Raw genomic sequence first — 55448 nt, 5'->3', positions numbered from 1 at the left:
CGAGCGTGAAGCGATTGACGTAGACCGGTTCGGCGAGCTTGGACAAAGGCGTGCGGCTGTGCGAGTCGCCCGAGTCGTCGTCCCAGGTGTAATCGCGTTCCAGATCCCAGGTGCCGCGTCGGCCGCCGCGCTGGAACTCGGCGAAGAAGCGCGGGAGTTCGTTGTCCTTGATGCGCAGGAATTCGACGTCGACTTCCGGTACGTTGATCGACACCACCGGCAGGCCGCGGCTTTCGCGCGCCGGCAGCACTCTGCCTTGCGAGGCGAAGCCGACGACCGGATCGAGCGGCCCGGTGTGCACCGTGCGGCGGATGTCTTCCTTCAGCGTGCGGCCGTCGGCGGCGGTGAGCTTGGCCGGGATGGTCACGATGTAATCGCGGTCGGCTTCCACGTGCGGGAAACGCAGCACGCGGCCTTCGTCGTCGCCCTTGTCGTCGAGCACCCAGCTGCCCTTGATCGGCGCGCCGACCTTGTCGGTGACCGACAGCAGGTCGTCGAAGTCCTGCGTGCCCACCAGCGGCTTGCTGAATTCCAGCGCCAGCGCGAGCGTGTCGCCTTGCTGGTCGGGATACGCGGCCACCAGGCCGAACCCGGCGACCTGTGCTTTCTTGGCGGCGATCTTCTCGCCGCTCACTTCCGGGAGTTCACCCCCCGGCTGCGGTTTGCAGCCCGCGGCGAAACCGAATGCCAAGGCGGCCACCGCCGCCCACCCGACCGCCTTCCGAAACGCACCCCCGACTCCGTTCGGACGCGCAGACCGCTGCATGATCGACCCCTAAGTTTTGTGTGTGCGGCGACTGGCCGTCGCCCTGCGATTCACGAATCATGCGCCGGATACGACGACGCCGCCCGGAGGCGGCGTCGTCGAATGCGTTTGCGCACTCGCGCGATCACTCCGGAATACGGCCCTCGGCGTCGCCGGCGGACACGTCGGCAGTCACATCGACCGCGTCCGTTGCCGCGCCTTCAGCTTCCGACACCACGGCCTCGTCGTCCAGTGACGCGTCGACGCGTTCGACCGCTTGCAGCGTCTCGTCCGCGGCCAGGCGGATCAGCGTGACGCCCTGCGTGTTGCGACCGACCTGCGAGATCTCCGCCGCGCGCGTGCGCACCAGCGTGCCGCCATCGGAGATCAGCAGCACCTCGTGGTGGTCGCTGAGCTGGATGGCGCCGACCAACTTGCCGTTGCGGGCGGTGGTCTGTAGCGCGATCACGCCCTGCGTGCCACGGCCCTTGCGCGGGTAGTCCGCCGCCGGGGTGCGCTTGCCGTAGCCGCGTTCGCTGGCGGTGAGGATGTCGCCGTCGCCTTCGATCACGATCAGGCTGCGGACTTCCTCGCCTTCGGCCAGGCGCATGCCGCGCACGCCGGTGGCGGTGCGGCCCATCGAACGGACTTCGTTCTCGGCGAAGCGCACGCCCTTGCCGTTGGAGGCGAAGAGCATGACGTCGCTTTCGCCGCAGGTGAGCGCGACGCCGATGAGCGCGTCGTTGTCGTCGAGGTTGATCGCGATCTTGCCGCGCTGCAGGCGGAAGGCGAACTCGGTCAGCGGCGTCTTCTTGACCGTGCCGTGCTTGGTCGCGAAGAACACGAAGCGGTCGTCGCGGTACTCGCGCACCGGGAGGACGGCCTGGACCTGTTCGCCCGGTTCCAGCGGAATCCAGTTGATGATCGGGCGGCCGCGCGCGTGCGGGCCGGCGTCGGGCAACTGGTGTACCGGCAGCCAGAACACGCGGCCGGCACTGGTGAAGGTGAGCAGCGTGTCGTGCGTGTTCACCAGCCACAGCTGGTCGATGAAATCCTCGTCCTTGGTCATCGCCGCGTTGCGGCCACGGCCGCCGCGACGCTGCGCGCGATACGAGCTGGCCGGCTGGCGCTTGGCGTAACCCGAATGCGAGAGCGTGACCACCACGTCTTCCGGCGCGATGAGGTCGAGGATGTCGAGGTCTTCCTCGCTGGCGCGGATTTCCGAACGACGCGCGTCGCCGAATTCTTCCTTCAGGTTGCGCAGCTCGGTACGGATGACGTCGAGCAGCACGTCCGGGTTTTCGAGGATGCGGATCAGGCCCGCGATGACCTCGAGCAACTGGCGGTATTCGTCGGTGAGCTTTTCCTGCTCCAGGCCCGTGAGGCGGTGCAGGCGCATTTCGAGGATCTGCTGCGCCTGGACTTCCGTGAGCTGGTAGCCGTCATCGGACAGGCCGACGCCCGCCGGCAAGTCGTCCGGACGCGAGGCATCGGCGCCGGCCGCGGCCAGCAGCGCGCCGACCAGGCCCGGCTGCCAACGGCGCGCGAGCATGCGCTCGCGGGCTTCGTTCGGGTTCGCCGAGGTCTTGATCAGCTCGATCATCTCGTCGATGTTGGCGAGCGCGACCGTCAGGCCTTCGAGCACATGGGCGCGCTGGCGGGCCTTGCGCAGTTCGAAGATGGTGCGGCGGGTGACGACTTCGCGGCGGTGGCGCACGAAGGCTTCGAGCATCTGCTTGAGGTTCAGCAGCTGCGGGCGGCCGTCGACCAGCGCGACCATGTTGATCGCGAACACCGACTCCATCTGCGTCTGCGCGTAGAGGTTGTTCAGCACGACCTCGGCCGACTCCCCGCGCTTGATCTCGATGAAGATGCGCATGCCGTCCTTGTCGGACTCATCGCGCAGTTCGCTGATGCCTTCCAGGCGCTTTTCCTTCACCAGCTCGGCGATCTTTTCGATCAGCCGCGCCTTGTTGACCTGGTACGGGATCTCGGACACCGCGATGGCTTCGCGGCCGGTGTCCTCGTTCACTTCGATCGCGGCGCGCGCACGCATGCGCACGCGGCCACGGCCGGTGCGATAGGCGAGCTGGATGCCGGCGGTGCCGTTGATGATGCCCGCGGTCGGGAAATCCGGACCGGGGATGTACTGCATCAGGCCTTCGACGTCGAGCAGCGGATCGTCGATCAGGGCGATCGTCGCGTCGATGACTTCGTTGAGGTTGTGCGGCGGGATGTTCGTCGCCATGCCGACCGCGATGCCCGCAGAACCGTTGACCAGCAGGTTCGGCACCCGCGTCGGCATGACGGTGGGTTCGAGTTCCTTCTCGTCATAGTTGGGCTGGAAGTCGACGGTTTCCTTGTCGATGTCCGCCATCAACTCGTGCGCCAGGCGCGACATGCGCGCCTCGGTGTAACGCATGGCCGCCGGGGAGTCGCCGTCGATCGAACCGAAGTTGCCCTGCCCGTCGACCAGCATGTAACGCAGCGAGAACGGCTGCGCCATGCGCACCAGCGTGTCGTACACCGCGGTGTCGCCATGCGGATGGTACTTACCGATGACGTCGCCGACGATGCGCGCCGACTTGTAGTACGGCTTGTTGCTGTGGGCGCCGAGCTCGTTCATCGCGAACAACACGCGACGGTGCACCGGCTTGAGGCCATCCCGGACGTCGGGGAGCGCGCGCCCCACGATCACGCTCATCGCGTAATCGAGGTAGCTGCGGCGCATCTCGTCTTCGAGGTTGACCGGGATGATTTCCTTGGCGAGTTCTGCCATTCGGTGGGCTTTTTCTAAGGAGTGCGCGAAGGCCAGAATTCTAGCACGAAAGCCCTCCCTCAACGCCGGTTTTTTCTATCCAGAAACAATCACTTAGAGGGCCTCGATGGCCTTCCTGAATTCGTCTTCGCCACTGTCCTCCCACCCCGGCACGGAAACCCGGCCGCCGAGTGCCTCGAGTTGGACGAGCAGTTGCAGCAATGCGTCGATCCGGGCGTCGGTCCACGCCTGCCCCATGCGGTAGTCCAGGCACAGTCTTCCGGGGAAAACGAAGACGCCGAGGTCGGGAATGCGTTGCCCTGCGACGTCGATGTCGGCGAGCAGGACGTGGAAGGGATCGACCTGCCCGGCCAACATCCGCCGCGCGTCCTCGGGGCCTTCGAATCGACGGTCGCGCGCCTGCTCGCGCTCGTGGATGTGCGCCTCGCCGGACGCAACGTTGGCTGAGGAAAGTGAGTACAGCAGGTCGAAGGCCTGGAGCAACCCGGCGTCCGATGCGAACGCGATGTCGACCTCGGGGAGCGAGCCGTCGTCTTCCTCGAAGTACGCGCGCAGCGCGTGGTCAAGCACCGAACGCGGCCCGCATCGACGCTGCGTCAGGCCGACGGATCACACCCCGCTCCGTGACGATCGCATCGATCAGGTCGTGCGGCGTGACATCGAACACCGGATTCCAGGCGTCGATGCCTTCGGCCACCGTGCGACTGCCGCCGACGACGTGCAATTCGGCGGCGTCGCGCTCCTCGATTTCGATCATCTCGCCGCTGGGCGTGGCCATGTCGACGGTCGAGGACGGCGCCACCACCATGAACCCGACGCCGTGGTGGCGGGCGGCGATCGCGAGTTGATAGGTGCCGATCTTGTTGGCGGTGTCGCCGTTGGCGCAGATGCGGTCGGCGCCGACGACCACCCACTGCACCTTGCCGGTCTTCATCAGGTGCGAGGCGGCCGAGTCGGCGATGAGCGTGGCGTCGATCCCGTCCTGCTGCAATTCCCACACGGTCAGTCGCGCGCCCTGCAACCACGGGCGCGTTTCGCCCGCGAACACCTGCTCGATCCGGCCCTGCGCGACACCCGCGCGGATCACGCCGAGCGCGGTGCCGAAACCGGCGGTCGCGAGCGAGCCGGTGTTGCAATGCGTAAGCACGCCGCTGCCCGGTTCGATGAGCGATGCGCCGAGCGCGCCCATGCGACGGTTGGCGGCGAGGTCTTCGGTATCGATCGCTTCGGCTTCGCGTTCGAGCGCGCCGCGCCAATCGTGGTCGGCGCGTGCGAGCGCCGCGCGCATGCGGGCGAGCGCCCAGGCCAGGTTGACCGCGGTCGGGCGTGCGGCGTTGAGGCGTTGCAGCGCGGGTTCGAGCTTGGCGCCGGCATCGCGTGCGTCGGTCGCTTCGATGTCGCGTTCGGCGAGTACGACACCCCAGGCCGCCGCGATGCCGATCGCCGGCGCGCCGCGGACGGCGAGCGCGTGTATGGCGGCGGCGACGTCGTCGCTCGTGCGGCAGGTCAGGTATTCGGTATCGAACGGCAGCTTGCGCTGATCGAGCAGTTCCAGGGCATCGCCGGTCCAGCGGATGGGGCGGATGCGGTCGTAGCGGGCGTAGTCGAAATCGTCCATGTCGGGGAGTTTAAAGCCTCGGGGGTTTATCCCCCTCAAGCGCGCTTTGCGCGCTTGATCCCCCCTTGGAAGGGGGATGGGGGGCGCTACCAGACTGTGAATTCTGCTCTGCAGCCGCGGCTCACCCACACGCCGCGCTGGTCCCAACCCCAGCTGTGGTTCTGCACGCACGGCGACTTCGACAACTGCTTGGTCATGCGCGCGCCCTGCCACACACCGACTTCGCAACGCCGTTCGCGGCCGCGGTCGGATTCGCAACGCACCTGCTGCGGGCCGAGTTTCTCTTCCGCCGCGCGACCTTCGCCGATCTGGAACTCCGCGCGACAGCCCTGCGACACCCACACGCTGTTGCGATCGTAGCCCCACGTGCTGTGCTGGATGCACTGCGACTTCGACAACTGGCGGATCAACTGCACGCCGCCGATCGTCAACGCCGGGCAATGACGACGCGACACCGTGTTGTTGGCCTCGCACTTGAGGAACTGCGGGCCCGGCGCGACGACCTTCGTATCGCCCAGGCCGAAATCCGCGCGGCATCCGCCACGCACCCACACTTCGCCTTCGCGCACGCCCCAGGTTTCGCCTTCGACGCACGGGCTGCGCGACAACTGACGTACCAGGCGCGCGCCGCCGCGCGTGTCGGCCTTGCACGACACCGCACGGCCTTTCGAAGATTCGCAGCGCACGATGTCGGGCCGATTCCCCGGATAGGGTTCGGCCGTGCGGAACTGCTGCGCCGACGCAGGCGCGACGGCCATGAGGCCGGCGAGCAGAACGCGGGAGGCGCTGGTTGGCATCGATGGAGCCCTCGATTTCCTGCGCGCACTTTCCCGGATCGCTGAATGCGGGGTCAAGGCGAACGTTGGACTCAGGCGCGTCACGCCCGCGCGAAATCGTAGGCGAGCACGTCGCCGATCCGGTCCGTCCCCCGCAGCGCCATCATGAGCCGATCCACGCCCAACGCAACACCCGCGCAGGGCGGCAAACCGCGCTCCAGCGCGGCCAGAAGCGCTTCGTCGATGGGCGGCGCCGCCTGTCCGCGCGCCTTTCGGACCGCCTGGTCGCGTTCGAAACGCGCGCGCTGCTCGTTGGCATCCCGCAATTCGTGATACCCGTTGGCCAGTTCCAGCGGGCCGAGGAAGACTTCGAAGCGCTCGGCCACCGGCGGATCGTCGTGTCGGATCTGCGCGAGCGCGCATTGCGAGGCCGGGTAATCGCGCACGATATGGACCGTGTCTGCGTCGAACGCCGGTTGCAGGCGATGCGTGATCAACAAGTCGAGCCAGTCGTCGCGCACCAAACCCGCCGGATCGATGACGACATCGCCGAGCGCGTTGCGCAACTGCGCCTCGTCGGCGGTGAACGGATCGAGGTCCAGGCGATCGCGGAACAGATCGCGATACGCGATGTCGACCACCCGCACGTCGCGTTCGACCAACGCGAGCGCCGCGCGAATCACGTCGACCGTTTCCGTCGCGACCCAGCGATGATCGCGACCGACGCGATACCACTCGAGCATCGTGAATTCGGGATTGTGGCGACCGCCTGCTTCGCCATCGCGGAACACGCGCCCGAGCTCGTAGCAATCGCCGATGCCTTCGGCGAGCAAGCGCTTGAGCGGGAACTCCGGCGACGTGCGCAGCCAGCGCGTGCGCGGTGCACCGTCGGTGCGGCCGGAGAATTCGAGCGAGAACGACGCGATGTTCGGATCGGTGTTGCCCGCGCGCGAAAGCACGGGCGTTTCGACTTCGAGCACGCCGCGTTCGGCGAAGAATGCGCGCAGCGTGGCGTACAGCCGTGCGCGAAGGCGGAGCGCATCGTGCGTCATGCGCGTTGTATCAGCCGCCCTGCTCGGCCAGGAATGCGAGCAGGCGCGCTTCGTCCCACACCTCGACACCGAGTTCCTGCGCCTTGGCCAACTTGCTGCCCGCAGCCTCGCCGGCGACGACGAAACTCGTCTTCTTCGACACGCTGCCGGACACCTTCGCGCCGAGCGCTTCGAGCTTCGCGCCGGCTTCGTCGCGCGACATCGACGACAGACCGCCCGTCAGCACGACCGTCTGCCCCGCGAGCGGGCCGTCGGCGGAGCGCTGCGGCGCGCCTTCCGGCCAGTGCACGCCATTGGCACGCAGCGCGGCGATGACTTCACGGTTGTGCGGCTGCGCGAAGAAGTGCGCGATGCGCGCGGCGACCACGGGACCGATATCGGGCACCTGGCGCAGCGTTTCCTCGTCGGCCGCGAGGATCGGATCGAGCGCGCCGAAATGCCGCGCCAGCGTGCGCGCCGTGCTTTCGCCGACGTCGCGGACACCGAGGGCGTAGAGCACGCGTTCGAGCGTCGTCGTACGGCTGGCATCGATCGCGGCGACGAGGTTCTCGGCCCACTTGGTCGCGACCTTGCCGGATTTCACCTTGCTCTGATCAGCATGAGCGGGCACCGCATCGGCGAGTTCGTCGGCGCGCTGTTTCATCGCGACGAAATCGTCGACGGTCAACTTGTAGAGGTCCGCGACACTGCGGACCATGTCGAACTCGACCAACGCCGTGATGAAGCGTTCGCCCAGGCCTTCGATGTCCATCGCGCGACGCGAGGCGAAGTGGAACAGCGCCTGCACGCGTTGCGCAGGACAGAACAGGCCGCCGGTGCAACGCGCGACGACTTCGTTTTCTTCGCGCTCGACCGCCGAACCGCACACGGGACATTCGGTCGGCAATTGATACGCGGGGAATTTCGGCTTGCCCTTCGCATCGAGCGGGCGCTTGTCTTCGACGACACGCACCACTTCCGGGATCACGTCGCCCGCGCGACGAATGATGACCGTGTCGCCGACGCGCACGTCCAGGCGCGCGATCTGGTCGGCGTTGTGCAACGTCGCGCGCGTGACGGTCACGCCGCCGACCTGCACGGGCGTCATCAGCACCCAGGGCGTCACCGCGCCGGTGCGGCCGACATTGACCTCGATCGACTCGACGACGGTCGGCGTTTCCTGCGCCGGGTACTTGTGCGCGATCGCCCAACGCGGCGCGCGCGAGACGAAGCCCATCGCGCGCTGCTGGTCGTAGCGATCGAGTTTGTAGACGACGCCGTCGATGTCGTACGCCAGCGCGTTGCGCTTCTCGCCGATGCGACGGTAGTACGCGAGCAGGCCTTCGGCGCCCGTGGCGACATCGACTTCCGCGCTCACCGGCAGGCCGAGTTCGCGCAGCCATTGCAGGGTGCGCGAATGCGTCGGCGGCAACGTCACGCCTTCGACTTCGCCCAACGCGTACGCATAGAACGCGAGCGGGCGCTGCGCCGTCATGCGCGGATCGAGCTGCCGCAACGAACCGGCCGCCCCGTTGCGCGGATTGGCGAGCGTCTTCTCGCCGTGCTCGCGCGCCCAGGCGTTGTACTTCTCGAACGCGGCCTTCGGCATGTAGACCTCGCCGCGCACTTCCAGGACCTTCGGCGCCTTGCCGCGCAACCGCAGCGGCACACTGCGCACGGTGCGCAGGTTGGCAGTCACGTCTTCGCCCGTCGCGCCATCGCCGCGCGTGGCGCCGCGCACGAACTCGCCGTCCTCGTAGCGCAGGCTGATCGCCAGGCCGTCGAGCTTGGGTTCGACGGAGAAATCGGGCGTCGCATCGCCGGTTTCCTTCGCGATGCGCGCGACGAACTCGGCGACCTCTTCGTCTTCGAACGCGTTCGCCAGCGAAAGCATCGGCACCGCGTGCTTCACTTCGGCGAACTTGCCGGAGGGCGTGGTGCCCACGCGCATCGTGGGCGATTGCGGATCGGCGAGTTCGGGATGGTCGCGTTCGAGCGCTTCGAGCTCACGCAGGAAGGTGTCGTACTCGGCGTCGGCGAGCGTGGGGTCGTCGAGGACGTAGTAGCGGTAGTTGGCGTCGTCCAGCAGGCGGCGCAGTTCTTCGACCCGCGCCGCGGTCGCAGCGGCCTTCCCCATTACCAGCGTGCCGGCTTCGTCAGCGGCGGCGCTTCGTGTTGGCGATCGTAGCCGCGCAACTCGTCGCGGATGTGCGCGATGCGCTGGCGGCCCAGGGCGTTGCGCGATTCATCGAGCACCACGCCGTCGAGCAACTCGGCCATGCGCTGCGCGGTCGGCAGCATCTTTTCCCAGGCATCCAGCGCGGTCATCGGCGCGGGCAGCGTCAGGAAGAAGGCGATCGCGGGCGTCTGGAGTTCCTGGATCGTGGCCATCTCGAAGCTGCCGGGCTTCATGATGTTGGCGACCGAGAAGATCGGGCCGCGCTCGGGGTGGCCTTCGACCAGGCGGTGGAAGATCTGCATGTGGCCGTAGGTCAGGCCGGCCTTCTCGGCGGCGACGACGATGTCGCTGCCGCGCAGCTTCTGGCCTTCGCGCGCGGCGACATACAGCGTCACGATCTTTTCGAAGGAGGCATCGCCGCGCTTGCCGAGATCGTCGTTGCGCGCGCCGAGCTCGAGCTCGGATTGCGATTGCTCGCCTTCGGCGAGTTCGTCGGCGATCTGTTCACCCAGCGTGGGTTCGATCCGTTCGGCGTCGGTGCGTCCGGCGTCGGCGAAACCGCCGCCGACACGACGCCCCTGCCCCGGCTTGCGCGGGCGGCCGAAGAAGTAGATCGCGGCGATCAACAAAACGCCTGCGATCGCGATGCCGATGCGCAATACGGTCGAATCCATCGCTTGCTCCCCGTGGAGGTTAGGCGGCGCCGGCCAGGCGCGCGGCTTCGGCGAGATCGACGGACACCAGGCGGCTCACACCCGGTTCGCGCATCGTGACGCCCGAGAGCTGCTGCGCGGCTTCCATCGTCGCCTTGTTGTGGGTGACGAACAGGAACTGTACTGCTTCGCTCATCTCGCTGACCATCGCCGTGAAACGGCCGACGTTGGCTTCGTCGAGCGGCGCGTCCACCTCGTCGAGCAGGCAGAACGGCGCCGGGTTGAGGCGGAAGATCGCGAACACCAGGGCGACCGCGGTCATCGCCTTCTCGCCGCCGGAGAGCAGCGAGATGTTCGACACGCGCTTGCCCGGCGGGCGCGCCATGATCGCCACGCCCGTGTCGAGCAGGTCCTCGCCCGTGAGTTCCAGGTACGCGTGGCCGCCACCGAACAGGCGCGGATACAGCTCCTGCACGCCCGAGTTCACGCGGTCGAAGGTGTCCTTGAACCGGCCGCGCGTCTCGCGGTCGATCTTGCGGATCGCTTCTTCCAGCGTTTCCAGCGCGGTGGACAGGTCGGTGTCCTGCGCGTCGAGGTATTCCTTGCGCTGTGCGGCTTCGGCATGTTCCTGGATCGCGGCGAGGTTCACCGGTTCCAGGCGGCGCAGCTTGGCGTCGAAGTCGGTGACCGTCTTTTCCCACGCGCTGACGTCGGCGTCCGGCGCGAGCGTGTCGATCACTTCCTGCAGCACGAAGCCGGCCTCGACCACCGCCGCCGACAACTGGTCGGCCTTGATGACGAGCGCCTGCTGGTCGAGCTTGCGCTGGCCGATCTTGTCGCGCTGCGCGATGGCTTGTTCGTCGCGCTGGTGGCGCGTTTGTTCGTTGCCGCGCAGTTCGGCGTCGATGCCTTCGAGCGTGGAGCGTGCTTCGCCCAGCGCCTTTTCGACGCGCACGCGTTCTTCCAGCGCCGCCTGGCGTTCGCTTTCCAGCGCATGCACCGGGGCGTCGCCATCGGTGAGTTGCGAGGCGAGTTCGCCCAGGCGCGAGTCGAGCTGGCCGCGCTGGCTGCCCATGCGTTCCAGCGACTGCGCGAGCGCGACGATCTGCGCGCGTTGCGATTCGACCGTCAGCGCGAGCGCATGCGCGGTGTCGCGCGATTCGCGCGCGGCGACGCGCGCGTTGTCGCGCGCTTCGGCGAAGCGGCGACGTTCGGCGTCGAGCGCCTGGCGCGTCTGTTCGAGTTCGGCCATGCGGCCGACGGCGTCTTCCTGCTTGCCGCGCGCGTCGCGGGCCTGCTCGCGGCTCGCGTCGAGCGTGGCGATCAGTTGCGAGAGTTCGGCATCGATGCGTTCGATGCGATTGCGCGCCGAGTCGAGCTTGCCCTGCTGGCTCTGCAACTGGCCGGCGAGTTCCGACACGCCACGATGCGCGAGATACAGCGCGCGCTGTGCGTCTTCGCGATGCTGTTCGGCGGCCAACGCTTGATCGCGCAGGCGCGTCAGCGTTTCGTTGAGGACCGCTTCGCGCTTCTGGAGGTCTTCGATCTCCGCGCGCAGCGACTGGATTTCCTTTTCACGCAGCAGCGCGCCCTGCTTCGCCGCACCGGAGCGCACCACGCGCACCCAGCCGGCGCCGAGGCGTTCGCCCGCGCGCGTGATCACCGATTCGCCATCGCCCAGCTGCGGCACGAGTGCGCGCGCTTCGGCCAGCGTTTCGGCGCCATGGAGTTTCGAGAGCAGGCGACGGATCGCGGCCGGGCCCTTCACCTTCGCGGCAAGCGAGGTCGGTGCGACCGGGAAGTCTTCGCCCGCGGGATCCACGAGCGTCAGGCGGCCTTCGCCGAGGTCGCCGAGGGCTTCGACGAGCGCTTCGGGCGCTTCGACCAACACGCCTTCGATCAACTGGCCGAGCGCGCCTTCGACGGCGTTTTCCCAACCCGATTCGACCTGCAACTTCTCGCCGACGCGCGCTGCGCTATCGAGGCCGCGCGCCATGAGCCACGCGGTGGCGGCGCCCTGTTCCTGGCCGAGCGCGGCGTGCTGCAACGCTTCGAGCGACGACAGGCGACCACGCGAGGCCTGCGCGTTCTTGCGCACGTCCGCGATTTCGCTCTGCGCGCTGCGCTGCTGGTCCTGCATGGCGGTGACCGCCGCCTTGCGTTCTTCGACCTGCGCGGTCAGGCCTTCGAGCGAAGCCTTCTGCGTGTCGTGCTGTTCTTGCGTGCCGGCGAAGATTTCCGACAGCGACGTCAGATCGAGGCTCGCACGTTCGGTGCTGAGTTGTTCGCGACGGCGATCGGCGTCGAGCGTCTGGCGATCGAGATGTTCGATGCGCGTGCGTTCGACATCGCCGGCGCGCGCGGCTTCGGATTGCGCCCTGGTGTGCGCATCCCAACGCTGCTGCCAATCGGCGAGCGCGGCTTCGGCGTCGCGCAGGGCGTCCTGGCGCGCGGTGTCGTCGGCGCGAAGGCGTTCGAGTTCGGGTTCGGCTTGCGCGATCGCGTCGCGCAGGCCGGTCAGGCGCGATTCGTCGCCGCTGATGTGCGAGCCCAGTTCGCTGAGCTGGCTCTGCGCTTCATCGCGCGCGCGCTGCAGGCGCTGCGCCATTTCGCGCTGGTGCGCGATCTGCTGTTCGATGCGCGCGAGCGTACCGCCGACCTGGTAGACGTTGGCCTGCGCCTTGTTCAGCGCTTCGCTGGCTTCTTCGCGGCGCACGCGATCGGTCTCGATCTTGCTCTCGGCGGCGCGTTGCTCGGCGATGAGCTGCTGCAGGCGCGTTTCTTCGTTGTCGAGCTTTTCCTTCAGCGCCTGCACGCGCGCGTCGAGGCCGCGGAATTCCAGCGCCTTCCACTCGGCGTCCTTGATGCGGCGCTCGGCCTGGATCGACTGGTACTGCTCGGCCTGGCGGGCCTGGCGACGCAGGTGTTCGAGCTGCTTGCCGACTTCTTCGCGCAGGTCATTGAGGCGATCGAGGTTTTCGCGCGTGTGGCGGATGCGCGTTTCGGTTTCCTTGCGGCGTTCCTTGTACTTCGAGATGCCCGCGGCTTCTTCGAGGAACACGCGCAGGTCTTCCGGGCGCGCCTCGATGATCTGGCTGATCATGCCCTGCTCGATGATCGAGTAGCTGCGCGGGCCCAGGCCCGTGCCGAGGAACAGGTCGGTGATGTCGCGGCGGCGGCACTTGGTGCCGTTGAGCGCGTAGATGCTCTGCCCGTCGCGGCTGACGGTGCGCTTGACCGAGATCTCGTTGAACGCGGCGAACTCGCCGGTGATCGTGTGGTCGCTGTTGTCGAAGATCAGCTCCACCGTCGCCTGCGACACCGGCTTGCGCGAGCTGCTGCCGGAGAAGATGACGTCGGTGAGCGAATCGCCGCGCAGGCGGCTGGCGGAGCTTTCGCCCATCACCCAGCGCACGGCGTCGATGATGTTCGACTTGCCGCAACCATTGGGCCCCACCACGCCGGTCATGTTGGTCGGCAGGTGCAGCGTGGTCGGATCGACGAAGGATTTGAAACCGGAGAGCTTGATCGTGGACAGGCGCATGCGGCGGTCGTTCGGCCCCTGCAGCACGCAGCCTAAAGGCCCGTGCCGCCGTATGTGAGAGATTCGCTTCGAAACATCCGCCAAGCCATTGATTCGGCAGGCGGCGCACGATCGCGTCATCGTGACTACGCGCGAGTATAGCGAGGCCTCCGGCGCCGTGGGCGCCTCGGCCGTGCGAATCGCTCAGCCCGTTGGGGCAAGCCGCTCGCCGGTGGCCGCATCGAAGGCGTGCCAGCGGCCGGGGGCGATCGACAGCGGCAGGGATTGGCCGGGGGGCGGGAGTTCGCGCGGGGGCATGCGCGAGACCAGCGTCTGCGCGCCGACGCGCACGTTCACGAGGGTTTCGTTGCCGAGCGCCTCGATCATTTCGATCGTGGAATGGAAGGCGCCGGCGCCTGCGGTGGCAGGCAACAGGTTTTCGGGACGCACGCCGATCGCGATGTCGCGCTGCAGCCAGGCGTCGGGAACCGAAGCGCCCTCGCCCATCGGGACGCGCAGTCCGTCGCCCAGGTCGAGCGCCAGGCCATCGCTGCGGACCAGCCGCCCGCGCAGCACGTTCATCGCCGGGCTGCCGAGGAAGGTGGCGACGAACAGGTTCGCCGGCCGGTCGTACAGCGCCATCGGCGTGTCGATTTGCTGCACGTGCCCGTCCTTCAGCACGACGATGCGCTGGCCGAGCGTCATCGCTTCGACCTGGTCGTGCGTGACGTAGACCATCGTCGCGCCCACCTGCCGATGCAGCCGCGCGATTTCCACGCGCATGCCGGCGCGCAGCTTGGCGTCGAGATTGGAGAGCGGTTCGTCGAGCAGGAAGACCTGCGGATGCCGCACGAGCGCGCGACCCAGCGCAACGCGTTGGCGCTGCCCACCCGAGAGCGCGGCAGGTTTGCGATCGAGGAGCTTGCCGAGTTCGAGCACGCGGGCGGCTTCGTCGACGCGCGAGGCGATGTCGGCCTTCGATGCGCCGCGCAGCTTCAGGCCGAAGCCGAGGTTCTCGGCGACCGTCATGTGCGGATACAGCGCGTAACTCTGGAAGACCATCGCGATGTCGCGGTCTTTCGGCGCGACGTCGTTTACCACGCGCTCGCCGATCCGCAACGTGCCCGATGAGATGTCTTCCAGGCCCGCGATCATCCGTAGCAAGGTCGACTTGCCGCAACCCGAAGGCCCGACCAGGACCAGCAGCTCGCCATCGACCACGTCGAAGGTGGCGCCGTCGACGCCGACGAACCCGTTGGGGTAGACCTTGCGGACCTGCTCGAGGCTGACCTGGGCCATCGGGTTCCGATTTCGAAGGGAAGGTTGTCGAACGAACGATTGTCGAGGGAACGGTGCACTACACGGCGTGTTGGCGTTATCCTGCCATGTAACCGTTTACACGAACAAACAATGGCCGCCAACCCGAACGCACGCCGCTTCCCCGAAGGTTTCCTCTGGGGAGCCGCCACCGCCGCGCACCAGATCGAAGGGTCCCCGATGGCCGACGGCGCGGGGCCGAGCATCTGGACGCGCTTCGCCCATACGCCGGGCATGACCGTCAACGGCGACACCGGCGACGTGGCCTGCGACCACTACAACCGCTGGAAGGACGATGTCGCGCTGATGGCTTCGCTGGGCCTGAAGGCGTATCGCTTCAGCACGTCGTGGTCGCGCATCCTCCCCGACGGCACGGGTCGAGTGAACCAGAAGGGCCTGGACTTCTACTCGCGCCTGGTCGACGAGTTGCTGGACAAGGGCATCGAACCCCTGCTCACCCTTTATCACTGGGACCTGCCGGCGGCGCTCGACGACCGCGGTGGCTGGCTCAACCGCGACGTCGCCGACTGGTTCGCCGAATACGGCAGCGTGCTGTATCGCGCGCTCGACGGCCGCGTGAAGAAGTGGGTGACGCTCAACGAGCCGTGGGTCGTCACCGACGGTGGCTATCTCCACGGCGCGCTCGCGCCGGGCCATCGCAGCAAGTACGAAACGCCGATCGCCACGCACAACCTGATGCGCGCGCATGGCGCGGCGGTAAAGGCGTATCGCGAGATCGGCAAGCACGAGATCGGCCTGGTGGTGAACATCGAGCCGAAGTACCCGAACACGCAGTCGCCCGAAGATCTCGCCGCGACCAAGCGCGCGCACGCGTACATGAACGAGCAGTACCTCGACGCGGCGTTGCTCGGCAAATATCCGCCGGAACTGAAGAATGAAATCTTCGGCGACGCGTGGCCCGAATGGGCCGACGAAGATTACGCGCTGATCAAGCAGAAGCTCGACTTCATCGGCATCAACTACTACACCCGCAGCGTGACGCAGGCCACCGACAGCTATCCGCTGAAGGCCGGCGCCGTGCGCCAGAAGCTGGGCACGTACACCGAAACCGGTTGGGAAGTCTTCCCGCAGGGCCTGACCGATCTGCTGGTGTGGGCGAAGGACCGCTACGGCAACCTGCCGACCTACATCACCGAGAACGGTGCGGCGTTCTTCGACCCGGCGGTCGCCGAAGAAGGCCGCGTGCGCGATCCGCTGCGCATGGGCTATCTCAAGAAGCACCTGACCGCGATCCGCGACGCCATCGACCAGGGCTGCGACATCCGCGGCTACATGGTGTGGTCGTTGCTGGACAACCTCGAATGGTCGCTCGGCTTCTCCAAGCGCTTCGGCATTGTGCACGTGAACTACGGCACGCAGGAACGCACGCCGAAGGACAGCGCGCGCTGGTATTCGAAGGCGATCGAGACGCACGGCGCTTCAATCGACGATCCGTTGCCTTACTGATCTGCTCCCTCCCCTGTACGCAGGGGAGGGCCGGGGTGGGATTACGCGTTACCGCGCGATCTCAACGCGGGCAGGCACACGCGTCACCCGCGTTTCCTTGCCATTCCAAGGCAACACCAGCCCACCCTTCGGCAGCGTGATGCCACCGCCGACCTCCAGCACCAACTTGTCGCCCACTTCGCGCAACGAATACGACAGCGGCCCGCCCGGCGTGCGCAGGCCTTCGATCGCGATGCCCTCGCCCTTCAACCAATCAGCGGGAATGCCGGCGGCGATGACGATGGACTCGTCCTCAGGGCGCTCATACGCGAACAGATCCAGCGCCGAGCGCACGTAGTCGCTCGCCACCCATGCGTGCGGCAGATCGCCGAGGAAGAACGGCTTGCGCGGCGTGCGCGAAACCACTTCCGCCCACTGATTCCACGCGCGCGGTTGTTGGTCCGCGAAGAAGAAGTCGAGCGCGGATTGCGCGCGATCACGCCAGCCCAGGCGGACGAAGGTGCCCACCGTCCGTAGTTCGTACGGCGTGTAATCCTTCCACTCGCGCTCGCCCTTGCGGCGTTGTTCGAACTCGCGCCAGTAACGCTCGAAGGTCTTCTCCAGTGCGCCCGGCGGGAGAATCGCGTCGGCTGCGCCCGGTGCGAGTGCAATCGTCGTCGACGTCGCGTCGAAGTCGCCGAGTTCCGCGGAGCCTGGAATGAAGTCGATTTTCTGCTGCGCCATTGCGGTACGCAGCGAGGCTTGCAAGTCGCCCGAGAATTGATCGCGTGACGCGGCGAAGCGTTTCGCGTCCGCATCCTTCCCGAGCCACTGCGCGATTTCGACGGCATCCTTGTACCCACGTAACGCCCAGAAATCGTCCCAGTACGAGTGCATCGGTTTGGCCGAATAGCCTTCGTGGCTGATCGACGCGGGCATCAGCCCGTAGAACGCCTGGTTCTTCGCGCGATTGGCTTCGGTGCGCTCGCTCGCGCGCAGCGCGTCCATGTACTTCACGGCGCCGACGACATGCGGCCACATCTGTTCGAGCAACGCACGGTCGCGCGTGTAGCGATACATCTCGGCGACGAGATAGATCAACTCACCGTGGCTGTCGTTCTCCGGAACGGGATCGGCGCCGCGATCGTCGACGCAACACGGCACCTTCCCGCTGTCGAACTGGTACGGCGCGTACCACTGCAGGAATTCCTTCGCGATGTCTTCGCGGCCAAGACGCAGCAGACCTTCGCCGATCATCGCGCCGTCGCGGATCCACGCACGCGCATACGAGCGCGTGCCCGGTTGCAGGCGCGGGCCGACGCGACTGATGGCCATGTGGGCGAGCGCGGTGCGGATGGTGTTGGCGATGTGCTCGCCTTGTGGCGGCACCTTGAATTTTACGCGGTCGAGTTTGTCGTGCCATTGCAGCGCCACGGCTGCCTGTCTTGCCTCGGCGTTGCTCGCGTCCAGTTCACCATCGCCGCCAAGCGAGGAGACCCACGCGACGTCGAAGGACTCTCCGGGCGAGAGGTGTACTTCGTAATGCATCGCGCCGCTGGCGAGATCGTCCGGATCCCGCGCCCATGGCGGCGAATGCGACGTCGGCGCGATCAAGGGGTCACCTTGCGCGGCGAACACGCTGACCTCCATTTGCGATGCGGCGCGCGAGAACCGCACGATCCTGTCGTCGACGCGCATGTCGTTTGCCGCGACTTCAATGGATCCGATCGGGCTCACGCCGCCCGTCGTATTGAGGAATTGGCTCGGCGGGTTCACCTGGAGCGGCCGCGCACGCAACTGCAACGTGAAATCGGCCGGCTCTCGCGAGGTGTTGGTCAGGCGATAGCGCGCGACCAGCCGTGCGTCGCCTGGCTTGCCTTCGCCAAAGGCCGTGATGTGCAGTTTGAAGTCGGGGTGCTGCCAATGCACGGATGGGATCGGCAAATAGTCGTCCTGCAAGGATTGGGTCGCCTGCACATCCGCCCAGGTCGCTCGGCCCGACGGACCGATCACGACAGGTTCGATGCTGAAGCGGCCCTTCCCAACTTCGATCGCACCGTCTTCACCGATCAGGCCTTGCTCGCGACCACCGTCGACACCGACGATCGTCCAATAAGACTGCTCGCCGATGAATCCGCGCGGATAGTCGCCGCGCTTCGCGCGCATGGCCACTGCCTCGATGAAGGCGTTCTTCGAAGCAGAGAAAGCGAGCGGTTGGATGTCTGCGCGCAATAGCGTTCCTGGAAAGTCCGGCGCCGGAGAGATGCGCACGTAACGGCCCTCTTCCTCCGGCATCGCGACGAAGTCTTCGGCACCATCGGACATCCGCACGCGATAGCCGCCGTGCCAGGCGGAGCCGTAGTTCGACAAGTCGACCGTGTAATCGCCGGACTGCTTTTCCGGGGCCCATTGGAGGATTGCGCCGCCGAGTTCGCGCACGGTGGCAAGATCGATGACGTACGCGTCACCGACTTGCGCGAGATTCCCAGTCAGCGGGGCGTCGTTCTGGGGCGGCAACGCATCAAACGTCAGCGCATCGAAACACGCACTCCCCTTCCCACCCTCGCCGCTCGCGAGCGTGAACTCGAGTTTCGCGCTGTGCGTGAGCTCCTTCTCTTCCGACGGGCCCCACGCTTTCGAGATGTGGCGCTTCTTGAAACGCATCTGCGTCCATTCGGACGGGAACGCGAACTTCGGCTTCGTCACCCACCAAACGTTGTCGCCGCTGGCATCGACGAGTTTGAACTGGAAGTCGTTCGTCGGGCCCTTGCCGCGCACCTTGAAGGCGAATGCGTAGTTATCCGGGTAGTCCAGCGCGACGTCGCGTTGCAGGCCGACGTACCCGGACACACCGTGGAAGTCGTAGTCCAGGCACACGCCACCATCGGCGTTGCGCAAGGTGCCGGTGACCTGATCGGACTGAATGACCTTCCACCCGTCCGTCGAATCGAATGCATCGATCACACGCGCCTGCGCGCCGAACGCCAACAGGCACAGCGCGCCCGCGATCCACTGCCTCATCCCTTCACGCTCCCGACCAGCAGGCCCTGCAGGTAGTAGCGCTGCAGGACCAGGAACAACACCAGCACCGGGATCACGGTGACCACCGCGCCGGCCATCATCAATTCGTTGTCCTGCACGTGTTCGCGCGAGAGATTCGCGAGCGCGACCGGCAAGGTTTGCATCGTCTGGTCGCTCAACACGATCAAGGGCCACATGAAGTCGTTCCAGGCGCCGAGGAAGGCGAAGATCGCGAGCGTCACGAGGATCGGGCGCAGAGCCGGCAACACGATCTGGAAGAAGATGCGGGCCTCGCCGGCGCCGTCGATGCGCGCGGCTTCCAACAATTCATCCGGCAACGAGCGCGCGTACTGGCGCACGAGGAAGATGCCGAACACGCTCGCCAGGCCCGTGACCATCGCGCCGAAATACGTGTTCACCAATCCCATCTGCTTGAGCAACAGGAACAGCGGCATCATCGCGACCTGCGCGGGAATCACCAACGCGGCGAGCAACGCACGGAACGTGCGCTCGCGCCCCTTGAACCGGAGTTTCGCGAAGGCGTAGCCCGCCAGCGTGTTGAGCAGCACGGAGATCAGCATCACGCCCGTGGCGATGATGAAGCTGTTCAACAGATAGCGGCCCATGCCGGCGCGCAGGAACAGTTCGCGGTAGTTGTGCAGCGTCGGCTCGGTGGGCCACCACGGCGGCGGAAAATGGCTCGCCTCGCCCGGCCGCATGAACGACACCAGCAGCATCCACACGAGCGGCGCAAGCGCGGCCGCGGCGAACATGATCAACGCACCGTTGACCGCCACGGACGACCACAAACGCTGGCGCGCGACGCTGTTCATTCGGCGCCCTTCTTGCGTGCGAGCCACAATAGGCCGCTCGTCACCGTCGTCATCAGGAGGAACAACAGGAAGGCCACCGCCGATGCATTACCGAGGTTCCACCACTTGAAGCCTTCCTCGTACATCAGATACAGCACGCTCACGGTGCTCTGCAGCGGTCCGCCCTGCGTGATCACATAAGGCTCGGCGAACAACTGGAAATACCCGGCCATCGTGAGGATCGACACGAGCAGCAACACCGGTCCAAGCATCGGCAAGGTGACGTGCAGCAGTTGCCGCCACCACGTTGCGCCGTCGATGCGCGCGGCTTCGTACAGGTCTTCCGGGATGGCCTGCAGGCCGGCCAGGAAGATGATCATGTTGTAGCCGAAGTTCTTCCACACGGCGAAGAGGATGATCGTCGGCATCGACCAATGCGGATCGCCCAGCCAGTCGATCGGGTCGATGCCCGCCAGCCCGAGCAGCCAGTTCACCATGCCGTAGCGCGTGTGGAAGAAGTAGCGCCAGATCACGGCGACCGCGACCACCGTCGTCACCACGGGCGCGAACAAGGACGTGCGGAACAAGGGCTTGAAGCGCGCGAGCTTCGAATGCAGCAGCAGCGCGGCCGCCAGCGAGGCGAAGATCGACAGCGGCACGCCGACGAGCACGAAGTACAGCGTGTTCCCCAGCGCCTTCCAGAACAGTGGATTGCCGAGCAACCCGATGTAGTTGTCGAGCCCGACGAAGCGCAGGTTGCGGAGATCCGCTAGCGCGTAAATGTCGAAATCGGTGACCGACAACGCGAACGCCGCCAACACCGGCAGCACGAAGAACAACGCGATCACCGACAACGCCGGCGCGGTAAACGCCCATCCCGCGAGCGAGGCCTTCATTGCGCGCCACCGGGCAGCGTGTGTTGATCGTGCATCCAACGACGCTTTTCGAGGATGCGATCGGCGCGGCGATCCATTTCGGCGGCGGCTTCGTCGACGGTCAGGCGATCATTGGCGACTAGCTCGCCCACGAAACGCATTTCCTGGGCGATGCGTTCCCACTCGGGCACTTTCGGCGCGGATACCGCGCGCTCCAACTGTTCGCGGAACGCCTGGATATACGGATCGTTCGCGAGCGCCGGCGCCGACCACGGCGCGCGACGCGGCGGCGGATTACCCGTGATCGCATGCAGCCGAATCTGTTGCGCAGGTTCCGACAACCACGCGATCAGTTGCCACGCCGCTTCCTTGTTCTTCGACTTCTTGAACAAGACGAAGCTCGTGCCGCCCGCCACCGATGCGCCCGGCCCGTTCGGCCCCGGCAGCGGCATCGTGCCCCACGAGCCCGCGACATCCTGCGGCAAGCGCTTGCGGAACTCGGCGATGTTCCAGGGCCCGTTGACGTAATAACTGAAGTAGCCGCGCCCGAGTTCCTGCCACACATTCGAGATGCGCGTGTTGTCCACGCGCGGCGCGAGGCCTTCGTCGAAGGTGTCCTTGTAGAACTGCAGCGTGCGCTTGAAGCCTGCGCTTCGGAAATTCCCGTGTCGCCCGTTGTCGCGCAGCAGCGGATCGGGCTGCTGCACCGCAAGATTGAGCAGCGGCTCGTATTCGTTGAGCGGCAACAGGATCGCGTAACGATCCGGCCCGACGTGCTTCTTCACCGCACGCATCGCGCTGCGCCACTCCGCCCAATCGCGCGGCATCGTCGTCACGCCGGCGGCGGCGACGATGTCCTTGCGATAGAACGGCAGCCGCGTTTCGACGTACCACGGGATCGCCAGTGTCTTCCCATCGATGACGCCGGTGTCCCACGCGCCCGAAAAATAATCGGAGACCACGATGCCGGGCGTCTTTGCGATCCACGGATCCAGCGGCTCGATCGCATCGAGCGTGGCGAACTCGGAAATCCACGTATTGCCGAGCGGCGAAACATCCGGCAGGGAATCGCCGGCGAATGCAGTGAGCAATTTTTCGTGCGCGGCCGTGACCGGAAGCTGTTGCAGCTGCACCTTGATGCCGGGATGCGTGCGTTCGAAGTCCGGCAACATCTGGGCGACCATGTCGCCCTCGTAGCCCATCACCCAGAAGCGGATGGTCGTGGTCTTGCTGTCTTCTTCTGCACGCGAGCAACCCGCGAGCATCGCCACGCACGCGACACAGGCCCACAGCCACGTGCGCAGCGAGCGTGTCATTTCGCCTCGTCGAGCCACCCGCCGGTGAAGCCCGCGCGCTCCAGGCCTTTCCGGATGTAGGGATTGCGACGCATCACCGACCACACGAAATCGCTGCGGTGGTTTTCGATCATCAACACGATCGGGCCCTGGTCGATGCCGAGGTAATCCTTGTCGACCCAGCCGACGCCATCGACGATCTGCCCGTGCTGCAACTTGCGATCGGTGAACGTGAAGCTCGGGTTGAACGCATCGAGGAAGCCGTACTTCTGGTAGATCGCCTTGCCGTAGCGATCATGCATCGCCTGGATCGCGGCGATCGATTCTTCAGGCGTGAACGGAATCGAAGACGCCGCGGCCGTCGGGACGATCGTGCCGTCGTCGACGGTGTATTCGGTGCCGACACCGCGCGCGGTGTAGGTCTGGAACTTGCGCGGCTTGCCCTTGAAATCGATGACCGCATCGATCGGGCCATCGGAGGCGGTCCAACCCCACACGCTCGCGTCGTAGCCGGTCCAGCCTTGCGTGTTCTGCTTGCCGTAGAGCTGATGCGACAACGTCGCGCGGCGGCTGTTCTCGAAATAATCGATGCCGCGACGCTTCATGTAATCGTCGGTGATGCCGCGGAAATCGATCCACACGTGCGAATACTGATGGCCGAACAATGGTGGGAACGTCAGGTGTTCCTGGCCGCCATTGAACGAACCCCACGAACGATCGTAGGTCGAGGTCCATGCATCGTAGGCATCGCGATCCACCGGATGCGTCGGCGAACCGAGCGCCATTACGTAGACGAGGATCGCTTCGTTGTAACCGTTCCAGTCGTAGGCGATGAAGCCGTCCTCCGGCTTCCAGCCCATCGAGATCAGCGGCTTGCGCGTTTGCGCGAACGGCCACTCCACCGCGCGATACAAGGCATCGGCCGTATCGCGGATTTCCTTTTCGCGCGGATCGTCGCGATCGTAGAACGTCTGCGCGAACAACACGCCGCCCATCAGCAGCGTCGTGTCGACGGTGGAGAGTTCATTGGTCGCGAAGCGCTCGCCCGACTGCATGTCGAGGAAGTGGTAGTAGAAGCCCTTGTAACCCGACGTGCCGCTCGCTTCGGGCCCCTGCTTCGCATTCTTGAGAAAGCGCAACGTCGCGAGCGTGCGCTCGATGGCCTGGTCGCGCGTGATCCAACCACGTTCGACGCCCACGCCGTACGCGGTCAGCCCGAAGCCCACGGCCGCGATCGACGAGAACGACGGCGTGGGCCAGCGATCGGGCACCAACCCGTTCTTCGGGTTGGTGGTTTCCCAGAAGTACTCGAACGTGCGCCTTTGGAGATCGTCGACGACCGGCGGAACCGCACGATCCACGTTCGCCTTCGCCGATGTCGCCGGCGGCGGCGTCGCGGTGGTGGAAACCTGTTTCGCATCGTCGTGCTGGCATGCGGCCAGCGCGACGGTTGCGAGCGCGGTGAGGACGAATTTCGAAAGCGCTTGCTGCATTACTTCACCATCATCTTAGAAATCGAAGCCGAATGAGAGCTTGTATTGGCGCGGCTGGTTCCCGTCGATGTTGTAGCCGTTCTGGTCGCCGAAGGTCGGGTTCGCCACGCCGGGCGCGCCGCGCCAGGTGTCGTAGTCCACCCAGTTGTGCCAGTTGAAGACGTTGAGCACGTCCACGCGGATCCACGGGCGCAGGCTCGTGCCCGTATCGACCGACTTTTTCAGCGCCAGGTCGAGTTGCTTGTAACCGATGTTGCCGTCGGGCGTGAACGAATCGAAGAAGCAATTGTTGAAGCTGGCCGCATCGAAGCAGTTCGTCGAATCCTTCGGCTTCGGGCTGGCGAGCACGAGCTTGCCTGACAGCTGCATGTCCCAGAACAGATCTCCGAAGCCGCTGATCACCAGGCGATGTTCCGGGATACCGACCGAGCGCTGGAACGGCTGGGTGTCGAGGTTCGGATAGTCGAGCATGTAGTGCTCGTCCGACGCGGCGGCGTTGAAGCGGTTCTCCGTCGCGTCGCTATAGGTGTAGGCGAAGTTGAGATTCCACGGCGAATCGCTGGTCCAGGGCTTTTCCAACGAGAGCAGGAACTGGTCCAGGCGCGTCTCGATACCGTTGTCCGCGATGATGAGCGTGCCGTAGCCGGGAATCGGCTGGCCCCACGGCTGGTTGCCCCACGTTGCGCCGGGTACGGCCGGATCGCGGAAGCTGCCGTCGGGGAAGCGATTGCCCAGGTAGAACACGATGTCGTCATGCTTCTTCATGTGCACGAGCGTCGTCGACAGGGTCCAGTCCTGGCCCCACACGCCGAAGGTGTTGCGCATGCCGAGACTGAACTGGTCCGCGTACGGCGTCTCCAGGTCGTTGTTCATCAGGTTGACCTCGGCACCCAGCGCCGGGTTGGCCGCAACGAGCGCTGCGAGCGCCGCCGGATCGTAGTACGCCGGGTCGAAGGCGCCGATGCAATTGTTGGTGCCCGCGGTGCACGGATGCGCCGGCGTGTCGAAGAAGAACGTGTACGTAGGGAACGTGTTCTTCGACTGCTCCAACTGCAGGTAGTCCCACAGGTTGCGGTCGTAGGTGCGGCCCGCGCCGCCGAACAATACGTGCCGCTCGTCGCCACCGAAGTCGTACGAGAAGCCCAGGCGCGGCGCCCAGTTGTTCTTGTCGGCCGAACGGTTGCTGCCGTTGCTGATGTAATCCTCGATGTTGTAGTCGGTATTGGGCGCGTGCAGGTTCGGCCACGCGCGCAGCGCGTTGGCGATACCGACTGGCGTGACGAAGTTTTCCCAGCTCGGGTTTTCTTCGTAGTCCCAGCGCAGACCCATGTTCACGATCAGCTTGTCGTTGACCTCCCAATCGTCCTGGATGTAGATGCCGAACTGGCGGGCGTTGGTCTCGATGTTGCGCGAACCCGTGCCGGGCACCAGCGCGCCGAACTGCACCTGGTATGGGACGTAGCTGTCCGTGGTGACGTTGCCGAGGAAGTTCTGCTCGTCGATGTCGATCTGGAACTGCGGGTTGTACGGTTGCTGCTCGAAGGCGTTGATGTCGACCTTCTTGAACTTCACGCCGGCCTTGATCGTGTGGTCTTCGATGCCGAACCAGGTGAAGTCGTCCTGGATCGACCAACCCTTTTGGCCCTTGTCCTGGAAGTCCGGGCCGCCGCCGTAGTTCAACACCGCGGTGCGATTGAGCACGTCGGCGCGCACGAGCTTGAAGCCCGGGCCCGTGGTGATCGCGATCGGGCTGAAGCTGTCGTCCTCGAAGGTCAGGTGCGCGTCGTTGAGCCAATCTTCCTGGTTGTACTGCCAGCGCAGGTCCATGCGCGTGCTTTCGTTGTCCTTGGCGGTGCCGTAAGGCGGCGTATTGCGATCGAGGATGCCGGTGAGTTCGGTCTCGTCGCGACGCTTCATCGACAACTCGATCAGGTTGTCGCCGGTCGGCTGCCACGTGATCTTGCCGAAGAACAAGTCTTCGTTGAATGGCACGCTTTGTGGGCCGGTCAGCGCAAGCAGGTCCGCCGGTAGTGGACCGTTGTAGTTGTTGTCGGGCGTCACCGACTTCGGCGCGTTGATGTCCTTGCCTTCGTAGGTGAAGAAGTAGAACAGGCGGTCCTGGAGAATCGGTCCGCCAACGGAAAAGCCGTACTGGCTCGTCGCCGTGTTCGCTTCGAAGCCCGCGCGCTCGTCGAGCGGCGTCATCGTCCGCCAATGGTCGGACGTGCGGTCGAAGAACACCGATCCGCCGAAGTCATTCGTGCCCGACTTGGTCACCGCAGTGACGGCCGCGCTGCTGATCTGGTCGTACTCGGCCTTGTAGTTCGACGTGATGACCTTGTACTCACCGATGGCCAACTGCGGGAACGGATTGCCCTGCGAGGAGTCCTGCCCGCTGATGCCGCCCTTGAGCACGTAGTTCTTCTGGCCGACGCCGTCGATGAAGACGTTCGTGCCGTTGGAGTTCTGCGCGCCGCTGCGCAGGCTCGTCGAGCCGTCTGCGCGCTGGTCGAAGATCATGCCCGGCACGGTGTCGGCGAAGCCGAGGAAGTTGCGGCTGGCCTGCGGCAACGCTTCGATCTGCTGTGTCGAAACGTTCGTCGCGACTTCCGACGTGCGCACTTCCGGCAACGGTGCGCCGACGATTTCGACCGCTTCCAGTTGCGTCGGACCCGTAGGCGCGGCGGTGTCCACGTTGAGGTACGCATTCTGCGCGACGGACAGTGTCACCGTGCGCGTGGTGCCGCCCTGCGACGTCACGGTGTACGTGCCCGGCGGCAGGCCTGCGAGCGTGTACTTGCCGGTGGCGTCGGCTTGCACCGTGCGCACCAGGCCCGTCTTCGTGTTGGTCGCGGTGACCGGCGCGGAGGCGACGGCTTGGCCGCGCAGCGTGGCGGACGTGCTCTGCGCATACACCGCAGGCGCGCCGACGGCGAGCGCCGCGGCGAGCGCGCATGCGAGCAGTCGGGGCGTGGGGCGATGGAGGTTGCGAGACTTCATTGGGGTTCTCTCCCGGTGATGCGTTGGTTCGAAGGATCGGAACAGGGCGACACGTTGGGGGAGCGCAATCTCAGGAACTGTCGCGGCGATGCGCGGCGCCGCGGCGTTGGGTGGATTGCCGCGCGACCAGGTGCGGCGCGATGAGCGTCGCGTCCTGCGCGGGCGGTGTCGGGTTTTCGCGGCCGGCCAGCAGCGTGCGCAGCGCGCGACCACCGAGTTCGGCGATGTCGACGGAGATCGTCGTCAGCGAGGGATGCACGTAGCGCGCGAGCGGAATGTCGTCGAAGCCCGCGACCGCGATGTCGTCGGGCACGGTCAGGCCCGCCTGGTGGAAGGCGAACAGCACGCCGAGCGCGGTCATGTCGTTGGCGGCGAACACCGCGTCGGGGCGCGGATCCATCTTCAGGACCTCGTGTCCCGCGGCATGGCCGGAGGATTCGTCGAACGCGCCCTGCAACACGATCGGTTGCGCATCGGGCAGCAATTGCGCGAGTGCGTCGGTGTAACCGCGCAGGCGTTCGTCGGCGTCGAAGTTGTCCGTCGGGCCGGTGACGAACGCAATGCGGCGGAAACCGTTGTCGACCAGGTGCGCGACCATCGCGCGTGCGCCGCCGTAGTTGTCGATGCGCAGCGTGCCCAGTCCGACGCCGGTGAGGTGCGAGTTGATCAGCACCGCCGGTTGCGATTGCCCGAGTTCGCTCGCCAATGCCTGGCTGTCGACGAAGGGCGAAAGCACGAGCAATCCATCCACGCGCCCGCGCATCGCACGCAGCGCGGTGCCCTGTTCGTCGGGATGGCCGTGGTAGCTGGACACGAGCAGATGCAGGTCGTGTTCGCGCGCGACGACGTCGATGCCACGCATCAGCTCGGAGAAGAACTCACCGTGCAGGTCCGGCAGGACCACGCCGATCGTGCGCGTGCGCCGGCTGCTGAGGCTGCGCGCGGCGTGGTGCGGGACGTACTTGAGTTCGCGCGCGGCGTCGAGGACGCGTTCGCGAACGGTGCTGGCCACGTTCTGCTGGCCGTTGAGCGCGCGCGAGACGGTGGCCACCGAAACCTGGGCCAGTCGTGCTACGTCGCGAATCGTGACAACGTCTCCCATTGCCGCCCCACTGCTTCGTCCGTGGCCGGAATGTAAACGTTTTCACAAAGGACTGTAAACACAATGTAAAGGTTGAGGTTCGTGCTGCAATGCAGCAGAAACTCAGCCCTCGACTTCCCCCGGCGCCCGCGCGCGAATCGACAGCGCATGGATGTCGGTCTCCATCATGTCGCCGAGCGCCGCATACACCTTGCGATGACGCGCCAGCGGCGCCAGACCCGCGAAGGCCTCGCTCACGATGTCGACATTGAAATGCCCGCGCCCGTCGCGCGCGCCGGCATGGCCCGCGTGGCGCGCGCTGTCGTCGACGACTTCAAGCGATTGCGGCGACAGCGCGGCGTCGAGCAGCGCGCGGATGCGTTCGACTCGGTTCACGGCAGCGTCGGCTTGAAGGGGCGGACGTCGACGCGGTGGTAGACGCCGGCTTCGACGTAAGGGTCGGCGTCGGCCCAGGCGCGCGCGGCTTCGAGCGATTCGAACTCCGCCACCACGATGCTGCCGCTGAAACCGGCCGGACCGGGGTCTTCGGCGTCGATCGCCGGGCACGGGCCCGCGAGGAGCAGGCGCCCTTCATCCCGCAGCGCCAGCAAGCGCGCCACGTGCGCGGGGCGGGCCTCCAGGCGGCGTGCGAGCACCCCGGGGCCGTCGTGTCCTTCGATCGCGTACCACATCCGATGCTCCTGCCCGTTGGTGCGTTTGATGAAAAGACGATTGTAAGTGGTGGACAGCCCTCGCCCGCCCCCGTACCCTTGGGGTCAGTGAATCGGGACCGCGCGCGACGCGGCCCGCGTGACCCCACCAACCATCGACTGACAATCGACTGGGGTCCCCCCGCAAGCGACTTTGAGATCCGCGGCTGCGCACGGCCCCGCCGTACGCGCTGCATTGCTCGACCCGGTGGCCTCGAGGGGGCCGCATAACGCATGTCCGACGAACCGAGCGTGCCCGCGCCCGAAGGCGACCAACCCGCCAACGGCGCTCACCCGCAAACCCACAACCCGACGCACCCGCAGCAGCAGGAAATGCCGCTGGCGATGGTGCTCGGCCAGCCGGTCCTGCAGATCCCGCAGGACCTGTACATCCCGCCCGACGCGCTCGAAGTCATCCTCGATGCGTTCGAAGGTCCGCTGGACCTGCTGCTGTACCTGATCCGCCGCCAGAACCTGGACATCCTCGACATCCCGGTCGCCGAAATCACGCGCCAGTACGTCGACTACATCCAGGCGATGCACGAGATGCGCTTCGAGCTCGCCGCCGAATATCTGGTGATGGCCGCGATCCTCGCCGAGATCAAGTCGCGCATGCTCCTGCCGCGCCCGCCGAGCGAAGAAGGCCTGGAGGACGATCCGCGCGCCGACCTCGTGCGCCGCCTGCAGGAGTACGAACGTTTCAAGCAGGCTGCCGAAGACCTCGACGCCCTGCCCCGCCAGGACCGCGACACCACGCCGGTGGCCGCCTTCGTGCCGGACCGCGCGTCGGTGAAGCAGCCACCGGAAGTGGACCTGCGCGAAATGCTGCTGGCGCTGGGCGACGTGCTCAAGCGCGCCGAGCTGTTCACGCAGCATGCGATCAAGCGCGACGCCCTCAGCGTGCGCCAACGCATGGGCGAGTTGCTCGAGCGCATGCACGACGGCCAGTTCCACCGCTTCGAGTCGTTGTTCACGGTGCAGGAAGGCAAGCTCGGGGTGGTCGTCACCTTCCTCGCGCTGCTCACCCTGGCGAAGGAACAGCTGGTCGAGATCGTGCAGGAATACACCGACAACAGCCGGCCGAGCGATGCGCACGTCGGCACGCCGGCCCGCACCCTCGCCCCGATCTACGTCAAATCCCTCGCCGTTGGCGAAGGCGCACCCGAAGCCCTCCACCTGACGAGCGAGTTCGACGACGAACCCGCCGCCGCGAACGATTCCAACGCATGACCCCAATGGACCAGAGCCTCATCACCCGCATCGTCGAAGCCGCGCTCATGGCGGCGACCCAGCCGCTGCCGCTCGCGCAGCTCAAGGGCCTGTTCTCGCTGGACGATCCGGCGCCCGACGACGCCGTCGAACACGCGCTCGAACAACTGCGCGAAGGCTGCGCCGACCGCGGCGTCGAACTCGTCGAACTGGCCTCGGGCTTCCGCTTCCAGGTCAAGGCCGACGTGCATCCGTGGGTTGCGCGCCTGTGGACCGAACGCCAGGTCAAGTACACGCGCGCCACGCTCGAAACCCTCGCGCTCATCGCCTATCGCCAGCCGATCACGCGCGGCGAGATCGAACAGGTGCGCGGCGTGGCCGTGAGCAGCAACATCATCAAGGCGCTCGAAGAACGCGAGTGGATCCGCGTCGTCGGCCATCGCGACGTCCCGGGCAAGCCGGCGTTGTTCGGCACGACGAAGGGATTCCTGGATTACTTCGGCCTCAAGCGCCTCGACGAACTCCCGCCGCTGTCCGAACTCAAGGACATCGGCGAGCTCGAACCGCAGTTCCAGTTCGAACCCGAAGCCGGCCCGCAGGCCGCGATGCAAGAACCCGTCGCCGCCGAAGACACGACGCACGACGAAGCCCCCCAACAGGACGATTCCGAACCGGAAGCCCCTGTCCCCCACGACGAAGCGGAAACTGAAGAAGACACCGCGGACGTCACCGAAGATGACGACGCCGAGATGGCCTCGTCGGAGCAGACACAATGAGTGATCAAGAACGCCGCAAGCTGTCCCTCAAGCGCGGCGCACCCGAACAACCCGTCGACGCCCCGCGCATCGAGGAACGCCTGCACAAGGTCCTCGCGCAGGCCGGCCTCGGCTCCCGCCGCGCGCTCGAACAGCGCATCGCCGATGGCCTGGTGAAGGTCAACGGCGCCATCGCCCAGGTGGGCATGAGCATCACCGGCGGCGACAAGATCGAAATCGACGGACGCACGTTCGTCGCGACCGCGCTGACCGAACCGGCGCGCGTGCTGATCTACAACAAGCCCGAAGGCGAAGTCACCACGCGCGAAGATCCCGAAGGCCGCCCGACGATCTTCGAATCGCTGCCCTCGCTCAAGGGCGCGCGCTGGATCGCGATCGGCCGCCTGGACATCAACACCACCGGCCTACTGCTGCTCACCACCGACGGCGAGCTGGCCAACGCGATGATGCATCCCTCCTACGAGATCGAACGCGAGTACGTGTGCCGCGTGCGTCCGCCGGAAGGCGAAGAGGAAGTGTCGGACAAGCTCGTCGATCGCCTGCGTCGCGGCGTCGCGCTGGAAGACGGCCCGGCGAAGTTCGACGAAATCACGAAGATCACCGGCGGCGAAGACCAGTCGCACGATTGGTATCGCGTGCTGCTGAAGGAAGGCCGCAATCGCGAAGTCCGCCGCCTGTGGGAATCGCAGGGTTGCCAGGTCTCGCGCCTGAAGCGCATTCGTTACGGCGACGTGTCGCTGCCGCAGCCCTTGCTGCGCAGCCAATCGCAGGAACTGGCGCCCGACAAGGTCGCCACGCTGCGCGCCAAGCTCGGCCTGGACGACGGCACCGCATCGCTCACGCTGATGCCGGTGATCGGCCAGCGCAAGGCGGCGAAGTCGACGCTGCATTTTGGCGGCGCGCGCACGGCGGGTTACGTCAGCGGTCACAACACCGCCGACGAAGGCCGCGAACTGCGTCGCTTCGACCACGTGCGCGAAGATCGTCGCGGGGGTCGCGGTGGCAAGAAGCCGCATGGCGGTCTGACCGTGAGCGGCGAAGCCGCGGCGAACGCCGGCAACAAGGCGTTCAAGCCGAAGGGCCCGCGCCAGCAAGGCCAGAAGATGCGTCCGGGTGAACAGCGCGATGCGGGCAATCCTGCCGCGTTCCGCACTTGGTATGTGCCCGAAGGTGTCGACACCGGCCCGACCGGTCACAAGAATCCCGATGGCGCGCGTGGTCCGCGCAAGCCTTACGGCCCGAAGCCGGGCGGCGCCGGTCGCCCCGCTGGCGGCGGCAACAAGTTCGGCGGCCAGAATGCGAACCGTGGCGGCGGTCAGCCGCGTCCGTTCGGTGATCGCGACGGCAATCGCGGCCCCGGTGGTCCGGCGCGTCCGTTCGGCGACCGCGATGGCAACCGTCCGGCGCGTAGCGGCGGCGGTGGCGCGCGTCCCTACGGTCATCCGGGCAATGCGCCGTCGTTCCCGTCGGATCACGCCAATCCGGGCAGCTTCAATCCGTACGGCGACAAGCCGCGCGCGCCGCGTCCCGGTGGTCCGGGCGGTCCGCGTCCGGGTGGTCCCGGTGGTCCTCGCCCCGGTGGCGCCCGCCCCGGCGGTCCGCGTCCGGGCGGTGCTCGCCCCGGCGGTCAGCGTCCCGGTGGCCCGCGCCCCGGCGGTCCGCGACCCGGTGGTCCGCGCGGTGGTGGTCGCCCTGGCGGCGGTCGGCACAGCGGCGGTTGAGTGATGCAAGAGGGGCGCTTCGGCGCCCTTCTTCGTTTTCGCTTCACATTCGTTTCGTCGTGGCTTCGCACCGCGCGCAAACAATGCGCGCATGGACCATGACCTAATCGTTGTCGGCGCGAGTTTCGCCGGCGCGGCCTGCGCACTCGCGGCCGCGCAATCGGGCTTGCGCGTGTGCGTGCTCGAACGCAAGCGCGATCCCGGCGACAAACTGCGCACGACCGGCATCATCGTGAAGGAGGCCGCCGAGCGCACCTTGCTCGGCGAGTTGCCTGCGCATCTCACGCGTCGCGTCGAACGCGTGCAGCTCTACGCGCCGAATCTCAAACAGGTCGCCCTCGCCGCGCCGGGCAGCTACTTCCTCACCACCGATACGCCCGGTGTCATGCGGTGGCTTGCCGAACAACTGCGCGCGCACGGCGTCGACCTGCGACTGGGCACGGCGTTCCGCGATGCGAAGCGCGTGGGCGATCATTGGCATGTCGATGGCGTTGGTCGCGCACGCTACCTCGTCGGCGCAGATGGTGCGCGTTCGCGCGTCGCCGATCGCTGCGGGCTTGGTCGCGTGCGCGGCTTTCTCTACGGCATCGAATACGAATTCCCGCACGCGCGCCTCGCCGATCCCGATGCATTGCATTGCTTCATCAGCAAGCGCCACGCGCCCGGTTACATCGGTTGGATCGCGCAAAACCCCGGCGGCGTGCAAGCGGGCCTGGCATTGCGACACGATCCGGCCCACGTGCGCGTGCCCGATCTCGATACCTTCCTGTTGCGCGTCGGCCAGGCCGGCGGTCTTCCCTTGCGATTGACGCCAGGCCCCACGCGCGCGGGCCTGATCCCGTGCAGCGGCCCGGTGTGGCCGCTCGCACGCGATGGCGCGATCCTCACCGGCGACGCCGCCGGCATCGTTTCGCCCGTGACCGCCGGCGGCATCCATGCATCGTGGGAACACGCGTGGACCGTCGGCCGCGCCGTCGCCGCGCACTTGCGACAGGGCGGGCCTGCGCCCGAGAGCGTTGCGATCGACGCCGCCCCGCGCTTCCGCACCAAGCGCGCCTTGCGTTGGGCCTACGACCGCATGCCCTTCGACTGGCCCTTCGACCTGCTGCTCTCCGCGCCGCCTGTGCGCTGGGCGGCGGAGCGGGTGTATTTCGGCTGATCCGTTTGGAAAAACGCGGGCGTATGATCCGGCCCATGGCCGACCAGGCGCCCTCGGACCTGCACTCCGCGCTAGGCGCGATCGCACGCGCGATCGCCGACTCGCTGGAAGTGCGCGCGGTGTGGGACGCCGTCGCGGAAGCGTGTCGCGCACTCGTGCCCTTCGACGCGATGGGCATCGTCAAGCTCGAATCCGATGGCACGGTGCGCGCGGTCGCGGCGGCCGGCGAAGTCGAAGCGAAACAACTCGAAGGCATCGTCTTCCCGCGCGCCGGCTATTCGCCCGCGTTCTGGCCCGACGAAGACCGCTTCTTGGTCGTCATCGAGGACGCGCAATCGCAACTCGACCTGTCGTACCCGCTCGATCGCCTCGCGCTCGAAAGAGGCTATCGCGCGATCCTGCGCGCACCCTTGCAACATCGCGATCGTCGCCTCGGATCGGTGCTGCTCGTTTCGCGCACGCCCGGGCGATTCACGCAGGCGCACGGCGAAGTGCTGCTCGTGATCGCGGAACTCGCCTCGCTCGCATTGGCGCACGAAGGACTGGCGAACACGCTCGCCGACGAAACGCGCCGCAGTGCCGCCGCACGCGAGCACGCTTCGCAACTCGAACGCCGCGTGCAAGCACTCGCCGAAGAACTCGACGCACGCAGCGCACATCGCACGCTGGGGCGCTCACGTCGATGGCGCGAAGTGCTCGAACTCGCCACGAAGGTCGCACCGACCGATACGACGGTGTTGCTCTCCGGTGAATCGGGCACTGGCAAGGAAGTGGTCGCGCGTTTCATCCATCGCGGATCGATGCGGCGCAAGGGCCCGTTCGTCGCGCTCAATTGCGCTGCGCTGCCGGAACAATTGCTGGAGTCGGAACTGTTCGGTCACGACCGCGGCGCCTTCACCGGCGCGCAGGCCGCGCATCCGGGCAAGCTCGAACAGGCCGCGGGCGGCGTGCTGTTCCTCGATGAAGTCGCCGAAATGAGCCCGACCGTGCAGGCGAAGTTCCTGCGCGTTTTGCAGGAACGCGAATATCAACGCCTCGGTGGCACGCGCACGTTGCGCGCCGATGTGCGCGTGCTTGCTGCAACGCATCGCGACCTGCCCGCCGCCATCGCCAACGGCACGTTCCGCGAAGACCTCTATTACCGCCTCGCGGTGTTCGACATCGCACTGCCGCCCTTGCGCGAACGACGCGAAGACATTCCGTTGCTCGTTGAAGCCTTCCTGCATGAAGTCGGCCAGAACATCGGCCGCCCGGCCGCGGGCGTGAGCGATGATGCGATCGCCGCGCTCACCGGCTACGCCTGGCCCGGCAACGTGCGCGAGTTGCGCAACGCGATCGAGCGCGCGGTGATCCTCAGCGAAGGCGGCATGCTGACGGCCGACCACTTGCCGATCGGCATCGCCGCGGCGAAACCCGCGATGCCCATCGTCCGCATCGCCGCGCCGCAATCGCTGGGCGATGCCGAGCGCCAGATGATCGAAGACGCGCTCGAACGCGCGGGCCGCAACAAGTCCGAAGCCGCGCGCCTGCTAGGCATCACCCGCGCGCAATTGCGCTCGCGCATCGAGAAGCACGGCCTGGCCTGAGCGTTGGCGATGGATCGCCAGTTGGCGATTCCCAGCCACCACGGCGGGCGACTCAACTCGCACGATCCTCGTCGCATCAATCACTTACGCGTTGGCACGGCGCGTGCGTTGAAGACGGCATCCCATCTGGAGTGCCCGACGTGCCCCGCCCCCATTCCCTCGCCGTCCTGGCCGCTGCGTTGTTGCTGCCGTCGGCCGCATTCGCGCAGGACCGCTTCGACGATCCCTCCGACGACTGGAAATTCCGCACCAGCCTGTACGCCTTCGTGCCGAAAGTCGGCGGCAATGCACAACTGCCGAGCGGCGCCGAACGCGCGTTGTACGTCAGCGCCGACGAACTGATCTCGCACACCGACGCCGCCGGCATGGCGACGTTCGAATTCCGCAAAGGCCGCTGGGGTGCATTCGGCGATCTGGTCGCGATGGACCTCGGTCAACACGTCAACGGGACCCGCAGCGTCCTCGCCGGCCGCGTGCCCTTGCCGCCGGGCACGTATGCGAACGCATCGCTCGACATCGAAGCCTTCGCGCTCACCGTCGCCGGCACCTATCGCGCGCTGGAACGCGACAACGCGAACATCGATGTGTTCGCCGGCGGCCGCTTGCTCGATGCGACGGTGAAACTCGACTGGGATTTCAACAGCGATGTCGTCGGCACGCTGCGCAGTGGATCGAGCGAAGTCGGCCATTCGAGCTGGGACGGCATCGTCGGCGCGAAGGGCCGCGTGTATTTCGGCGAGCGCAAGCAATGGTTCGTGCCCTGGTACGTCGACGCCGGCACCGGCGCGAGCGATCTCACCTGGAATGCAAGCGCGGGCCTGGGCTACGCGATGCATTGGGGCGAAGTGTTCGTCACCTATCGCCGCCTGGATTACGACTTCGGCAACGACCGGCACATCGCGGATCTGGATTTCGAAGGCCCGACGCTCGGCGTCGCATTTGATTGGTGACAAAGGCGCCACCCGACGCAACCCCACCCCGACCCTCCCCTGCCTTCGCAGGGGAGGGAGACATCAAGAGACCAATGCCATGAACAAGCAACGCATCGACGTCCACCACCACTTCCTTCCGCCCGAGTTCGTCGCCTACCTGGCCAAACAGGGCGCGGCGTGGACCGGCGGCCCGAAGATCCCCGAATGGAACCTCGACCTCGCACGCGAAACGATGGCGCGCAACGGCATCGCGCAGGTCGTCGGCTCCGTGGTGCCCGGCACCTACTGGGGCGATCGCTCGGCCGCGGTGCATTGGTCGCGGCACGCCAACGAATTCATGGCGCGCATCGTGCAGGACGACCCGTCCACGTTCGGCGCCTTCGCCGCCATGCCGCTGCCCGACACGCAGGGCGCGCTGCAGGAACTCGAGTACGCGCTCGATGTGTTGAAACTCGACGGCGTGCAGATCATGTCGAGCTTCGGCAACCAGTACCCGGGCAGCCCCGAGTTCGAAGAGTTCTTCCAGGAACTCGACCGCCGCAAGGCCACGGTGCACATCCATCCGAGCACCGTCGTACCCGGCGCGATCGTGCCGCAACTGACGATCCCGTGGGGCATCGTCGAATTCGTGCTCGACACCTCGCGCGCCGTCGCCAACCTGATCTACAGCGGCACGATGGAGCGCTACCCGAACATCAAGTACATCGTCTCGCACGCGGGCGGCACGATCCCCTTCCTGCCGATGCGCATGGAACTGAGCCGGCGCATGGGTTACGGCGAACACGCGCCGAAGGACGTCGGGTCCTACATCGACCAGTTGTACTTCGACACCGCGCTGTCCACCGCGCCGTCGACGCTCGCCGCAGTGACGACCATCGCGCGTCCCGGTCACATTCTCTACGGCAGCGATTGGCCGATGGTGCCGGAGATGGTGGTCGAGTACGAAAACACCGCGCTCGATGGAAGCCCGGTACTCGACGATGCGATGCAGCATGCGATCGAACGTGGGAATGCAGAAGCGTTGTTCCCGCGCTTCGCAAAGCGCAAGGCCGCGGCGGCGTGACTCAGTGCGCAGCGCCGGAGACGCATCCGGCGCTGCGCGTCACTCGCGATTACTGCAGCATCCCCGCAACGACGACAAGCAGCAACCCGAAGCACACCGCGATCGCCGTGACGGCGCGATACCGGGCGCCCGAGAAGCCGAAGCCGGACAGGACCAGGGAGACGAACAGCGAGAACAGGCCTGTGGAAAGCACGATCGAGGAGACCAGCTTGTGGCGATCGATCACGTCCCTCGGCGTGTCCGGTGCAAAGTCGCCAAGCTGCGACAGCGCACCGTAGAAACAGAACGGCCAGGCCAGGAGGGCCAGCGCCAGTGCGACGTTCGACGCGGTGGTCTGCTTCATGCAAATCCCTTTGACCGATGGGTCGGCGAAGCGGACCTTACTTCAGCGCGAACGCATCCGCATCCAGCATCGCCGGGAACCGCTCGCGATGCGCCAGCAATTCGCGCGCCGGCAGGCTGGTCGTCACCACGACCTCCTCGCCCGCGGCTTCGCTCAACGGCTGGCCGAGGAAATCGAGCACCGCGCTCTCGCCGTCGTACTTCAATCCGTTGCCGTCCACGCCGACGCGATTCAACCCCGCGACGAAGCACAGGTTCTCGATCGCCCGCGCACGCAACAACGTGCGCCACGCGTAGCTGCGCGCGGCCGGCCAATTCGCGACATAGACCAGCAAGTCGTAATCCAGTCCGTGCGGCCGTTCGACGTCGTAGCGATTGCGCGAGAACACCGGGAAGCGCAGGTCGTAGCAGACCAGCGGACAGATGCGCCAACCCTTGAACTCGATCGTCATGCGATCCCGACCGGCGGCGTAACGCTCGTGTTCCTTCGCGTAACGAAACAGGTGGCGCTTGTCGTAGGTCGACAACGCGCCATCCGGCGTGACGAAGCACAAGCGGTTATAGACGCCATCGCCGTCACGAATCTGCACGCTGCCGCACATCGCCGCACCGATCTTGGCCGCCTGCTCGCGCAGCCAGTCGGTCGTCGGTCCGTCGATCGTTTCGGCCTGGCCGATCGCTTCGTTGCTGAAACCGCTGGTGAAGGTTTCCGGCAACAGCACCAGGTCGGTCGTGCCGTGCAGCGGCGCGACGAGGTGGCCGTAGTACGCGCGGTTGGCCGCCGGGTCGTGCCAGCGGGTGTCGCCTTGCACCAGGGAAACGCGCAGATCTTGCATGGCAGTCACGTTAAAGGGTCCCGGCGTTAAAGCTTGCGAAGACGCGCCATCGCCGCGTCGAGCGTCGCATCGTTTTTCGCGAAGCACAGGCGCGCCAGGCGCTGGCCGGCGGGCGGCGATTCGTAGAACGGCGACAACGGAATCGCGGCCACGCCGTGTTCGGTCGTGAGCCAGCGGCAGAACGCGAGGTCGTCCAGGTCGCTCACCGCCGAATAGTCGACGAGCTGGAAGTAACCGCCCGGTACGGGCAGCGGCTTCAGGCGCGTCTCGCGCAATTGCGCGGCGAAGCGGTCGCGCTTGGCTTGATAGAACGCGCCCAGTTCCAGGTAATGCGCCGGGTCCTGTTCGATCATCTCGGCGAACGCATGCTGCGCCGGGGCGAACGTGCAGAACGTGTTGTATTGGTGGACCTTGCGGAACTCGGCCGACAGCGCGGGCGGCGCGATGCAGTAGCCGACCTTCCAACCCGTGCAGTGATAGGTCTTGCCGAAGCTGGACACGATGAACGCGCGTGCGCGCAACTCGGGATAGCGCAGCACCGATTCATGGCGCGCGCCGTCGAACACGATGTGTTCGTACACCTCATCCGACAGCAGGAACACATCGGGGTTGTCGCGCAGGATCGACGCCACGGCCTGCATGTCGTCCGCCGAAAGCATCGCGCCCGACGGGTTGTGCGGGCTGTTGATCATCAGCATGCGCGTGCGCGGCGTGATCGCGGCGCGCACCTTCTGCCAATCCGGCGCGAAGGTTTGCGGATCGAGCGCGACGTGCACGGCTTTCGCTTCGGCCAACTCGATCGCAGGCTCGTAGCAGTCGTAGCACGGGTCGAGCACGACGACTTCTTCGCCCGCGTGCACCACCGCGTGGATCGCATCGAAGATCGCTTCGGTCGCGCCCGAGGTCACGGTCACTTCGGTATCGGCATTCGGGCGCCAGCCGTACACGCGTTCGGTCTTGCTCGCGATGGCTTGGCGCAGCGCGGGGATGCCCGTCATCGGTGCGTATTGGTTGTGGCCGGCGCGCATCGCGCGATCCAGCGCTTCGACCAACAGATCGGGGACAGCGAAATCGGGGAAGCCCTGCCCGAGGTTCACCGCCTGGTGTTCCATCGCGAGCTGCGACATCACCGTAAAGATGGTGGTGCCGACCTTCGGCAGCTTGGTCTTGGGGTGCATGGGCCTTCCATGTGACGAAAATGTGAGGAATCCGACCAACGGCAGGTCGGTAACCGGTTACCGGAGTTTACGGAGGCCGCCCCCTGCGTTAAACCTGATCGTCCAATGTCGCTCCATACCGATCTCCGAATCGCCACCCTCCTCGATGCCTACTACGCGGCCGAATACCGCTGGGAGCTCGACGGGGAATGGCGCCAGCTCCGCATCGGCCAGAACGCGCCGGAGCTGGAGGCCTTCTTCCCGAAGAGCCGGCGCTTCGGCCTGTTGTCGGCCTGGGATCCGCAGTCGATCCCGCGTTCGGAAGCCGTGAACCGCCGCGCCGACGAAGCGCTGCATGCGGCCCTGCTCACCAGTGATTTGCTCTTCCGGCCCGGATTTTCGTCCGCGCCCAACCGCAGCTGGCGCGAGCCGAGCTGGGTGGTGATGGACATGCCTGACGTCGAGTTCGATCGCCTGGCGCTGCGCTACGGCCAGCTCGGCACGCTCGTCTGGAACCGCGGCGAACCGGTGGGCCTGCGCATGTACGCGTCCCAGCCGCTGATGGCGAAGGACCGCCCGCACGTGGAATGGGCGCCGCTGAACATGAAAGCGCGCGTGGCCCGTTCGACCTCGCGCCTGCACACGCCCTAAGCCGCCTGCAGGATCCGCAGCGCCACGACCGCAGCCAGCGGCACGGCCGCGAAGCGAAGCCACGCATCGCCGAATCGTTCGCGTGCTTCGGCGATCAATCGGCACAACACGATCATCAACACCGCGCACATCGCGAACCGCGTGCGTTCGCCCGAGGCATAGACCGTCGGCGAGAACGCGAGCGCGGCGAGCGACGCGAAGCCGAGCATCAACGTCCACGCGAGCCAGCCTGCAGCGCGCGGGGTGCGATCGCGTAACGCGACGAAGGTCCCCACGACCAGGCACGTTGCACCGAATACGGCGAGCGCCAGCGTCGCCACGCGCGTGGTCGACACATTGGCCGCCGTCACCATCGTCACGGACACGCGCTGCAGCAGCCCATCGCCCGGTGAAAGCACCATCGGTGCGATCGTCGCGAGGAACAGGAAACCCAACCCCGCCGCCACCGGCACGCGCACACGTCGCGCGGCAGGCGCGCTCCACACCAACATGATCGCGAGCAGCACCGCCGCCGGGGCGATCAGATTGTCGGCGCGCGCGAGCGTCGTGCCGATCGACCCCAGCCCGATGTTCACCTTGTCGAGCAAACCCACGGTGCCGTAATCGGCGTACCAATGCGCCATTTCCTGCGCGTACCGCATGCGCGCGCCCGGCGCGATGGCGTTGATCACGCTGTTCACCACGATCGCCGCGCCCAGCACGGCATCCCCGCGCGTGTAGCGGCCTTCGCGCCACAACTGGATCCATCGGGGAATACCGACGCCCAGCAACACGAGCCCGATCTGCTCGTTGTACGCGGCGTAGCTGCCTGCAAGAACGACCAGCGCCCACTCGAACACGCTGCGCTCGCGCCGTTCGAACAACGACCGCATCGCATACAAACCAAACGTCACCGGCCACAGGTAATAGAACGAACCCGTCACCCACCACGCGGCGTCCTGCAGCAAGGTCGGCGGCAGCAACCAGAACAGTGCGAACACGCCCGCGATCGCCGCCGGCGCACGGCCGCGTTCGCCGAAGCCCAGGCGCGCGACGTTGACGCAGAACGCGAACACGACGGCGATGTTCAGCAGTCGCCAGGCCCACAGGTTCGGCAACAAGGTCGAGCCGACGATTTCCATGGGCCAGCGGCCCGTCCACGTCAGATAGCGCTCGCGCATGAACGACCAGAGCGAGCCCTGGTCGAGCACGAGGGAGAAGATCAGGTCGTCGGATGCGTTGCGACGGTCGAACACCGCGAAGTGCAGGTACGCGAGGATCGCCACCATGCCCAGGAGCAGGCCGAAGCCGGGCGTGCGCCAGGAACGCGAGGCGCTCATGCGGGCTCCATCCGGCAAGCGACGGGGACGAGCACGTACTGCGTGCCGGCCGGCGCCAGGCCTTCATCGAACGCGATCAGCAACTGACCCGCGGGAATGCGCGGCTTCGCGCGCCTGAGATCGAGCGATGCGGCATAGCCGGAAGTCGTGTAATCGACGCGACCGCCCTCACCACGATTCAGCCGGAAGTTCACATCGCTGCGGGGCGGCAGCTCGGTCGGCAATTGCCACAGGCGGCCATCGCGGTCGTCGCGGAGCAGCACGCGGGTGACATGCGGGCCCCGCACGACCCCCGCCCGCGCCATCCAGCCGGAGACCTCGAAGCGCCGCGAAGCGCGCACGCAACGCTCCACCTGCCCCAGGACCGTGGTGGCTGGCGCTTCTCCGACCACCTTCCCCTCGAACGGCACCAGCCGCGTCAGCGACTGCCACCGCACGATCGACAGGCCCGCCAGCACGAGGGCGGCGAGCACCAGCGTGGCGAAAATCCAGGCATCCAGGGTGCGCCAGCGCTGCATCGGGCCTCACCCGGGGACGAAGGGGCGGCATTGTAGACGACCCTTCCGCGCGACCGACCCGCTAAAATGCGGGCTCCGCACGAGACCGACCCCGAATGAGCGACGTCCCGCCGCTGCTCGCCGCACGCGGCCTGCGATTTGCCCGCAACGAACAACCGGTGTTCGGTCCGCTTGCGTTCTCCGTCGACGCCGGCGAGGCCCTGCTCGTGCAGGGCGACAACGGCGCGGGCAAGACGACGTTGTTGCGCGTGCTCGCGGGCCTGTTGCGCCCCGACGAAGGCGAGATCGACATCGACGGTCGCGTCGCCTCGCCCTTGTTGCGCGCACGCGCCATCGCCTACCTCGGTCATCTGCCCGCCTTGAAGGCCGACCTCACCGCGGTGGAGAACCTGCGCTTCCTCTGCGGCCTGCATGGTCGTCGACGCGGCCAGGTCCCGGAAACCGCGATGGGCATCGTCGGCCTGTCCGGTTACGAAGACACGCTCGCGCGCCAACTCTCCGCCGGCCAGAAGAAGCGCCTCTCGCTCGCGCGCCTGTGGCTCTCGCCCGCGCCGTTGTGGCTGCTCGACGAGCCTTACGCGAACCTCGACCTGGAAGGCATCAACCTCGTCAACCGCATGGTGCAGGCGCATTTGCGCGCCGGCGGTGCGAGCTTGCTGACGACGCACGGCGCCTACGCCGCGCCGCCGGTGCGCACGCGCATGCTCACGCTGGAGCGCGCCGCATGATGCGTTCGGCGGCGCTCGCATTGCTCACGCGCGATGCGCGCCTGTTGTGGCGTCGTCGCGGCGATACGTTGCAGCCGGCCCTGTTCGCGCTGCTGGTCGTCGTGTTGTTCGCGCTCGCGCTCGGCGCCGAAGGCAAGGTCCTCGCGCGCGTGGCCGCGCCGACGCTCTGGCTGGCGGTGTTGCTCGCAGGCTTGCTCGCGCTCGACACCTTGTTCCGCGGCGACGCCGAAGACGGCTCGCTCGAACAATGGATGCTCGCCCCCGTTCCGCTCGCGTGGCTGGTGCTGGTCCGCACGTTCATGCACTGGGCCTCGACCGCGCTGCCGCTGCTGATCGCCACCCCCTTGCTCGGCGAACTGCTCCACCTCCCGCGCGCAGAATTGCCGACGCTGATGGCTTCGCTCGCGCTGGGCACGCCCTTGTTAAGCCTGATCGGCGCCGTGGTGGCCGCATTGACCGTCGGCATGCGCCGCTCCGGTATCCTTGTCGCGCTGCTCGCATTGCCGCTGTACGTGCCGGTGCTGGTGTTCGGCGCCGGCGCCGTCGCGCTCGCGGGACAAGGCCTGGATGCCGCCGCGCCACTGCTCTACCTCGGCGCGGGCCTCGTGCTCGCGCTGGTCCTGGCGCCGCTCGCCGCGGCGGCCGCGATCCGCATCTCACTGAGCTGACCCCCCATGCATCCGCTCGTTCGCTGGTTCCACCAACTCGGCTCGCCGCCCTACTTCGATCGCTTCGCCGCGCGCTGGTCGCCGGTGTCGTACGTGCTCGCCGTGCTGGTCATGGCGTACGGGCTGTGGGGCGCGCTGTACCAGGTGCCCGCCGATTACCAGCAGGGCGACAGCTTCCGCATCCTCTACATCCACGTGCCGGCTGCGTGGATGAGCCTGTTCGTGTTCGGGCTGATGGCCTTCTACGCGGCGATCGCGCAGATCTGGCGCATCAAGCTGTGCGAAATCCTGGCGATGGCCTGCGCGCCGACCGGCGCTGCATTCACGCTGATCACGCTGGCCACCGGTTCGATCTGGGGCAAGCCGATGTGGGGCACGTGGTGGGATTGGGATCCGCGCCTGACGAGCGAACTCCTGCTGCTGTTCCTGTATCTGGGCGTCATGGGCCTGTACCAGGCGATCGATGATCGCCGCCAGGCCGCGCGCGCCGCGGGCCTGCTCGCGATCGTCGGCGTCGCGCTGCTGCCGGTGATCCGCTACTCGGTGTACTGGTGGAACTCGCTGCACCAGGGCCAGACGATCAGCCTGCTGGGCGGCTCGAAGATGGATTCGAGCATGCTGCCGCCGTTGTTCGCGATGATCATCGCCACCAAGTTGTGGTTCATCGGCTCGCTGCTCGCGCGTGCGCGCGCCGACAACCTGCGCCGCGAAGCGGGCAAGGATTGGGTCGTGCGCATGGCCTCGGGTCAAACGGAGCGCGCGTGATGAGCTACCAGAATTACGTCATCGGCGCGTACGCCGTCTTCTTCGTCGTGCTGCTGTGGGATTTCATCGCCCCGCGCATCGACATCGCGCGCCAATTGCGCGCCGCAAAACTTCGCGCGACGCGCAAGGCACCGCGCCCCAACGTCGACACCCTGAGCAGGACCGAATCCGAATGAACCCCACCCGCCAGCGCCGCCTTTGGTACGTCGCCGCGCTGCTGGTCGCCGCCGGCATCGCGACCGCCCTCGTCGTGACCGCGCTCGGCCGCAATGTCACCTATCTCTACACGCCCGCGGAAATCCTCGATGGCCGCGCGGGCGAGGCCGTGTCGTCGGGCCAGGCGCGCATCCGCCTCGGCGGCATGGTCGCGGCCGATTCGTTCAAGCGCGCGCCCGGTTCGATGGAAGCGCACTTCACCGTCGACGATGGCGACGCGCGGATGCCCGTCGTCTACACCGGCATCCTGCCCGACCTGTTCCGCGAGAAGCAGGCCGTCATCGCCACCGGTCGCGTGCACAACGGCACCTTCGTCGCCGAAGAAGTGCTGGCCAAGCACGACGAGGCGTACATGCCCAAGGAAGTCGCCGACAAGATGGGCAAGGCGCACAAGAAACACGACGTCGACGCCGCCTTGCCCGCGGAAGGCGCCCAGTAGTGCTGCCTGAACTCGGCCAACTCGCCCTCGTCCTAGCCCTGCTCGTCGCCGCCCTGCAGGCGGTGTTGCCGCTGGCCGGCGCGCAGAACGGCCGCGCATCGTGGATGGCCGTCGCCCGGCCCGCCGCGTATCTGCAACTCGCGCTCGTGGCGCTCGCCTTCGGGCTGTTGACGCACGCATTCGTGACGCAGGATTTCTCGCTGCGTTACGTCGCGCAGAACAGCAACTCCTTGCTTCCGGTGGTCTATCGCTACACCGCCGTGTGGGGCGCGCACGAAGGCTCGCTGCTGCTGTGGGCGCTGATTCTCGCGGTGTGGACGGCGGCGGTCGCGCGCTTCTCGCAACGCTTGCCGGCTGAAGTGATCGCGCGCGTGCTCGGCGTGATGGGCCTGGTCGCGGTCGGCTTCCTCGCCTTCCTGTTGTTCACCAGCAATCCGTTCGAACGCCTGCTGCCCGCCGCGATCGAAGGCCGCGACCTCAACCCGCTGCTGCAGGACCCGGGGATGATCATCCATCCGCCGATGCTTTACCTGGGGTACGTCGGGTTCTCCGTTCCTTTCGCGTTCGCGATCGCCGCGTTGCTCGGCGGCCAGGTCGACGCACGCTGGCTGCGCTGGACGCGCCCGTGGACGAATGTCGCGTGGGGCTTCCTCACCTGCGGCATCGCGCTGGGGTCGTGGTGGGCGTATTACGAACTCGGTTGGGGCGGCTGGTGGTTCTGGGATCCGGTCGAGAACGCGAGTTTCATGCCGTGGCTCGCAGGCGCTGCGTTGCTGCACTCGCAAGCGGTCACCGAAAAGCGCGGCAGCTTCCGCGGCTGGACCTTGCTGCTCGCCATCGCAACGTTCTCGCTCTCGTTGCTCGGCACCTTCCTCGTGCGATCGGGCGTGTTGACCAGCGTGCATGCCTTCGCCGCCGATCCGACGCGCGGGCTGTTCATCCTGTTGTTCCTCGGCGCCGTCGTCGGCGGCTCGCTGCTGCTGTACGCGTTGCGTGCGCCGAACGAGAACGACGGCGCGCCCTTCGCCGCCGCCTCGCGCGAAACCCTGCTGCTCGCCAACAACCTGCTGCTGTCGACCGCATGCGCGATGGTGTTGATCGGCACGCTGTATCCGCTGCTCGCGGACGCACTGAATCTCGGCAAGATTTCCGTCGGCCCGCCCTACTTCGCGTTGCTGTTCACGCTGCTGATGGCGCCGCTGGTGTTGCTGCTGCCCTTCGGCCCGTTGACGAAGTGGCAGCGCGAACAAGCCTCGCGCCCGTTCGCGATGCTGATTCCGTGGGCGGGGCTTGCGATCGGCATCGGCATCGCGTCGTTCTTCCTCGCCAAGCAGGGGCCGTGGAAAGTCGCCGCGGGCCTCGCAGGCGCGACGTGGGTCGCCGCCGGCACGCTGCGCTTCTTGTGGACGCGCTTCCAATCCAGCGGCCGCAGGTTCACCGCCGAAATGCTCGGCATGACGTTCGCGCATGCGGGCGTCGCGGTGTTCCTCGTCGGCGCATTGCTGGTCGAAGGCCTCGCGCAGCAACGCGAACTCGCGTTGTCTCCGGGCCAGTCGATTGCAGTCGATGGCCGCATGTTCGTGTTCGAAGGCGTCGAACATCGCGAAGGCCCCAACTACGTCGCCGACCGCGGCACCGTGCGCGTGTTCGACGGCGAGCGCGAGATGACCACGCTGCATCCGGAAAAGCGCAAGTACGCCTCCGGCGGACAGGTGATGACGGAAGCCGCGATCGCCCCGGGCGTGCGCGGTGATCTGTACGTTGCGCTCGGCGAACCACTCGGCGGCGACGCCTGGGCCGTGCGCGTGCATGCCAAACCGTTCGTGCGCTGGATCTGGTTCGGCGCGTTGTTGATGGGGCTCGGTGGGTTCATCGCCGCGACGGACAAGCGCTTCCGCCGCGTGGAGGCCACCGCATGACCGGCCGCGCATCTCGCTTCCTTCCGCTCGCCGTCTTCGCCGCACTCGCGCTGCTGCTCGCCGCCGGCGTGTGGTTGAGCCGCAACCCCGATCGCGAAGCGCTCCCCTCGCCGCTGATCAACAAGCCCGCGCCGCAATTCGCGCTGCCGGTGCTGCACGAACCCGATCGCACCGTCACGCTCGCCGATCTCAAGGGCGCGCCCTTCCTGCTCAACGTGTGGGGCAGCTGGTGCCCGTCGTGCCGCGACGAACATCCGGTGCTCACGCGCTTCGCCGAAACCAAGCGCGTGCGGCTGGTCGGTTTCAACTGGAAGGACGACCGCGTCGACGCGCTGCGCTGGCTCGACCAATTCGGCAATCCGTATTGGCTCGTGATCACCGACCTCGAAGGCAAGTCGGCGATCAACTGGGGCATCTACGGCGCGCCCGAAACCTTCCTGGTCGATGCGAACGGCACGATCCGCTGGAAGCACGTGGGCCCGCTCACCGATGCGTTGATCGAAGGCGAGCTGATGCCCGCGCTCGATGCGATCGACCCGCAGGGCAAGCAATGAAACTCCTCCTCGCCCTGATGCTCGCCCTCTCCGGCCTCTTCGCGGCACCGCATGCGTTCGCGCAGGTCGGCACCGACGTCGCGCCGCTGCAATTCCAGGACGCCGCCGAAGAGAAGCGCTTCCACGCGCTCGTCGCCGAGTTGCGTTGCGTGATGTGCCAGAACCAGTCGCTGGCCGACTCCAACGCGCAGATCGCGTTCGACCTGCGCAAGGAAGTGCTGGACCTGATGCGCGAAGGTCGCTCTGATGCGGAGATCAAGGAGTTCCTCGTCGCGCGTTACGGCGAGTTCGTGCTGTATCGCCCGCGCATGGAAGCCACGACGTGGCTGCTGTGGCTCGGGCCGGCGTTGCTGCTGCTCGCCGGCGGCTTCGTGATCGCGCGCATCGTGCGCAAGCGCGCGGCGACCACGCCCGCCGCCGAAGACCCGAACCAGGAGTGGTGATGTCGCCCACGTTGACGTTCGCCATCGCGGGCGCGTTGCTCGTTCTCATCGTCGCGGCGCTGCTGCTGCGCCCCCTTTGGCGCGATTCGCAGAAGCTCGTGCTCGGGATCGCGCTGTGCATCAGCCTGGGGTCGGTGGCGCTGTATCGCATCGTCGGTACGCCGGCGGCGCTCGAACCGCAGGCCACCGTCGCGATGCCGCAGACGCTCGACGACGCCATCAAGGAACTGCAGGCGCAGATGGCGAAGAAGCCGGACGAGCCGGAAGGCTGGCGTTTGCTCGGGCAGGCACTCGGCAACAGCCAGCGTTTCGCCGAGTCGCGCGATGCGTTGGCGCATGCCGCGAAGCTCGCGCCGGGCGATCCGGACATCCTCACGGAAGCCGCGCAGGCGCGCGCGCTCGCCGATCCCGAGCATCGTTTCGACACGATCGCCGTTGCGCTGCTGCGCCAGGCCATCGAAGTGCAGCCGCAGCATCAGCGTGCGCGTTGGTTCCTCGGCATCGCGCAACGGCAGGCCGGCCAGGATGCGGAAGCCGCGACGACGTGGGAACCGTTGTTGGCGATGGTCGATGCAAGCACGGCGCCGTCGCTGCGTACGCAGATCGATGAAGCGCGGAAGGCCGCGGGCCTGAAGCCGTTGCCGCCTGCTGCAGCGCCGGCGGGTTTGCACGTGCGCGTTGCGCTCGATCCAGATCTCGCTGCGCGTGCGCGTCTCCGCGGTGACGCCACGGTCTTCGTCATCGCGCGCGCCGCCGGTGGTCCGCCGATGCCGATCGCGGTCGAACGCCACACGCTGGCCGATCTTCCGCTCGACATCACCCTCGACGACGGCGACAGCCCGATGCCGACGTCGAAGCTTTCAACGATGCGGGAAGTCGAGGTGTTGGCGCGCGTTTCCGCGAGTGGGGATGCGATTCCGCAGGCGGGTGATCTGGAGTCGACGCCTGCGCGCGTGACGTTGCCTGCGAGTGGTCCGGTTGATCTGAAGATTGGTGCGGTTCGCGAGTAAAGCGCGCTCCACCCGCATTGGCGCGCCGCCCGAACGTGGGAAGTTCCAAATTTTTCGGAAAAATTTGAAACTCCCCACGCTGGGGCATTACCTTGCGGGTCGCTTCGATCAGGGGATTTCGCCCGGCCCTTCGTTGGTGGGTGCGAAGCAAGCTTCGCACTAGCCGATCATTGGCGCTGTCGAGCGCGTCGCCGATTTGACATCTCCGGGGGGAGACAGATGCAAGCCAAGTCGATGTCGCGCGCGCATCGCGCGTTCTGGATGCTGGCGTTGCTCCTGGAGCTCGCCGTGTTGGTCAGCGTGTTCGTTGTGGATCGCTTGACGCTCAGATTGGTGCTGCTCGGTGCAACGCTGCTCCCCGTCGCGCTGTTGGCATTGCAGCGCCGCTGGGGTCGCCACAACTTCTGGGCCGGATACCTCGGGATCTACGTCTTGTTCGCCCCGGCGTGGATCAGCGCGATGTGGGCGGGCCTGGTCGCACTCGGCAGCATCGGCCTTCCGCCACTGCTCCTCGCGATGGTGCTCTACCTGCTTACGCTGCTCGCGGTCGCGATGTACGTCTTCGCTTCACCGCGTTTGTGGTTCGCCGCGGCGGAGTGAGACCGTCAAACGGGGTAAAGCACTTCCGTTTTCCGCGCGCGCAAGCCCCAAGGCCAGACGACGAATCGCTTGGTGTAGATCGTGGCGTGCAGATCGCGCGGCATCGCGAGCCAGACGGTGACTTCGAATGGGCCCGTGACCTGCGCTTGCACAGCATCGCGGGTTGGCAGAACGCGGTCACCGCGAGGCGTGAGACCGCTGACGTTGTGCGCCGTGACTTCCGCGTAAAGCGCGTCCGCGCAGCGTGTCTTTGCCGACCACGCCAAGCCGTAACCGACGCCTTGGATCGCCAACACCAGGACGATGGCGGCGATCACGATGTTGGTGAGCCGCGAACGCGGCTTGCGCGCAGATGTCATGGTGTTCCCCTGTCGTCGAGCCGCGCGGTCCCCGCAAGCCAGCGCGACCGAATATACCCTCCGTCGAGTTGTGAGTCCTGCCCGCCTTGCATAGGATCAAGCCACTTTCGCGCCGGGGTTGCCCTTGAACGCAAGGAACAGGATTTGGCTCCCCATGGTGGCCCTGTTGTTTCTTCCCTCGTGCACCACGGGGCGCCTGACGCGATCGCATCAGGCCTGCGATGTCGCGCCGTTCACCTGGTCGGCCCTCGAAGCGCCCCCGGACAACAGCGAAGCGCTGATGACCGCCAGCAACGTTCGCCCGCCGACCAAGCATCAATCACAGATCTGGTTCTCCGCGTCCAACGAGCGCCTGCTGCTCTGCCGCATCGATACGCGCCCGGATTACAGCTGCGGTAACGATAAGTGGATCTTCCAGCGCATCGATGGTCGATGGAAGGAGCAGCCCGCGACGATCACCGTTTGCGCGGATTAGCGGGCAACGTTGAATCAGGGGATTCGCGCAACAACCGAGCCCGCAATCCCCATGTGTACGCCAGCGCATATCCCAGGAAGATCCCGGCCACGCCCGTCCAACCGCCCGCTTCGATCCAGTCGGCGAGCGCATCCACGGCCCCTCCCGTTGCTTGCCGCCACGCCATCCAGAACCCCGCGGCGATGCGCAGCGCGACCAGCGTCGTCATCGCCAGCACGAGCCAGCGATTGGGCGTGTAGATCAGTCCCTTCGCGTCGCGCTCGAAGCGCGTGAGCCACAGGCTCGTGATGCCGGCGAGGATGCCGAGCAACAACCCCAGCAACGCATCGCGCAGTGCTGCATCCATCCAGCGCGATATGACCCACGCCGACAACAGGAACACGGGAACGGAGAACGCGAGCAACCACGCATTCCCGCGAATCACCCAGTGCTGTGCGCGGCGACGTGCGCGGCCGGCGGCGTAGCGCGCCCAGAGTGATATCGGCAGCAGCAAGAGCCATAGCGCGACCAGCACGAGTACGACGAGCGGTAGTAGCAAGAGCAGCGGCATGGCGGGACGCGCGTGCGGCGAGGCGCCTAGCTCGCCATGCGGGGTGCGAGCGCGGGGTGATGTAAATGCGGGCGGGCCCGGATATCGTGGGCGCCGCCGAACTCGGGGGAGTGCGTGGATGGGCGCGAAGTCCTGGATGCTCGTGGCGAGCGACGCCGAGAGCGTTGAATGATCGGCAAGTTGAAATGGACTGCAATCATCCTTGTGGCTGTCGCCGTTCTGCTGGGGACGCGGTCGTTGGATATGCTCTGGACATCGGGGCATTTCGGTTCGCCGATAGCACACACCTGCCGGCGTCTTTCGGCAACCGCGCCGCATGACAATTCGTACCAGGCGCAGATCCCCAAACATTGCGACATCCTGATGAAGCACGTGCGGCGGATGGTCGCGGCCAATGACAACGCCGCCCTGGTGATGCTCGGTGCCAGTGGTGTGCTGTTCGCGTGGGGCGCCGCGCTGTTGATCTGGGTCAGGCTATACAAGCGGCGCGCGAGCGCGAAACCCATGAAAGATTCGTAAGCGCGGCGCCAATCAAATTTCAATCACGCGGCAGTTCGGCGCCTGCCCATTGCCCTCGATCCAGATCGTCGGCACGCGCTCGACGATGCGACTGTCCTTGGATCGCAGGGTGTAAGGCCCTGTCCCGGCGAACTCGCACTCGAAATCATAGGTCGCCACGAACCCGCCGTTCTGGTCGCGCTGGAAGTCGAAGGCGTAGCGGATCTGCAGTGTGTGTACGCCGGGCGACAGCTCGACAGTTCGGCCCTCCGTCGGCCACACACGCTGCCCATCCACGCTGTGCAGGCGCACGCCCGGAGAGAGGTCGCGCTGAAGCGTGACGCTTGGATTGGCGGCATTTGCGGTCGAAGCCACGATGCAGGCGACGAGGGCGACGCAAAAGCTGTTGAGTTGGCTGGTCATCGTTCCGCCTCCGTTTGTCAGGACAACGGGGTGCCCCGGTCGAACCGGCCTATTGGTCCTGGAGCGCAAAGCTGCTCGCGAAGCTGCGCTCCACCCCACTGAGCGGATCGATGAAGGCAACCCGCTTGGCCAGCAGTTGCAAGGGCGCCGAGTAATCGCCTCTCGCGCGGTGGCGCACCGATGGATAGATCGGATCGTTGGCGATGGGTGCGCCCAGCGCGGCCATGTGCACGCGCAACTGGTGCGTGCGGCCGGTGACGGGTGTCAGTGCATAACGCCAGTGCGCATCGCCGCGTGCGATGACATCGAGCCGGGTTTCACTGTTCGGCGGGCCTTCGATTTCCTGCATGCGATAGAACGGTTCGCCGGAGACGATCCGGCTGGCACGGATGCAGGGGAATTCGACGTCCGGAAGCGCCGGTGCGATTGCTTCGTAATTCTTCTCGATCAGTCGCGCGGGAAACAGCGCCTGGTAACGCGCGCGGGTTTGCGGGTTGGTCGAGAACAACACCACGCCGGCGGTCTCGCGGTCGATCCGATGCAGCGGCACCAACGCGTGGTTCCCCGTTGCGCGGATCAGGCGCCCCAGCAGGGTTTCATGGACATGCACACCAGCAGGCGTCACTGGAAGGAAATGCGGTTTGTCCGCCACCAGCAAGTCGGCGTCGGCATGCAACACGACTTCATCGAACGGGATCGGCGGTTCGTCGGGAACTTCGCGGTAGTAATGCACTTCAAGACCGAGGCGATACGGCGTTTCCGGCGTCAGCCAGGTCCCGGCGTTGTCCACGACCCGCCCGCGCGCCATGCGCTCCAACCATTGCGCGCGCGGCACCGACGGGAATCGCTCGCACAGGCAATCCAACACGGTCGACCACGGCCCCGGCGGCAATTGCAGCGTGCTTGCGGGCAGCCCATCGATGCTGGGAGGACGTTTGCGCATGACGGCAGGATAAAGCGCTCCACCCGCATTGGCGCGCCGCCTTGCGGGTCGCTTCGATCGGGGGCTTTCGCTCGAGCATTCATTGCGGGGTGCGAAGCAAGCTTCGCACTGGCCGATCATTGGCATGTGGGTGCGCGCTGCTCGCTATCGCGCGCTTAGATATCCCAGGATCACCACGACAACGAGCGTGACCGCCAGCAGATAGAACGGCGCCCGCAACGCGATGCCCATGAGTCGATTCCCCACCGCGTTGGACAGCGGCGCGCGCCAATGGCTGTCACTGCGCCGCGCGCCCGGCAGCAGGAACCCGAGGGCGATCCAGCTCAACACGCTGAAGGCGACGACACGAAGCAGCACGATGCCGGCCTTCTCGAACAACGCCGGGACGCCGCCCAGGGCGATCGTCGCAACGAGCAATGCCAGCGCCGTCAGGCCGCCATGCAGGACTTCGAGCTTGCTCAACGCTCTCATCGGACCCCCATCAAAGTCGATTCGCTCACCATCTGCACGCAGGGTCGACGACCTTCTGTCCGGTTTCGACCCCGCCCCGCTTCAACGCATCGGTATAGAACGCGACGAACCCAGCGAGCCCGCGCGGCCCGGTTTCGTTTTCGGGCGTCCAGCGCACGCGCACGCGGCGCTCGCCATCACGCACCGTTTCGATGATGACTTCCGATCCATCGGTTCCCCAGACGTCGTCCTTTGCAGGCATCGACCAGTAGCCGCTCGCGTCGAGGGACGCCAGGAGTGCAGCGGATTCGGCCGGCGCGAGCGTCTCGGTGTCGTCGATCCCGATCTCGCCCGGCTCGTAACCACCGGCGCCGCACAACTTGATCGCGCGCCGCTCCGTCGCCGACTTGTCGAAGGTGTAGCGCACCGCGGCCGGGTGGCCCCAGGTCGGCAGCACCAGCACGCGCAGTTCGCTCACACCCCGCGCAGCGTCGGCGCGCGGCGCGCCGAGCACCGGTTCCTCCATCGCGAACAGATGCTTTCCAAACCATTCCTGCTCGAAGTCGCTCACCGCGCCGGACGGGAAGTAGTTGCCCGGATGCTCGCGCGGAATGTTGACGCCCTTGGACCAGGCGAGCATGCCGATCGCACCGACCACGAGGACGGCGACCAGGCACCCGAGCACCGTCGCCAACATCGGCAAGCGGTCGATGCGTTTTCGGTCACGATCCGGCGGGCCCATGCGTCACTCCCTGATGTGCGCCGCTCGACGATAGCGCCGGCCGAAGCCGCGTGCCAGACGCGCTGCAACAGGCGACGTGCAGTGCGACAACTGCGGTCACGAGGTGACCATGGCGACGTGGTGGATGTTCGTGGTGGTCCTCGCCGGCATGGGCGTGGGGTATTTCGTCTACAAAGGCGTGGGCTCGGCGGATCCCTACGCCAACTTGTTCGGCGGGATGATGGGCTTCCTGCTCTGGCAAGTGGTCGCGAACGCGGTCTATGTCGCGTTCGGTGGAAGGCTGCAGTTGCTCGATTGAGGGACCTTAGTCCCCGAACTCCCAATGCGAGACGTACGAGACGCGCCGCAGAATGCCTGCATTCGGGCAAGGCTCATTCACCAGCATCACGTCGGGCGGCAAGGGGTGCGACGCCTCGAACACCCCGCTGACAAAAACGTACTTGTCCGAGAACGCCGCGAGCTTCTCGGCTTCAGGCTGCAACTCCGTGGCGAGGTCGATGTAAACCAGCGCGCACGTCGCATGTTCCATATCGTCGCGCGTCGGGAAAATCGCCCAGCGGTTCTCGCTGCCGAACCCGGTCTCGAAATAACCAAAGGCAATGACGGATACCAACTTGCCGTCATACCGCTCCGGCGTCGCGATCAACTGGTAGATCGTGACGTCCAACGCGTCTGCCTGGACCGACACCCCGAGTGTGGGCAAGGGCCGGTACGGCTCGCTGGCACAGGCCGCGGTCACGCACGCAATCAAGATCGCACTCCATGTTGCGTGGCTTCGGAACGCATCCATCGACCACCTCCCTCCCTGGCAGATGCGCAGAGTATTCCACGGGCGATCAGGTACATAACAGCTGGTGCGCGTGCCTGCGTTCTTTGGGTGCCAGAAAAGTAGGCTAGGATCCCGCGGGGAACACACGGGGACTTCGATGGGGATCGGCTTCCTGCGGGACTTGCTCAATACGCCGCTGTTCGGCGCGCGCCTGCCCACCGAGCTCGCCGTGACCACCGACGTCCTTCAGCGTTTCGCTTCGGGCGACGCCAGCTGGAAGGCATTGCTTCGGTGGGAGTTCGATGGTCGCGATTACGGCCGCGTCAGGGGAACACCGTGATTCTGATCGGCAGAGGGGAGCGCATCCTTGGCTTCGACATTCAGGAGCGCCACGCCTGCGAACGCTGCGAGTGCGAGCAGGACTTCGCGTTGGGCCTCAAGTACCAGTACGGCCACTTCTACCATCTGTTCGGTTGGGTGTTTCACAAGCAGTACCACCTGATGTGCCCGACCTGCTCGCACGGGTGGCTTGTCAACGCTGCGAGTGCCGAAGCACTGATTGGTGGCAGCCCGATTCCATTTCGCCATAAATCGGGGTGGATCGTCGGCGTGATCCTGGCGCACGTGGTGGTCATCGGAACCGTGCTACGCATGGGCGCGGCCTGACAATGCGCAGACGCGCTCCAGCGATCGCTGCCGTGTTCTGCATCTCCGGATGTATGGCGCAGCCTCCCGATTCCGCTGATGTGTATTTCAGACCATTCGAAGCTACATCCATCGTGCGCATGGACGAGAGCAAGATGGTCACCTCGGCCGGCAGCAACTTCCATATCAACGATGCAGCGCGACTCGCGCGCTTGCGCTCGATCATCGACATTCCTTGTACGCCGTCGCCCCGCTCGCCAAACGATATGGATCTGCGCCTGTTGATCTATTTCACCGGGAACGACGGCCGCACCACCTGGAAGGCATCCCGCTTCGACTATTACGACGGCTTCATGGGCAAGACGTGCGTCATGACTCCTGCACTCTCGGCGTCGTTGTCCAAAGAATTCGGTGGCGGATAGCCTTTCCAACCGAAGTGGCAGCCCACGCACATCCGGTGAGGCGAGACGCGTGACGTGGTGTGGTGCACCAGAGCGCGGCCATGGATGGCCGCGCGCTCGCCCGTCGGTGGGCAGGATGCCGCTCCCGCCGGGCGACAGGGGCACCACACCACGTCGCGCGGCGCGCCGTCGGTCCGAAGCGACGCTCCTGCCCTGTAAAATCCCACG

The 55448-nt window shown here is 66.4% G+C and carries 55 protein-coding genes and 1 pseudogene (1 of these 56 only partly in view); 25 read left to right on the top strand and 31 right to left on the bottom strand.

Annotation, left to right across the window (positions count from 1 at the left end; genetic code table 11):
* The 10 genes from GN331_RS10560 to GN331_RS10515 form a co-directional block, all read right to left on the bottom strand.
* On the bottom strand, positions 1 to 766 hold the 5' portion of the coding sequence (locus GN331_RS10560) for an alpha-2-macroglobulin family protein (protein ID WP_156641940.1). The gene continues 4223 nt to the left of window position 1, outside the view; the window shows 766 of its 4989 coding nt (coding positions 1-766); the start codon lies at positions 764 to 766; its stop codon lies off the left edge, out of view.
* A gap of 124 nt (positions 767 to 890) precedes the next feature.
* Positions 891 to 3524 (bottom strand): DNA gyrase subunit A, encoded by a 2634-nt coding sequence (gyrA, locus tag GN331_RS10555; RefSeq protein ID WP_156641939.1) that lies wholly within the window; start codon positions 3522 to 3524, stop codon positions 891 to 893.
* A 93-nt stretch (positions 3525 to 3617) separates the two neighbouring features.
* A complete protein-coding gene (locus GN331_RS10550) occupies positions 3618 to 4094 on the bottom strand; it encodes a hypothetical protein (RefSeq protein WP_156641938.1) in 477 nt (158 codons plus the stop codon).
* Positions 4087 to 5142, bottom strand: a complete 1056-nt coding sequence (gene mtnA / locus GN331_RS10545; protein WP_156641937.1) for an S-methyl-5-thioribose-1-phosphate isomerase — start codon at positions 5140 to 5142, stop codon at positions 4087 to 4089. The genes GN331_RS10550 and mtnA overlap by 8 nt, the downstream gene beginning before the upstream one ends.
* Positions 5143 to 5228: 86 nt before the next feature.
* Entirely contained in the window at positions 5229 to 5939 is a 711-nt protein-coding gene (locus GN331_RS10540) for a DUF3011 domain-containing protein (protein ID WP_156641936.1), read from the bottom strand.
* A gap of 80 nt (positions 5940 to 6019) precedes the next feature.
* Entirely contained in the window at positions 6020 to 6970 is a 951-nt protein-coding gene (gene epmA / locus GN331_RS10535; protein ID WP_156641935.1) for an EF-P lysine aminoacylase EpmA, read from the bottom strand.
* Between the two features lie 10 nt (positions 6971 to 6980).
* Positions 6981 to 9086, bottom strand: coding sequence for an NAD-dependent DNA ligase LigA (ligA, locus tag GN331_RS10530; protein WP_156641934.1), 2106 nt, complete (start codon positions 9084 to 9086; stop codon positions 6981 to 6983).
* Complete coding sequence (gene zipA / locus GN331_RS10525) at positions 9086 to 9802, bottom strand: cell division protein ZipA (RefSeq protein WP_156641933.1); 717 nt, start codon at positions 9800 to 9802, stop codon at positions 9086 to 9088. The genes ligA and zipA overlap by 1 nt, the downstream gene beginning before the upstream one ends.
* Before the next feature lie 19 nt (positions 9803 to 9821).
* Complete coding sequence (smc, locus tag GN331_RS10520) at positions 9822 to 13325, bottom strand: chromosome segregation protein SMC (RefSeq protein WP_156641932.1); 3504 nt, start codon at positions 13323 to 13325, stop codon at positions 9822 to 9824.
* A 183-nt stretch (positions 13326 to 13508) separates the two neighbouring features.
* On the bottom strand, positions 13509 to 14603 hold the full coding sequence (locus tag GN331_RS10515) for an ABC transporter ATP-binding protein (protein WP_156641931.1): 1095 nt from the start codon (positions 14601 to 14603) through the stop codon (positions 13509 to 13511).
* 111 nt (positions 14604 to 14714) lie between these two features.
* On the opposite strand from GN331_RS10515, the gene GN331_RS10510 reads away from it, so the two are divergent.
* Positions 14715 to 16088 (top strand): GH1 family beta-glucosidase, encoded by a 1374-nt coding sequence (locus GN331_RS10510; protein WP_156641930.1) that lies wholly within the window; start codon positions 14715 to 14717, stop codon positions 16086 to 16088.
* Between the two features lie 48 nt (positions 16089 to 16136).
* Here GN331_RS10510 and GN331_RS10505 read toward each other — a convergent pair whose 3' ends face one another.
* From GN331_RS10505 to GN331_RS10465, 9 genes are all read right to left on the bottom strand, one after another.
* Positions 16137 to 19088: an alpha-L-rhamnosidase-related protein gene (locus GN331_RS10505; RefSeq protein WP_156641929.1), complete on the bottom strand. Its 2952-nt coding sequence runs from the start codon at positions 19086 to 19088 to the stop codon at positions 16137 to 16139.
* The gene (locus tag GN331_RS10500; RefSeq protein WP_156641928.1) at positions 19085 to 19921 is read right to left on the bottom strand and encodes a carbohydrate ABC transporter permease; all 837 of its coding nucleotides are present in this window, start codon (positions 19919 to 19921) and stop codon (positions 19085 to 19087) included. The genes GN331_RS10505 and GN331_RS10500 overlap by 4 nt, the downstream gene beginning before the upstream one ends.
* Positions 19918 to 20796, bottom strand: a complete 879-nt coding sequence (locus GN331_RS10495; protein ID WP_156641927.1) for a carbohydrate ABC transporter permease — start codon at positions 20794 to 20796, stop codon at positions 19918 to 19920. Before GN331_RS10495 ends, GN331_RS10500 begins: the two co-directional genes overlap by 4 nt.
* Positions 20793 to 22091 (bottom strand): sugar ABC transporter substrate-binding protein, encoded by a 1299-nt coding sequence (locus GN331_RS10490; protein WP_156641926.1) that lies wholly within the window; start codon positions 22089 to 22091, stop codon positions 20793 to 20795. The genes GN331_RS10495 and GN331_RS10490 overlap by 4 nt, the downstream gene beginning before the upstream one ends.
* A complete protein-coding gene (locus GN331_RS10485) occupies positions 22088 to 23563 on the bottom strand; it encodes a glucoamylase family protein (RefSeq protein WP_156641925.1) in 1476 nt (491 codons plus the stop codon). Before GN331_RS10485 ends, GN331_RS10490 begins: the two co-directional genes overlap by 4 nt.
* A 15-nt stretch (positions 23564 to 23578) precedes the next feature.
* Complete coding sequence (locus tag GN331_RS10480; RefSeq protein WP_156641924.1) at positions 23579 to 26563, bottom strand: TonB-dependent receptor; 2985 nt, start codon at positions 26561 to 26563, stop codon at positions 23579 to 23581.
* A 70-nt stretch (positions 26564 to 26633) separates the two neighbouring features.
* Positions 26634 to 27665 carry a LacI family DNA-binding transcriptional regulator gene (locus GN331_RS10475; protein ID WP_156641923.1) on the bottom strand — a complete coding sequence of 344 codons (1032 nt, stop codon included), beginning with the start codon at positions 27663 to 27665 and terminating at the stop codon, positions 26634 to 26636.
* A 102-nt stretch (positions 27666 to 27767) separates the two neighbouring features.
* Entirely contained in the window at positions 27768 to 28040 is a 273-nt protein-coding gene (locus tag GN331_RS10470) for a BolA family protein (RefSeq protein WP_331713442.1), read from the bottom strand.
* Complete coding sequence (locus tag GN331_RS10465) at positions 28037 to 28336, bottom strand: YciI family protein (protein ID WP_156641922.1); 300 nt, start codon at positions 28334 to 28336, stop codon at positions 28037 to 28039. The genes GN331_RS10470 and GN331_RS10465 overlap by 4 nt, the downstream gene beginning before the upstream one ends.
* Positions 28337 to 28588: 252 nt before the next feature.
* Between GN331_RS10465 and GN331_RS10460 the strand changes: the two genes are divergently transcribed.
* From GN331_RS10460 to GN331_RS10435, 7 genes and pseudogenes are all read left to right on the top strand, one after another.
* A complete protein-coding gene (locus tag GN331_RS10460) occupies positions 28589 to 29584 on the top strand; it encodes a segregation and condensation protein A (protein ID WP_156641921.1) in 996 nt (331 codons plus the stop codon).
* Positions 29585 to 29589: 5 nt separating this feature from the next.
* Positions 29590 to 30231 (top strand): annotated as a pseudogene (gene scpB, locus GN331_RS10455) (SMC-Scp complex subunit ScpB); the annotation flags it as partial.
* Between the two features lie 104 nt (positions 30232 to 30335).
* Positions 30336 to 32060 carry a pseudouridine synthase gene (locus GN331_RS10450; RefSeq protein ID WP_156641920.1) on the top strand — a complete coding sequence of 575 codons (1725 nt, stop codon included), beginning with the start codon at positions 30336 to 30338 and terminating at the stop codon, positions 32058 to 32060.
* Between the two features lie 91 nt (positions 32061 to 32151).
* The gene (locus tag GN331_RS10445; protein WP_156641919.1) at positions 32152 to 33219 is read left to right on the top strand and encodes an NAD(P)/FAD-dependent oxidoreductase; all 1068 of its coding nucleotides are present in this window, start codon (positions 32152 to 32154) and stop codon (positions 33217 to 33219) included.
* A gap of 35 nt (positions 33220 to 33254) precedes the next feature.
* Positions 33255 to 34805, top strand: coding sequence for a sigma-54-dependent Fis family transcriptional regulator (locus GN331_RS10440; RefSeq protein ID WP_197427089.1), 1551 nt, complete (start codon positions 33255 to 33257; stop codon positions 34803 to 34805).
* Positions 34806 to 34945: 140 nt separating this feature from the next.
* Positions 34946 to 35755, top strand: a complete 810-nt coding sequence (locus GN331_RS16565; protein ID WP_197427088.1) for a hypothetical protein — start codon at positions 34946 to 34948, stop codon at positions 35753 to 35755.
* A gap of 79 nt (positions 35756 to 35834) precedes the next feature.
* Positions 35835 to 36800 (top strand): amidohydrolase family protein, encoded by a 966-nt coding sequence (locus GN331_RS10435; protein WP_197427087.1) that lies wholly within the window; start codon positions 35835 to 35837, stop codon positions 36798 to 36800.
* Between the two features lie 49 nt (positions 36801 to 36849).
* Here the strand turns inward: GN331_RS10435 and GN331_RS10430 are convergent, their stop codons facing one another.
* From GN331_RS10430 to GN331_RS10420, 3 genes are read right to left on the bottom strand one after another with little or no spacing between them, the layout of a single operon-like run.
* The gene (locus GN331_RS10430; RefSeq protein WP_156641916.1) at positions 36850 to 37143 is read right to left on the bottom strand and encodes a hypothetical protein; all 294 of its coding nucleotides are present in this window, start codon (positions 37141 to 37143) and stop codon (positions 36850 to 36852) included.
* A 37-nt stretch (positions 37144 to 37180) separates the two neighbouring features.
* A complete protein-coding gene (locus tag GN331_RS10425) occupies positions 37181 to 37978 on the bottom strand; it encodes an amidohydrolase (RefSeq protein WP_156641915.1) in 798 nt (265 codons plus the stop codon).
* A gap of 26 nt (positions 37979 to 38004) precedes the next feature.
* Positions 38005 to 39156: a pyridoxal phosphate-dependent aminotransferase gene (locus tag GN331_RS10420; protein ID WP_156641914.1), complete on the bottom strand. Its 1152-nt coding sequence runs from the start codon at positions 39154 to 39156 to the stop codon at positions 38005 to 38007.
* 105 nt (positions 39157 to 39261) lie between these two features.
* Here GN331_RS10420 and GN331_RS10415 point away from each other — a divergent pair, with 105 nt between their 5' ends.
* Positions 39262 to 39786, top strand: a complete 525-nt coding sequence (locus GN331_RS10415; protein ID WP_156641913.1) for a DUF3293 domain-containing protein — start codon at positions 39262 to 39264, stop codon at positions 39784 to 39786.
* Here GN331_RS10415 and GN331_RS10410 read toward each other — a convergent pair.
* The gene (locus GN331_RS10410) at positions 39783 to 41105 is read right to left on the bottom strand and encodes a DUF6056 family protein (protein WP_156641912.1); all 1323 of its coding nucleotides are present in this window, start codon (positions 41103 to 41105) and stop codon (positions 39783 to 39785) included. The two genes, GN331_RS10415 and GN331_RS10410, sit on opposite strands and share 4 nt — an antisense overlap.
* Positions 41102 to 41623 (bottom strand): hypothetical protein, encoded by a 522-nt coding sequence (locus GN331_RS10405; protein WP_156641911.1) that lies wholly within the window; start codon positions 41621 to 41623, stop codon positions 41102 to 41104. Before GN331_RS10405 ends, GN331_RS10410 begins: the two co-directional genes overlap by 4 nt.
* A gap of 95 nt (positions 41624 to 41718) precedes the next feature.
* Here GN331_RS10405 and ccmA point away from each other — a divergent pair, with 95 nt between their 5' ends.
* The 10 genes from ccmA to GN331_RS10355 all read left to right on the top strand — a co-directional run bounded on the left by ccmA (position 41719) and on the right by GN331_RS10355 (position 48965).
* Complete coding sequence (gene ccmA, locus GN331_RS10400) at positions 41719 to 42351, top strand: heme ABC exporter ATP-binding protein CcmA (RefSeq protein WP_156641910.1); 633 nt, start codon at positions 41719 to 41721, stop codon at positions 42349 to 42351.
* Complete coding sequence (gene ccmB, locus GN331_RS10395; protein ID WP_156641909.1) at positions 42348 to 43019, top strand: heme exporter protein CcmB; 672 nt, start codon at positions 42348 to 42350, stop codon at positions 43017 to 43019. The genes ccmA and ccmB overlap by 4 nt, the downstream gene beginning before the upstream one ends.
* A gap of 6 nt (positions 43020 to 43025) precedes the next feature.
* A complete protein-coding gene (gene ccmC / locus GN331_RS10390; RefSeq protein WP_156641908.1) occupies positions 43026 to 43784 on the top strand; it encodes a heme ABC transporter permease CcmC in 759 nt (252 codons plus the stop codon).
* A complete protein-coding gene (locus GN331_RS10385; protein WP_156641907.1) occupies positions 43784 to 43960 on the top strand; it encodes a heme exporter protein CcmD in 177 nt (58 codons plus the stop codon). The genes ccmC and GN331_RS10385 overlap by 1 nt, the downstream gene beginning before the upstream one ends.
* Positions 43957 to 44439, top strand: coding sequence for a cytochrome c maturation protein CcmE (ccmE, locus tag GN331_RS10380; RefSeq protein ID WP_156641906.1), 483 nt, complete (start codon positions 43957 to 43959; stop codon positions 44437 to 44439). Before GN331_RS10385 ends, ccmE begins: the two co-directional genes overlap by 4 nt.
* On the top strand, positions 44439 to 46358 hold the full coding sequence (locus GN331_RS10375) for a heme lyase CcmF/NrfE family subunit (RefSeq protein ID WP_331713441.1): 1920 nt from the start codon (positions 44439 to 44441) through the stop codon (positions 46356 to 46358). Before ccmE ends, GN331_RS10375 begins: the two co-directional genes overlap by 1 nt.
* The gene (locus GN331_RS10370; protein WP_156641905.1) at positions 46355 to 46912 is read left to right on the top strand and encodes a DsbE family thiol:disulfide interchange protein; all 558 of its coding nucleotides are present in this window, start codon (positions 46355 to 46357) and stop codon (positions 46910 to 46912) included. Before GN331_RS10375 ends, GN331_RS10370 begins: the two co-directional genes overlap by 4 nt.
* 17 nt (positions 46913 to 46929) lie before the next feature.
* Positions 46930 to 47355 carry a cytochrome c-type biogenesis protein gene (locus tag GN331_RS10365; protein ID WP_156642053.1) on the top strand — a complete coding sequence of 142 codons (426 nt, stop codon included), beginning with the start codon at positions 46930 to 46932 and terminating at the stop codon, positions 47353 to 47355.
* Positions 47355 to 48365, top strand: coding sequence for a tetratricopeptide repeat protein (locus tag GN331_RS10360; protein WP_156641904.1), 1011 nt, complete (start codon positions 47355 to 47357; stop codon positions 48363 to 48365). The genes GN331_RS10365 and GN331_RS10360 overlap by 1 nt, the downstream gene beginning before the upstream one ends.
* A gap of 219 nt (positions 48366 to 48584) precedes the next feature.
* Positions 48585 to 48965: a hypothetical protein gene (locus tag GN331_RS10355; protein WP_156641903.1), complete on the top strand. Its 381-nt coding sequence runs from the start codon at positions 48585 to 48587 to the stop codon at positions 48963 to 48965.
* 5 nt (positions 48966 to 48970) lie between these two features.
* Here the strand turns inward: GN331_RS10355 and GN331_RS10350 are convergent, their stop codons facing one another.
* On the bottom strand, positions 48971 to 49324 hold the full coding sequence (locus GN331_RS10350; RefSeq protein ID WP_156641902.1) for a hypothetical protein: 354 nt from the start codon (positions 49322 to 49324) through the stop codon (positions 48971 to 48973).
* Between the two features lie 154 nt (positions 49325 to 49478).
* Between GN331_RS10350 and GN331_RS10345 the strand changes: the two genes are divergently transcribed.
* On the top strand, positions 49479 to 49799 hold the full coding sequence (locus GN331_RS10345) for a hypothetical protein (protein WP_156641901.1): 321 nt from the start codon (positions 49479 to 49481) through the stop codon (positions 49797 to 49799).
* On the opposite strand, the gene GN331_RS10340 is transcribed toward GN331_RS10345, so the two are convergent.
* Positions 49780 to 50349 (bottom strand): DUF1453 domain-containing protein, encoded by a 570-nt coding sequence (locus tag GN331_RS10340; protein WP_156641900.1) that lies wholly within the window; start codon positions 50347 to 50349, stop codon positions 49780 to 49782. The two genes, GN331_RS10345 and GN331_RS10340, sit on opposite strands and share 20 nt — an antisense overlap.
* Positions 50350 to 50517: 168 nt before the next feature.
* On the opposite strand from GN331_RS10340, the gene GN331_RS10335 reads away from it, so the two are divergent.
* Complete coding sequence (locus tag GN331_RS10335; RefSeq protein ID WP_156641899.1) at positions 50518 to 50868, top strand: hypothetical protein; 351 nt, start codon at positions 50518 to 50520, stop codon at positions 50866 to 50868.
* Between the two features lie 12 nt (positions 50869 to 50880).
* Here the strand turns inward: GN331_RS10335 and GN331_RS10330 are convergent, their stop codons facing one another.
* From GN331_RS10330 to GN331_RS10315, 4 genes are all read right to left on the bottom strand, one after another.
* Positions 50881 to 51270, bottom strand: a complete 390-nt coding sequence (locus GN331_RS10330; protein ID WP_156641898.1) for a hypothetical protein — start codon at positions 51268 to 51270, stop codon at positions 50881 to 50883.
* Between the two features lie 49 nt (positions 51271 to 51319).
* Positions 51320 to 52213, bottom strand: coding sequence for a pseudouridine synthase (locus GN331_RS10325; RefSeq protein WP_156641897.1), 894 nt, complete (start codon positions 52211 to 52213; stop codon positions 51320 to 51322).
* A 144-nt stretch (positions 52214 to 52357) separates the two neighbouring features.
* Complete coding sequence (locus GN331_RS10320) at positions 52358 to 52675, bottom strand: hypothetical protein (RefSeq protein WP_156641896.1); 318 nt, start codon at positions 52673 to 52675, stop codon at positions 52358 to 52360.
* A 34-nt stretch (positions 52676 to 52709) separates the two neighbouring features.
* Positions 52710 to 53405 (bottom strand): hypothetical protein, encoded by a 696-nt coding sequence (locus GN331_RS10315; RefSeq protein WP_156641895.1) that lies wholly within the window; start codon positions 53403 to 53405, stop codon positions 52710 to 52712.
* A 109-nt stretch (positions 53406 to 53514) separates the two neighbouring features.
* Here GN331_RS10315 and GN331_RS10310 point away from each other — a divergent pair, with 109 nt between their 5' ends.
* Positions 53515 to 53703, top strand: coding sequence for a hypothetical protein (locus tag GN331_RS10310; RefSeq protein WP_156641894.1), 189 nt, complete (start codon positions 53515 to 53517; stop codon positions 53701 to 53703).
* Between the two features lie 6 nt (positions 53704 to 53709).
* On the opposite strand, the gene GN331_RS10305 is transcribed toward GN331_RS10310, so the two are convergent.
* Positions 53710 to 54195, bottom strand: a complete 486-nt coding sequence (locus GN331_RS10305) for a hypothetical protein (protein WP_156641893.1) — start codon at positions 54193 to 54195, stop codon at positions 53710 to 53712.
* 136 nt (positions 54196 to 54331) lie between these two features.
* Between GN331_RS10305 and GN331_RS10300 the strand changes: the two genes are divergently transcribed.
* From GN331_RS10300 to GN331_RS10290, 3 genes are all read left to right on the top strand, one after another.
* Positions 54332 to 54514 (top strand): hypothetical protein, encoded by a 183-nt coding sequence (locus GN331_RS10300; RefSeq protein WP_156641892.1) that lies wholly within the window; start codon positions 54332 to 54334, stop codon positions 54512 to 54514.
* On the top strand, positions 54511 to 54840 hold the full coding sequence (locus GN331_RS10295; RefSeq protein WP_156641891.1) for a hypothetical protein: 330 nt from the start codon (positions 54511 to 54513) through the stop codon (positions 54838 to 54840). The genes GN331_RS10300 and GN331_RS10295 overlap by 4 nt, the downstream gene beginning before the upstream one ends.
* A gap of 119 nt (positions 54841 to 54959) precedes the next feature.
* Positions 54960 to 55241, top strand: a complete 282-nt coding sequence (locus tag GN331_RS10290) for a hypothetical protein (RefSeq protein ID WP_156641890.1) — start codon at positions 54960 to 54962, stop codon at positions 55239 to 55241.
* Positions 55242 to 55448: the final 207 nt, after the last annotated feature.

The sequence above is a fragment of the Noviluteimonas gilva genome (assembly GCF_009740395.1).
GTDB lineage: Bacteria > Pseudomonadota > Gammaproteobacteria > Xanthomonadales > Xanthomonadaceae > Noviluteimonas > Noviluteimonas gilva.
Note: the sequence above shows the minus strand (reverse complement) of the source record. Positions and strands in the feature narration are given on the sequence as shown.

What these genes read in the sequence shown, in the direction of transcription:
- gyrA (WP_156641939.1), bottom strand. Translation starts at nt 3,524, where the DNA reads ATGGCAGAACTCGCCAAGGAAATCATCCCGGTCAACCTCGAAGACGAG.
- mtnA (WP_156641937.1), bottom strand. Translation starts at nt 5,142, where the DNA reads ATGGACGATTTCGACTACGCCCGCTACGACCGCATCCGCCCCATCCGC.
- GN331_RS10540 (WP_156641936.1), bottom strand. Translation starts at nt 5,939, where the DNA reads ATGCCAACCAGCGCCTCCCGCGTTCTGCTCGCCGGCCTCATGGCCGTC.
- epmA (WP_156641935.1), bottom strand. Translation starts at nt 6,970, where the DNA reads ATGACGCACGATGCGCTCCGCCTTCGCGCACGGCTGTACGCCACGCTG.
- ligA (WP_156641934.1), bottom strand. Translation starts at nt 9,086, where the DNA reads ATGGGGAAGGCCGCTGCGACCGCGGCGCGGGTCGAAGAACTGCGCCGC.
- zipA (WP_156641933.1), bottom strand. Translation starts at nt 9,802, where the DNA reads ATGGATTCGACCGTATTGCGCATCGGCATCGCGATCGCAGGCGTTTTG.
- smc (WP_156641932.1), bottom strand. Translation starts at nt 13,325, where the DNA reads ATGCGCCTGTCCACGATCAAGCTCTCCGGTTTCAAATCCTTCGTCGAT.
- GN331_RS10515 (WP_156641931.1), bottom strand. Translation starts at nt 14,603, where the DNA reads ATGGCCCAGGTCAGCCTCGAGCAGGTCCGCAAGGTCTACCCCAACGGG.
- GN331_RS10510 (WP_156641930.1), top strand. Translation starts at nt 14,715, where the DNA reads ATGGCCGCCAACCCGAACGCACGCCGCTTCCCCGAAGGTTTCCTCTGG.
- GN331_RS10505 (WP_156641929.1), bottom strand. Translation starts at nt 19,088, where the DNA reads ATGAGGCAGTGGATCGCGGGCGCGCTGTGCCTGTTGGCGTTCGGCGCG.
- GN331_RS10500 (WP_156641928.1), bottom strand. Translation starts at nt 19,921, where the DNA reads ATGAACAGCGTCGCGCGCCAGCGTTTGTGGTCGTCCGTGGCGGTCAAC.
- GN331_RS10495 (WP_156641927.1), bottom strand. Translation starts at nt 20,796, where the DNA reads ATGAAGGCCTCGCTCGCGGGATGGGCGTTTACCGCGCCGGCGTTGTCG.
- GN331_RS10490 (WP_156641926.1), bottom strand. Translation starts at nt 22,091, where the DNA reads ATGACACGCTCGCTGCGCACGTGGCTGTGGGCCTGTGTCGCGTGCGTG.
- GN331_RS10485 (WP_156641925.1), bottom strand. Translation starts at nt 23,563, where the DNA reads ATGCAGCAAGCGCTTTCGAAATTCGTCCTCACCGCGCTCGCAACCGTC.
- GN331_RS10480 (WP_156641924.1), bottom strand. Translation starts at nt 26,563, where the DNA reads ATGAAGTCTCGCAACCTCCATCGCCCCACGCCCCGACTGCTCGCATGC.
- GN331_RS10475 (WP_156641923.1), bottom strand. Translation starts at nt 27,665, where the DNA reads ATGGGAGACGTTGTCACGATTCGCGACGTAGCACGACTGGCCCAGGTT.
- GN331_RS10465 (WP_156641922.1), bottom strand. Translation starts at nt 28,336, where the DNA reads ATGTGGTACGCGATCGAAGGACACGACGGCCCCGGGGTGCTCGCACGC.
- GN331_RS10460 (WP_156641921.1), top strand. Translation starts at nt 28,589, where the DNA reads ATGTCCGACGAACCGAGCGTGCCCGCGCCCGAAGGCGACCAACCCGCC.
- GN331_RS10450 (WP_156641920.1), top strand. Translation starts at nt 30,336, where the DNA reads ATGAGTGATCAAGAACGCCGCAAGCTGTCCCTCAAGCGCGGCGCACCC.
- GN331_RS10445 (WP_156641919.1), top strand. Translation starts at nt 32,152, where the DNA reads ATGGACCATGACCTAATCGTTGTCGGCGCGAGTTTCGCCGGCGCGGCC.
- GN331_RS10440 (WP_197427089.1), top strand. Translation starts at nt 33,255, where the DNA reads ATGGCCGACCAGGCGCCCTCGGACCTGCACTCCGCGCTAGGCGCGATC.
- GN331_RS10435 (WP_197427087.1), top strand. Translation starts at nt 35,835, where the DNA reads ATGAACAAGCAACGCATCGACGTCCACCACCACTTCCTTCCGCCCGAG.
- GN331_RS10430 (WP_156641916.1), bottom strand. Translation starts at nt 37,143, where the DNA reads ATGAAGCAGACCACCGCGTCGAACGTCGCACTGGCGCTGGCCCTCCTG.
- GN331_RS10425 (WP_156641915.1), bottom strand. Translation starts at nt 37,978, where the DNA reads ATGCAAGATCTGCGCGTTTCCCTGGTGCAAGGCGACACCCGCTGGCAC.
- GN331_RS10420 (WP_156641914.1), bottom strand. Translation starts at nt 39,156, where the DNA reads ATGCACCCCAAGACCAAGCTGCCGAAGGTCGGCACCACCATCTTTACG.
- GN331_RS10415 (WP_156641913.1), top strand. Translation starts at nt 39,262, where the DNA reads ATGTCGCTCCATACCGATCTCCGAATCGCCACCCTCCTCGATGCCTAC.
- GN331_RS10410 (WP_156641912.1), bottom strand. Translation starts at nt 41,105, where the DNA reads ATGAGCGCCTCGCGTTCCTGGCGCACGCCCGGCTTCGGCCTGCTCCTG.
- GN331_RS10405 (WP_156641911.1), bottom strand. Translation starts at nt 41,623, where the DNA reads ATGCAGCGCTGGCGCACCCTGGATGCCTGGATTTTCGCCACGCTGGTG.
- ccmA (WP_156641910.1), top strand. Translation starts at nt 41,719, where the DNA reads ATGAGCGACGTCCCGCCGCTGCTCGCCGCACGCGGCCTGCGATTTGCC.
- ccmB (WP_156641909.1), top strand. Translation starts at nt 42,348, where the DNA reads ATGATGCGTTCGGCGGCGCTCGCATTGCTCACGCGCGATGCGCGCCTG.
- ccmC (WP_156641908.1), top strand. Translation starts at nt 43,026, where the DNA reads ATGCATCCGCTCGTTCGCTGGTTCCACCAACTCGGCTCGCCGCCCTAC.
- GN331_RS10385 (WP_156641907.1), top strand. Translation starts at nt 43,784, where the DNA reads ATGAGCTACCAGAATTACGTCATCGGCGCGTACGCCGTCTTCTTCGTC.
- ccmE (WP_156641906.1), top strand. Translation starts at nt 43,957, where the DNA reads ATGAACCCCACCCGCCAGCGCCGCCTTTGGTACGTCGCCGCGCTGCTG.
- GN331_RS10370 (WP_156641905.1), top strand. Translation starts at nt 46,355, where the DNA reads ATGACCGGCCGCGCATCTCGCTTCCTTCCGCTCGCCGTCTTCGCCGCA.
- GN331_RS10365 (WP_156642053.1), top strand. Translation starts at nt 46,930, where the DNA reads ATGCTCGCCCTCTCCGGCCTCTTCGCGGCACCGCATGCGTTCGCGCAG.
- GN331_RS10360 (WP_156641904.1), top strand. Translation starts at nt 47,355, where the DNA reads ATGTCGCCCACGTTGACGTTCGCCATCGCGGGCGCGTTGCTCGTTCTC.
- GN331_RS10355 (WP_156641903.1), top strand. Translation starts at nt 48,585, where the DNA reads ATGCAAGCCAAGTCGATGTCGCGCGCGCATCGCGCGTTCTGGATGCTG.
- GN331_RS10350 (WP_156641902.1), bottom strand. Translation starts at nt 49,324, where the DNA reads ATGACATCTGCGCGCAAGCCGCGTTCGCGGCTCACCAACATCGTGATC.
- GN331_RS10345 (WP_156641901.1), top strand. Translation starts at nt 49,479, where the DNA reads ATGGTGGCCCTGTTGTTTCTTCCCTCGTGCACCACGGGGCGCCTGACG.
- GN331_RS10340 (WP_156641900.1), bottom strand. Translation starts at nt 50,349, where the DNA reads ATGCCGCTGCTCTTGCTACTACCGCTCGTCGTACTCGTGCTGGTCGCG.
- GN331_RS10335 (WP_156641899.1), top strand. Translation starts at nt 50,518, where the DNA reads ATGATCGGCAAGTTGAAATGGACTGCAATCATCCTTGTGGCTGTCGCC.
- GN331_RS10330 (WP_156641898.1), bottom strand. Translation starts at nt 51,270, where the DNA reads ATGACCAGCCAACTCAACAGCTTTTGCGTCGCCCTCGTCGCCTGCATC.
- GN331_RS10325 (WP_156641897.1), bottom strand. Translation starts at nt 52,213, where the DNA reads ATGCGCAAACGTCCTCCCAGCATCGATGGGCTGCCCGCAAGCACGCTG.
- GN331_RS10315 (WP_156641895.1), bottom strand. Translation starts at nt 53,405, where the DNA reads ATGGGCCCGCCGGATCGTGACCGAAAACGCATCGACCGCTTGCCGATG.
- GN331_RS10310 (WP_156641894.1), top strand. Translation starts at nt 53,515, where the DNA reads ATGGCGACGTGGTGGATGTTCGTGGTGGTCCTCGCCGGCATGGGCGTG.
- GN331_RS10305 (WP_156641893.1), bottom strand. Translation starts at nt 54,195, where the DNA reads ATGGATGCGTTCCGAAGCCACGCAACATGGAGTGCGATCTTGATTGCG.
- GN331_RS10300 (WP_156641892.1), top strand. Translation starts at nt 54,332, where the DNA reads ATGGGGATCGGCTTCCTGCGGGACTTGCTCAATACGCCGCTGTTCGGC.
- GN331_RS10290 (WP_156641890.1), top strand. Translation starts at nt 54,960, where the DNA reads ATGGACGAGAGCAAGATGGTCACCTCGGCCGGCAGCAACTTCCATATC.